The sequence below is a fragment of the Lonsdalea britannica genome (assembly GCF_002111595.1).
GTDB lineage: Bacteria > Pseudomonadota > Gammaproteobacteria > Enterobacterales > Enterobacteriaceae > Lonsdalea > Lonsdalea britannica.
Genome location: NZ_LUTN01000003.1, coordinates 57,672 through 115,342 on the forward strand (window position 1 = coordinate 57,672; position 57,671 = coordinate 115,342).

Here is a 57,671-nt window from a genome sequence, read left to right on the forward strand (position 1 = left end):
AATCGCTTTTTGCATAACTTTACCTAACTATAAAGCCCTGAATATCAAGAGTCGTGGTTAACTAGAGGGCCGAGTTTTTGCGCCATCCAGTCGGCGATAAACGGCTGGGCGTCGCGGTTCGGATGGATGCCGTCATCCTGCATCCACTCGGGTTTGAGATAGACCTGCTCCATGAAAAACGGCAGCAGCGGAATGGCGAACTGCGTGGCGAGTTTCGGATACACGGCCGCAAAGGTCTCAGTATAACGCCGGCCATAGTTGGTCGGCAGTCGGATCTGCATCAGCAGCGGCTGCGCGCCGGCCTCTTTGACCTGAGAGATGATTTTTGTCAGATCCTGTTCCAGACTGGACGGAGGGAAACCGCGCAGGCCATCGTTGCCGCCCAGTTCGATCAGCACCCAACGCGGGCGGTGCTGTTGCAGTAAAGCCGGAACACGGGACAGCCCCTGCGCGGCGGTATCGCCGCTGATACTGGCGTTGACGACGTTCACGCCGCCGGGGGCTGACTGCCAGCGGCTATTCAGCAAGGCAGGCCAGGCCTGCGTCGCCGACATACGATAGCCCGCGCTCAGACTGTCGCCCAGCACCAGCAGCGTATCCGCCGCGATAGCACGTAAACTTACTATTCCCAGCAGTAAAAGGACCAGAAAATGCCAGCGGAAAACATTCTTGAAGTTCATCATCTTAGTAAACACGTTGGTCAAGGGGAACACGAGCTGTCCATCCTTACCGGAGTTGAGCTGGTTGTCAAACCTGCTCAGACCCTGGCATTAATCGGCGAGTCGGGGTCGGGCAAGTCGACGTTGTTGGGGATCTTGGCCGGACTGGACGACGGCAGCAGCGGGGAGGTTGCGCTGTTGGGCGAGCCGCTCAACCGATTGGATGAAGAAGGGCGTGCGGCGCTGCGGGCGCGCGACGTCGGCTTTGTGTTTCAATCCTTTATGCTGGTGCCGACGCTAAACGCGTTGGAAAACGTACAGTTACCTGCGCTGCTGCGGGGGGAAAGCGACCGCGACAGCCGCCAACAGGCCGAACAATTACTGCAGCAGCTCGGACTGGGAGCGCGTCTCCAGCATCTGCCTGCTCAGCTGTCCGGCGGCGAACAGCAGCGCGTGGCGCTGGCGCGCGCGTTCAGCGGTCGCCCTAAAGTATTGTTTGCCGATGAGCCGACCGGCAATCTCGATCGCCAGACCGGCGAACGTATCGTGGACCTTCTGTTCGCGATGAACCGCGACCACGCCACCACCTTGATTCTGGTTACCCATGACGAACAGCTGGCCGCGCGCTGCGAGCGGCGTTTGCGTCTGCGTGACGGCAAACTGTGGGAGGAGTCATGATCTGGCGTTGGTTTTGGCGTGAATGGCGTTCCCCTTCGCTACTGATCGTCTGGCTGGCGCTGACGCTGGCCGTGGCCTGCGTGCTGGCGCTCGGCACCATCAGCGATCGCATGGAGCAGGGACTCAGCCAGCAGAGTCGCGACTTTCTGGCGGGCGATCGGGTTTTGCGGGCCTCGCGGCCAGTAGATGAAGCGGTGCTGCAACGGGCGGCGCAAGACGGCCTCACCGTCAGCCGACAAGTGTCGTTTATGACGATGACCTACGCCGGAGAAAATGCGCAGCTGGCGCAGGTGAAAGCCACCGACGATCGCTATCCGCTGTATGGGAATTTACAGACCCGGCCTGCGCAGCTGCGCGCCGCGCCCGGCACGGTTCTGGTCGCCCCGCGGCTGCTGGCGCTGTTGGGGGCGCGAGTCGGAGACCCACTCGATATCGGCGATACCACGCTGCGCATCGCAGGCGAGCTGATTCAGGAGCCGGACAACGGCTTCAATCCCTTCGAAACCGCGCCGCGTGTGCTGATGAACATGGCCGATGTCGCCAGTACCGGCGCGATTCAGCCCGGCGGCCGCATTACCTGGCGCTACATGTTTGCGGGAGAGCCTCAGGCCATCGCGCAGTACGGCGACTGGATTAAGCCTCAACTGAAAGCCGATCAGCGCTGGTACGGCATGGAAGATTCGCCGGGCGCGTTAAGCAAATCTCTCCAACGCTCACAGCAGTTCCTGCTGCTGTCCGCGTTGTTGACGCTGTTGTTAGCCATCGCCGCAGTCACCGTGGCGATGAGTCATTACTGCCGCACGCGTTACGATCTGGTCGCCGTGCTGAAAACGTTAGGCGCCGGTCGTGGCGCGCTGCGACGTCTGATTGTCGGTCAGTGGCTGTCGGTGCTGGCGCTGGCGGCCGTGAGCGGAAGTGTGCTGGGGCTGGGCTTCGAGGCGGTATTAATGCGAGCGTTGGCCCCCGTCCTGCCCGCTACGCTGCCGCCCGCCGGACTCTGGCCCTGGGCATGGGCGCTCGGTACGCTGGTGTTGATTTCGCTGTTGGTCGGTCTTCGTCCGTATCGCCTTCTGCTGGCGACCCAGCCGTTGCGCGTGTTGCGACGGGATGTGACGGCTAACGTCTGGCCGCTGCGCTACTACCTGCCCGCCGTCGCGGTGGTCGTAATTGGTCTGTTGTTCGTGCTGTCCGGCGGCGGTTCGCTGTTGTGGTCGCTACTCGGGGGGATGGTGGTATTGGCGCTGCTGTTGGGGACGATTGGCTGGGGCAGCCTACTGGTACTGCGACGTCTCACGTTAAAACGGTTATCCCTGCGTCTTGCGATTAACCGACTCCTGCGTCAGCCGTGGTCAACCATCGGCCAACTGGCGGCGTTTGCGCTCTCGTTTATGCTGCTGGCGCTGTTGCTGCTGTTACGCGGCGACTTACTGGATCGCTGGCAGCAGCAGTTGCCATCGGACAGTCCGAACTATTTCGTGCTGAATATCACCGGCGATCAGATCCCTGCGGTGAAAGATTTTATGATCCAACATCAAGTGCAGCCGGCTCTCTTTTATCCGATCGTCCGGGCGCGACTGACGGAGATCAACGGGCGCGTTGCCACTGAGCTGATCCCTGAAGATGCGCCTGGCGGCGGAACGGTAAACCGCGAGCTGAATCTGACCTGGCTGCCGGATCTGCCGCAGCATAATGTGTTGTTGTCCGGACAGTGGCCACCGAAGCAGGGCGAGGTGTCGATAGAGCAGGGCGTGGCGGAACGTCTCGGGGTATCTCTGGGCGACATGCTGACCTTTACCGGCGACACGCAGCCGTTCAGCGCCAAAATCACCAGCTTCCGTCAGGTGGACTGGGAGAGCCTGCGGCCTAACTTCTTCTTTATCTTCCCGCCGGGGGCGCTGGAGCATCAGCCGCAGTCGTGGCTGACCAGCTTCCGACACGTCGGACAGGACACTGTGATCACCCAGCTTAACCGGCAGTTTCCGACGCTAAGCGTGCTGGATATCGGCACGATCCTCAAGCAGGTCGGGCAGGTATTGCAACAGGTCAGTCGCGCGCTGGAAGTGATGGTGGTGTTGGTCATCTTCTGTGGCGTATTGCTGTTGCTGGCGCAAATTCAGGTCGGGATGGGGCAGCGTCGTCAGGAGTTGATGGTTTACCGGACGCTGGGTGCCAGCAAAAGGCTGCTGCGCACCACGCTGTGGTGCGAGTTTGCCGTGATGGGGCTTGCCGCCGGACTGGCGGCGGCGCTTGGCGCGGAAGCGGCGCTGTGGATGCTGCAACGCAAAGTGTTCGATTTCCCGTGGGAGCCTAACTGGCTGTTATGGATCGGTCTGCCCCCGCTGAGTGCCCTGCTGCTGTCCCTGTGCGGAGGGTGGTTAGGATTGCGTTTGCTGCGCGGAAGGGCGTTGTTCCGGCGCTACGAGGCTTAACGGCCTTAAGCCGTCATAAAGCGCGCGAAAAGGCGCAGATAGCAGATAAAAGAAAGCCCGAGCGTAGCGGTTTGAACCGGGGCGCTCGGGCTTTGCTGATATTGTGCTTGAATATTCACCATCTGGTGGGCAGTAGAGGGTGGTGATGGGAACAACGAGCGAGATCGTTCAATTGGCTCGCCGTCAGCCGTTATCCAGCCTTGATGAGTGATGAGGAGGGCGCTATTTTCTTCTACGTGCGCTTGTTGTTCCAAATAACGATACCCGTCCTTCAGAATACACCGGTATGGATAATAGGATGGTGGAAACGACCCCTTTATCGAGGAAAACGGTGTGCCCATTCCAGAATATTTTTTAGCCAATCCTTATGTGGTTTTATCTATTTCCCTTAACTCATGATGAATGAGTACCATAGCCCCGATTTATGCCGAACGATGCAGCAGTAAGATAACATTTTGATCATCAGATGGCTTCGAGTCTTACCGCTCTTGAAACCATCGTACAAAATTCGCACTATCCATTGGGTACGAATACAAATATCCCTGCATAAAATCCACGCCGGATGCTTTTAAATAATTTTCCTGACATTTTGTTTCCACGCCTTCGGCGGTGATTTTGAGATTTAATTCCTGTGCCAGTTTGATAATCATATTCAATACAGGAGCTCTGCTCTCTGATGTTTTTATGGCATCAATAAAGCTTTTGTCTATTTTAAGATGATCTAGCGGGAGCGTTTCCAAATAAGACAGTGAACAATATCCTGTGCCAAAATCATCAATGGCAATAATAACCCCGATTTTACGTAAATAGGTCAATACCTGCTTTGTTTGTTCATCATTCTTGATAATATTTCTTTCCGTAATTTCTATGACGAGCTTTATTCCACGGAGTCTCAATATCTTACGCAGGCTCAAAATATCATTAACAAAGTCCGGGGACTCTAAGTGTGCAGAGGAGATATTAATGCCAAGATGGAATTCGTTAGTGATTTTCCAACTATCGGTGTCCTTTAATACTTTCTCGAAAAGATGATGTGTTAAGGGGATGATCAAATCTTCATCCTCAGCCGCAGCAATAAAAATGTCAGGCGATATCCATTTGCCATCCGGCCGCCGCCAGCGCAGTAGTGCTTCAGCCCCCATACACATGCCCGTCGCAACATCTTGAATAGGTTGATAGCAAATATAAAATTCGTTGTCGTTTATTCCCTGCATTATCTTCTCAGGCAAGCTGGCTTTCCTGCGCTTCCGATGTTGGATCAGAACAACAAATAAAACCGCCAAAAGGACGCACAGGGGTAATAAAAATATAAAATCCCTGAGCCAGTATTTGAGTATGGCATACAACGGTGTTTGAACGGGAATCATCATTTATCCATTATTCTATGTCATATAACACCGGTGCCATCAGAACGTGCCATTTTTATTTATCCATCATGACCGGTTAAATATGGCGGTGTCTTCTGACATCGAGCGCGTGAAGGATATTAATGAGAGGCTGCCCGTTATCATTAGGCAGCCCTCTCACTAGGCGACGGTGCTGAAAATAGCCGGGCACCGCTGACTGTTTTTATTTTTAATGTCGTGACCACGATAAAAAATGCATGAAGTTTAGATGTCGACGCCGGTGAGCACTGAGCGTTTGATCTCCCTATCTCTTTAAACGGATAAGCGTTTAACGCCATGTTATGCAGCGGGATTTTAGGTTTATCACTTCACCTGATATGCGCAATCCGGCCGTTGAAGCTTTCACCGTGTTGGGCTGACGTTATGTCCCTTTTTAGTCAGCGGCAACTTTGTGACAGGCTGACCTGTTTCTGTCATTCGCGATTATTCGTAATCCACGGTAAAAGTCACGGTGGTATCTACGCTTCCCGCAGTCACCGTGCTGGCAGTCTGGTAAAGCCGGGCTTTGAAATCGTAATCCGTGGCTGAGGTCGAGGTTGGCTTACCTAGGGAAAGCACAGTATCCGGCGTGATGACGGTATCACCATAGAGCAGTTGAACGCCCACGCCCGTCGCCGTGCCGCTGTCGTTGGAAAAAACGGCGCTTACGTTACTGTCTGGTGTTCCTGAAAAGGTGATTGATGGCTTCAACGTTGACGCAGAACACGTCATGTTTATGCTGAAATCCGTCGTTTGAGCGGTCGTGCCGACTTCCGTCAGATTTTTGGTGTATGCCGTTCCCAGATCAACTGACGTGTCGTAAGTATTCACCTCGCAGGACGTCGCGGTGACGGTTGTTGTGCCACTGAACGACACGGCCCAGTCAACTTCATCAAAGTGCATGTTGGCAATTATCGCGCTGAGATCAAACTCCCCAGAGGCAACATCATTAGACGTCACAATCAATTCAAGGTAGGCGTCTTGCTCTGCCGGGGTTGTACTCCCGGTTAATGTCACTGTATCACTGTTGTCAGGCCAGTAGATGGTGAGCGTTTTGGGCTGATTTGTCCGGAATACACCTTTGACACGAAACCCAAGTCCGGCAATGCCTGTCTCGTAGACGTTGTTACCGTAGGAAGACCGTGTTGGGGATTCGCCCGCCCACTGGGTTGTAAAGGTATAGTCGCCTGTATCTGACGAAGTCATTGAGGTTGTCGCAGCCTCAGAGGTATAGACGACTTTTCCTACGGCCGTATTAGCGGGGAGTGTAAGTGAAGATGGCAGCGCAATTGTACTACTCGATGGTGAGAACTCGTTGGTTGACGTCGCTGTTGCATTGAATCCTGTTAATAAGAAAACTAAAAACAATATGCTTCTTAGATAATTACAGTGTGAATTTCTGGTGCGTTTGCTCATTTTCATGCTCTCATCCTCTGCATTCCAGCGTTGCCATCACTATCCCGTTTCTCGTCACAGCCCGGTCCGCCCTAAAAGGTGCCTGACACTCCCGGCCGCCGGGTAGAGTGGCTTTGATTACGCTATTCGCTGCAACCCCCGTCAGCCACACCTGTCCCTGCTCGTTGGACATTCCAGCGGCTTCGCCCGCCGAGACCGGCGCGCCCAGCGGTAGTGTTTTCCCGTTATGCGTCAGCGTCAAAAACACCCGGAAGCCCACGTGGGTACGGTAATCCGCCAGTACCAGCGCTTCTTTCTGCGGTATCTTACGCAGCATCGGATCCGTGACATCCACGTCATCCGGCAGCGTGGACGTGTCCAGATTGACGTTGTTTTCCCGGTAAGCCGTCAACGAAGGCACCACGGCATAGCCCCGCCAGTCCGTGACCAGTCCGGTCCGATTCCTGACCTTCACGCCATCCGCGGCCGGTGCTCTGACCAGCGCGTAGCCGGCTCCTTCTGACAACTGCTGCGACAGAGTCATACCATACGGATGCGCCACCAATGAACCACGTAGACTCCAGTTAACGGTTTCTCTCTGGCCGTAGTAGTTCGCATATCCGAGCCCCGCGGTGGCCCGACCGCCCCGGTAGGTGCCGGTCAGTGCCGTGCTGTTCGTGGTTGTGCCGGAATTGTTATGTGCTTTCGCCTGAGAGACAGACCAAGACAGGTTGTTTGCAGTGAGCGCCGTGCCCGACAGCGTGGACGTCAGACTGTTGGTTCCCTGATCGGACCGCGACCAGCTGTTGCTCATCCGGAGATTGCTGCCCGGCGACGACAGCCATTTGCCGAGCGGCAGGCTGACGCTGACGGAGGTGATGTTGTCGGTTTTATCCGTCTGCCAAACCTTGCTTTGACTCTGGTTCAGACTGACCGATATTCCGTTAAAAGCTTTGCTCCAGCTCCCGGTCATGGAGCGCGTTTTTGAGTTACTGCGGTTCCAGTATTCCGACTGGTAGGCGGAGAGGGAGATCGCTCCCAGCCATCCAATGTTCTGACTCAGGGTGATCTGCGCCTTGCTTTTCAGACTGTAGCGAGAAGCCAGGCTGCTGCTGTAGTAGTAGTTGCTGGCTTCATCGAAGCTGTAGAAACCGTCTGTGGCGTAGCGATAACCCGCCAGCGTCATTGAGGTGCGAGTGATATCAAAAAGCTTGCTGTATTTTGTCTGAATGGATTGCCCACTGTGAGTGGTGCCGTCGCTGAACGTCGACTGGGCATGGGTGATATCCAGCGACACGGCCCCCAGTTCCCCCATGCTTTGGCCGACGCCGATCATACCTGAATGGTAATGTTCAGCGGCAATGAGCCCCCCGTAGACCGAAGTATTGTTCAGCAGGCCGTAGAGGATTTCAGTTTGTGCGAACCGCTGACCGAGGGCGTTGCTACTGTCCTTATAATAGCGGGTGCCATATTCCCCGGCGGTAACAGAGTATTTCATGACGCCTTTGCGAACCGAAATGGGCGGCGAAGCGAAAGCCTGTGTGAAAATGCGCACCGTACCGTCCTCTTCCCTGACGGTAATGTTGAGATCGCCCGAGGTAGACGTCGCGTACAGATCGTTGATGATAAAGGCACCGGGCGACACAAAAGTCTGATAGAGCAGGTTGCCATTCTGGCGTACTTCAACTGTGGCATTGGTCATCGCCACTCCCCGAATTTCCGGGGCATACCCCCGCAGACTGTCCGGTTGCATTTCATCCTGAGTGGACAGGCTGGCCCCACGAAAACTAAAACTGTCAAAAACCAGGCTGGGACTGGTGGCTTCGCCGGCGACCAGGCGGGCACGCAACGAGCGAATATCTCGTTCAACCCAGGTTTGCGTGCTGCTCCAGCGAGTACGGCCCTGACTGGAGCGGGTATAGTAGCTGTCATTGCGTAACCGCCACTCACCCAGATTGGCTCCGTTGCGCAGGCTAATGTACTGCGTGCTGGTTTGTTTGCCGTTCTTGTGATTTTGCACTTCGGAGCCGGAGGCACTGTAAGAGGAAAACAGCATGGGAATGCCGCTGTCCCATTGTTCGGGGGGAATATCGCCCCGGGCACGGTTGTCCAATGCCGCCTGAGGAATACTCAGGTCCAGTATCCGTCGATCAAAATCGAAGTCGCTGTCTGCACCGCGGATGTAGTCTCCCGGTTTGATGATCGGGGCGTTTGGGGCTATGGCGACAAGCGCGGGGAACACTTGCACTTTTACGCCCAGCTCATGAAGCAGCGTCGGCGTGAGCTGTGGGCACAGGCGGTTGCCGTCACACACAACAAAACGCAGGAGATGTTCACCGGCGCGGGTTTTATTTACGCGGACCTGCACCTTGTACTCGCCGGGCATTTGAATGTCAGTGCGCGACAGCAGTGAAAGGTCGGTTTGCGCTTTTTGACTTTCATCCAGATGCAGGGCATTAACGTTGAAGTACATTTCCGCCTGCACAGACAAAGCACTGGCCGCATACCCACAGAGCACCAAAACCTTTAACCGAGGCCATGTGTGGTGGCGGACTTTACATGACAAGACTGGCGTCATACTCAGAATTTTCATTAGAAACGAATCCCTCGCGATACCGTCATTCCACCGAAGTCATTGATAGTGCTGAAATTGACACTGCTTATCGGTCGGTCGTTCACCGGCACAATCTTCGACGCCTTGGGCATGATGGTGCCGGGCCGGTCGATCTTTCTACCGTTGACTGACATGCCCGTCAGCGTCACCACGTAAGGCGTGGGATTGTCGAACGAAATCCCCCCGGCTACCGGCGTGACTTTCAGCTTCTGTACGGCCAGTTCGGCGTCTTTGGCAGAAAGCCTTTTGGCCGGTAGATCAGCTTGATGATGTTTTGCGTAGCGATAGTCAGGCGTTTCGGGTCGGCTTTTTTCTCCACGGCAGGGATGGCGCGTACATTGAGCAGGTACACGCTTTCCCGGTCTTGCGGCAGGGACGGCAAGGAGGTGTAAACGACGCGAATGGCGCTGTCGCCATTCAGCCCTTGTTTGAACAGGGGAGGCGTAGCGATGAACGGAATATTTTTGGTCTTACGTTGTAGGTCGGAGACCCATACCTGAACGAGATACGGGGTGCTTTTCCCTGCGTTGCTCAGGGAGAGACTGGCCTCTTTTTGGGTCGCATCGTAGACCAGACGGGTTCCCCCTAGAGTTAATCCATCGGCATGGCTGGTAATCGATGCAAATAGCAGGCACGCGCCCGCCATATGTCGGCTAGATAGCTTCATGTGACAACCTTATAAAAAAATAATCAAAAACAGATCGGGCTGGCCTGAAGGCCAGCCCTGCAACATCAGGAATCGCTGTAGTTGATGGTAAAGGTCACATCGGTATCGACGTTGCCGCTATAAGCCGTGGAGCCGGTGTAGTCGACCAGATAAGCATTGAAGTTACCTGTTGCTGAGGTGACTTCGGTTGACGTTAAGGCATTGAACCCGGTGTTGGCTGCGGCTGTGCCGGAGGTGTAGTAGGTGCCGGTACTGTCGGCATCTTCGATGCGGATACCCAAGCCGCTGATATCGGTGTCGAACAACTCGGTATAACCGCTGCTCGTTACCGGCGTGCCTTCGAAGGTGATGGTCGGCGCTGATGCTACGGCACAATCGACCAGTTCAATAGAGAAAGGTGTGCCGACAGTGGCATCACCCGCTGAACCGAAGGTGGTATTACTGACGGTCCCAAAATCAACCGTACCCGCCGTGGAAGAAGCATCCGCCACGCTGTTGACGGTACAGGACGACGCGGAAATGCTTGCCTTGAAATTGATAGTGCCATCAGTTGCCTGAGCCAAACCTGAAGCGGTCAGGGATATCGCGGAGATAGACAAGGCCAAGAGAGTTTTTTTAAGCATGATACAGTCCATAAATTTTAGTGTTGTTAAAAAGAAAAAGACCACTGCAAAGGTGAGTCAATAATGCAGCTGCAGCATTATATGATCGGTAATACCGATCAATGAAATAGTTATTTGGCGTTTTTGCCTATCAATGTTGGGTGGATTGAACGGTGAAATGCAAAAAAAAACAAAAAGCAACCCAAAAACAAGCGCTATGCAAACGTTTGTTAGTTATTGATGAGGTGGGTGTGATGCTATTTAACAATCGTGAGGAGTGTGTAAGTGGTTAATAGAGAGATTTTTTTCGCCGTTTTTTTCGCGATAAATGAATATCAAGCGATAAGCCGAGTGTGATTTCGCCATAACGTCATTCGATAGCGTTGAATGGATCAGAAGAGATTTAAAGACGTATTCAGGCGGGTGGTTAATGTCAGTCGTCGTTCAATGCGGCCATGCTTGCTTATAGAGCAGGAGGGGAATAATGGTTAATTCGAGGGTTAAACCCGACAAAACCCGACTTCTGCCTGCATGTTTGATAGGCCGATACGACTTTGCCGGATTTTTTAGGTAAGTAGTTATCAGAATTGTATTTTTGTGGATATTAACGGAAACCGTCAATTTGTGATGTTGTTGAACAGGACCTGACAGGGTCAGTCCGTCGAGCCGCAGGTTGATAATCCATCAACAATATACCTTTCAAACTTATGTTTTATTCGGAATCATGGATTACAACACTGAGCAGTGAAAGCTAAACGGCAATAGTTCTGCAGTATCCCATAGCCCAGGACGGCAACGCGTACCGGTCATCGGGTGATGTCTGCCTCGGGAGACGGGGCGCTGCTGGGCTTTTTATGCCTGGACAGGTAGTTATGTTGAAAAATGCACATCCGAATGGCGTTGCGGTACTCCCCATTGATAAAAAATTCGTGAATTAACTCACCTTCAACATCAAATCCCAGCTTGCTATAGATGTGAATGGCTTTTTGATTTTCCTTGTCCACAATCAGATACAGTTTGTAGAGGTTAAGAATGGCGAAGCGTAGTCCATCGCCAGCTGTGCGGCGGCGCTGGCGTAGCCATACCCTTGATGCGCCGGGTCGATGATGATTTGAAACTCAGCGCGGCGGTGGATGTGGTTGATATCGACGAGTTCCACCAGTCCGACTTTGACCCGCTCGTGTTCGATGATAAAGCGGCGTTCGCTCTGGTCATGAATATGTTTGTCGTATAGATCGCTCAACTCCACGAAGGCTTCGTAGGGTTCTTCGAACCAGTAGCGCATCACGCTGGCGTTGTTATCCAACTGATGAACAAAGGGTAAATCATCGCGTTCCAAGGGCCTCAGGCGAACGATGCTGTTCGTGTTAGACATAATAAATCCTCTGTCATCAGTAGGTTATCGATCAGGTCTGGTTCTTTCTCGTTCATTATAGTGCCCGATATTCTCAATTTGGCGAACGATTTTTGTGCTTCATTGAATTCTAATTGGAGTAATCCACTATTTAAAATAATATTTTCTGTTGGAAATAAGGTATTATTCCTTTAGAAAAGATTGGGCTCTGCTGTATTTTATTTAATCCCATAAGAAAGCTATATTGATTTTGGCTTCATTATTCGCAACGTGGTTTCTTTTTTGTTCAAATAACCATTATTCATCCCCATAATAGGCACCATATATATATTTTATTCCCTTTATCATTTGGTGATTAATTTTGATATTGAAAGGCTGCCTGTTTTGCTGATTATTTAATCATTAATGGACCGAAAGTCATGGTAAGAAATAGGGGAGAGGTCAGATAGGACGGTGCCTGGGCCTGTGTAGCTGATGTGCTTGTGGCCGAAAATAAAAAGCACATTCTGATTGGGGGCGTTTTATTGATGCGTCAAATAGGCATTCTGGTAATTAAAACTAAAAGAAAATAATATTCCCTGGCTTCGAACTGCGAAGTTTTTTCATTTTAAAGTAAAGGGATTACACACCATGAATAACAAATTCAAATTAGCCGCAGCGGCTTTCGCGGTATCTCTGCTGGCGGGCTGTTCCTCTTATAATACCAGCCAGCCGACTATCGGACTGGAAGGCCGTGTCGAATCTTCCGTTAAAGCGGACATCACCGTAGGCGAAAAAATTAACGGTGAAGCGTCTGCAAACGTCCTGTTCGGTGTTATCAAATGGGGTGAAGGCGACAAACACATCGATGGCGTAAACTACGGTACTGGTGGCGCGCTGTCTTTCGCGGACATTTCTGCTTCCGTGAAATCTGCTGCTGCCTACAACGCAGTTAAAGCGTCTGGCGCAGATCTGATCGTCGCTCCGCGTTACGAAGTGACCACCAAAGACTACGGCGTGTTCAAACAAGTGCACGTGGTTGTTACCGGTTATAAAGGCACCATCGCCAGCGTTAAATAATAACGTTACCTGCTTGCCTGGCGCTCAGCGCCGGGCAGTTTTCCTCTCAGAATATCTCCCCACCGTTTCCCTCTAAAAACATCTCAATATCCCAGGATCGCGCTATCCGCCGGATGGCAGACAGTGACGCTGAAACTTCGCTATGAATAAAGTGAAGAGAAAAAGCACTGCCCCGTTTCCGGAGCAGTGACGGCCGAGCAGGAATTAAAAGTCTACGCTGGCGCGCAGTACCACTTCCCTAGGTTCGCCCACGGATACGCGCAGGTTGCTGCCGCTGGAGGGATAGTATGTTTTGTCGAACAGGTTTTTCACGTTCAACTGCCATTTCACCGCATAGCCGTGGATTGGCAGGCTATAGGAAACGAAAGCGTCGGCGACGGTGTAATCGTCCAGCGTGAAGCTGTTGGCGGCATCGCCCGCCCTGCGGCCGACGTAGCGCGCGCCTGCGCCGACGCGCAGATTGTCTCCCGCATGCAGCCCAAGGTTGCCAAAGTCCTGCGTCAGGAACAGTGATGCGGTGTGACGTGCCGCGTTCGGCATCCGGTTGCCGTTGTTGTCCGGGTCGGAGGTGACGCGTGCATCCGTATAGGCGTAGGAACCAATCAGGCTGAGCGAATCGGTCAGCTTACCGGCCATGTCCAGTTCAACCCCTTGTGAACGCACTTTGCCCGCGGTGCGCGTGACGGTCTCGCCGCCGACGTCTTCGCTGACCATCACGTTGCGTTTGTGAATGTCGAACAGCGCGATGTTGGCGGTGATGCGATTAGGCAAATCCAGTTTGGCGCCGATTTCATAGGATTTGCCCAGTTCCGGCGGCAGCGCGCCAATCTGGGTGGCGATAGAGGTGTTCGGCTTGAAGGATTCGCTATAGCTGGCGTACAGAGAGGAGTAGGACGTCAGGTTGTACACGACGCCGGCGCGCGGCACGAGACGGCTATATGAACCATCGGTGTTGGCGACGAACGGACGACCTTTACCGGACATCACGTCGAAGTGGTCGTAACGCAGTCCGCCTAACAGCATCCAGTTAGCGTTGAGGCGGATAGCGTCCTGCATGAACACGCCGGTGCTGTCGACGTTTTCACGCTGGTCGCTGTCCGCGGCGCTGACGGAAGTCGAGGCCGGCAGCAGTCCGTAGACCGGGTTGTAGACGTTGAAGTTAGTGACCGCGGTGCCGCGGATCATATCGCCCCGGTAGGTTCGGTCGGCTTCATGGTCAACGCCGAAAAGCAGTTGGTGGTTGGTCTGCCCCCAGTCAATATCGCCATTTAACGTCAGTTGAACGGCCTGCGACTGACTATGCGCGTAGCCGGTCGAGTCGGCCTGGCGGGTCAGCGCGCCGGTAGTCGCGTTGTATTTGGTGGCGCGCGCCTGGTTATCGTTGTAGCGATTGCGGCTGTAGGCGTAGGTCAGGCTGGTTTTCCAGCGGTCGGACAGATTGTGATCCGCCTGGAAGGTCAGGGTGTCCTGATCGCCGCGAGTGGCGTTATAGCTTTCATCGAAACGGCGGTCGCGCGGGACATCGACCGGTTTGCCCGTACGGCTGTCAATGACCGTGCCGCGGTCAAACGGCGTCAGGTATTCCTGGTGCTCGTAAGCGACGCGTAAGGTGGTGTCCTCTCCGTACCACATCAGCGACGGCGCGAGGGTGGTTTGGCGGTTGCGGCCGAAATTGCGCCAGTAGTCGGTTTCGTCGTGATCGACGATCATGCGATAAGCGAGTCCGGAGTCGCTGATTGGGCCGGTGACGTCCAGCTGTCCACCGCCGCCGTTGAAGCTGCTGTTCCAGCCTTCAATATGGGTTTTTTGCACCAATTCGGGCTTTTTGGTGATGACGTTAATCACGCCGCCGGGTTCGCCCATGCCGAACAGCATGGAGGCGGGCCCTTTCAGCACTTCGACACGTTCGCTGGTCGGCGTAAAGTTACGCGCCTGAATAGAACGCACGCCGTCATGGAAAATCGATCCGTCACGGTTATCCCCGAAGCCGCGTTTAATCAATGCATCCTGCGTTCCGCCCAGCGTATTGGACTGAGTAATGCCGCTGACATTGTAGAGCGCTTCATCGAAGTTGGTCGCTGACCAGTCCTGAAGAACTTGCTGCGGGACGACGTTAACAGCCTGAGGGACGTCCAGAAGGCGGCTTTCGGTGCGCGTACCCGTTACCGTCTTGTGAGGCTGATAGCCGCTCTCCTTGGCGCTGGAGGGCGTTGTGTCGCGAGTCACGACCAGCGTCTCTTCCTGCGAGGGTTGTTGCGTCGCCGCCTGCGTGGTGAAGGGCATAACGGCCAACAATGGCCAACCTTTGCGCCATAAATGATTATTCATGTGATAACTGACTCCAATAGGTCCCTGAAAAATCGATCGGTAAAAACTGCTGATAGAGTTGTTGTAAGGTGTGTTGCGGGTCGATATCGCTAAACAGCGACGGGTAAAGCGCTTTGGCGAACATTTCCACCATCACCACGTGGTAGGGGCTGAGGTAAAAGTTGTGCCACATGCTCCAGGCTCTGCCGGATTGCGCCGCCTCCAGATGTGAAAGTAACGGTTGTTGCCGCAGCAGTGCGCTGAAGCTGTCGCGAGCCTCCTCCGGCGTGACTTCCGGGCCAAGCATCAGGTTGGATACGCGTTTACCCTCTGGCCCGGCCATGCCGGTGGCGATGTAGACGTCTGGTCTGGCGGCCAGCGCCTGTTCGGGGTTAAGTTCGCCGTACACGCTGTGGATGGTGCTTTTGGCGATGTTGTCGCCGCCCGCGAAGTCGAGCAGTTCGCCCAGGTTCCCGTTGACGGCGGTGGTGCAGCAGGTATCACGTCGGCCGAGATGCAGGTGCAGCATGACGGTGGTTTTTTTACCCTGATAGCGGCTGATGCGCTCGTGGATAACGTCCATATGCCGCTGATAAAAGGCGCTAAACGCTGCGGCACGTTCGGGCCGGTTCAGCGCTTCGCCCAGCAATTGGAGGCTGGGAAGGGTGTTTTTGAGCAGTTCGATGCGCAGATCGACATAGATATAGGGAATACCGGCTTCCGTCAGGACGTGCTGCAAACGCTGTTCGTTATCCGACCCTTTCGCCAGACGCGGCAGGATCACCAGATCGGGTTTGAGGGGGAGCAGGATTTCGGCGTTGATGGTGTTGAGGTTGCCATTACCCAAAATAGGAATGTGGGCGATGGCCGGGAATTTCTGGGTGTATTTATGCCAGCTTTGGGCGTCATAGCGCGCCAGATCGTTGGGCCAACCCACGATGCGTTGCGCCGGATTGCCGGGTTCCAGCAATGCGAGCGTGTACAGCATACGGCTTTCACCGAGCACGATGCGTTGGGGATTATCCGGGATGCTGACCTGGCGCCCCATGATGTCGGTGACGGTTTTCGCAGGAGACAGCGCACTGAACAGACTGCAAATCAGCAAAGCGATGTAAGGAAGTACCGGGCGCATGTAAATTATCCGTATCAATCAAGCAGCGAAAGATAATAATTATTATTGGGATTTTCAATACAGATAATGCAGGGGTAATGGGATAGAAATTAAAAACCTTTTATCTCAAAGACATTTAGCGTGTTTCGTAAATAAATAAAATGCGCTCCAGCCCGTGAACATGACTGGAAAAGAGAGGCGAGTCTGGCGATCGCGTTTTGGTTCGTTCCGCGTTAGGTGAACCGAAACGCTCGCGGGTAAATGCAGCGACCCGCCGGTGGCCGGGAGAGAAACAACCGGCCACCGGCGAGCGTGTTCAGGAAGCGTCTGTGCGATCGTGGCGTTCGTAGCCGCGCGCGAAATGACGCTCTAGGCGGGTTTGCAACAGCTCCAGCACCATCGACATCAGCCAGTAAATCGCGGCGGCGGAGGTCAGCATTTCCATGTAGTGATAGGTGCTTCGGCCATATGACTGCGCCAAAAAGTTCAATTCCCACAGACCCATCAAAGAGACCAGCGACGAATCCTTAATCATGGAAATAAACTGCGAACCCGCGGGCGGGATAATGATGCGCAACGCCTGCGGCGTGATGACGTGCGTGATGATGGTCCAGCGCGAGAGTCCCAGCGCCATTGCGGCTTCTTTCTGACCGCGCGGCACCGACAACACGCCGCTGCGGATGGTTTCGGCCAGATAGGCGCCATAGTTGAGCGACAGCGCGATAATGCCTGAGGTGAAGGCTCCCATCACGATCCCAACCTGCGGCAAGGCGAGGTAGATGATGAGCACCTGCACTAGCAGCGGCGTACCGCGGAATAGCGAGACATAAAACGTGGCGCAGCCAAAGGCCAGCGCGCTTGAGGAGAGACGGCCCATCGCGGTGATCACGGCGAGCAGAATGCAAAACAGCATGGATATGACGGTGATGACGATACTGAGCACCGCGCCCTGAATGAAACCGTCTGGCGACAGATGGAGCCCTAACATGGACGGCAGCTTTTGACGGATCAGGTCAGTGTCTAGGTGCATGCTGGCAAACAGCCAGAAAAGCAGTCCGATCAGCAATAGCCAGGTCAGCCCGGCCCGAACGCGGAACCCTGAACGGTTATCCTGGCTTCGCGCCGGTGCGCGCATCTTATCGCGAGGCGAGGAAGACGGTGTTTGCTGAGTCATTATTGGGCAATCTCGGTGATGTCTTCGCCAAACCACTGCTGTGAGATGCGCGACATCGTGCCATCGGCGCGCAGGGCGTTAAGGGTTTCCACCAGCTTTGCGGTCCATTCCGGGTCACCCTTATCGGTGGCGATCCAGTTGGGTTCGGAGTACAGCGTTGACACGACACGCAGCTGCGTCATGCGCGCCAGACGAGGCTTAGCGGTGATGCGATCGGAGATCACGGCATCCAGGCGCTTGCCGGGACCGAGCGCCAGATTCTGGAAGGCGATGGCCTCATCGGTCGGGATCGCCTGCACGCTTTGGAACGGGAAGCTGATCGGCTTTCCCCCCGGGATCACGAGGCTTTTGTTGAGATAGCTTTCATAGCTGGAGCCAAGGCCCAATCCCACGCGTTTGTTGCTGAGGTCTGCCGCCGATTGAATCTGTTTTTCGTCTTTGTGCACGATCAGCACGGCGTAGGTGCTGTAGTAAGGTGTGGCGAAATCGAGGACTTTTTCACGCTCGGGGTTCGGCGTCATGGAACAAACGCACAGGTCCCAGCGCCCCTGCCAGCGTCCGCCGACGATGGCTTCCCAACCTGGCGTCGCCAGCTGCAGTTTGACGCCCAGCTTCTGTGCGATGGCCTTAGCGACATCCACGTCAAAACCGACCAGCTGATTATTATCATCGATGTAGCTGAACGGCGGATAGTCGTTGAACAGGACATTGCGCAGAACACCGGTCTGGTTGACCCGGTCGAGTGTAGTTCCGGCCTGAGAGGGGACGCTGGCGGCGCACATCGCCAAACCGAGCATCATCAATGTGAAAAGTTTTTTCATTTGTTTTCCCTATTAATCAGGATGCTAACTCTAAAATCCCTTTTACAGAATGGCGGCTCTCAGCGTAAAAAGCACGCTCAAAAGAAGTATCTTATAAATAGCAGGCGTGTCCTGTCAGCTATTACTCGCGCCGAATGACGACTCGCCGAACCTTGCGGCCCCGGCTTCAGGATCGTAAACGGGTAAAAAGCGGGGGAGAATACTCATGATAGGCCCCGTCGGCAAGTGCGTTCGGGGCAAAAGATGATTTAGTCGGCGGCGTAGCCGTGCGGCGGGATACGAATACCGTCCAGCCAGGCTTCGTTATCTTTCATTTTCAAACGCCCCTCCAGCAACCAATTGATCGCCAGCGGATAGATGGTGTGCTCCTGCGTCTGCACTCGCGCCTTCACATCCTGCTCCTCGTCGTCGTCGAAGATGGGAACGCGCGCTTGCAGTACGATGGGCCCGCCGTCCAGCGCTTCAGTGACGAAATGCACCGAGGCGCCATGCAGCCGGTCGCGATTTTTCATCGCCTGACGGTGCGTATGCAGTCCAGGGTATTTCGGCAGCAGGGAAGGGTGGATATTGAGTATTCTTCCCTCGAATCGGGAAACGAACTCCGCGCTGAGTATGCGCATATAGCCCGCGAGTACGATGACGTCGGGCTGATACTTCTCTATTTCGTCCGCCAGCGCCGCGTCAAAAGCGACGCGGTCGACCTCTTCAGTCGGGGACAACACGTGCGTTGGAATATGAGCGTCCTGCGCACGGGTCAATCCCCCCGCTTCGGGATTGTTGCTGAAAACGGCGGCGATCTTGCCTTTGACGCGGTTGCGTTCACAGGCAGAGATCAGCGCTTGCAGGTTAGTTCCTTCACCCGAAATCAGCACAACGATATTTTTCATGCGTTAATAACCACGGTTTCTCCGGTATCGGTACGGTTAATGTTACCGATTTTCCAGGCTTTTTCACCGTTGGCGTTCAGTAAAGCGATCGCTTCTTCTACCTGCTCGACCGGCAGGGCAACGATCATCCCCACGCCGCAGTTGAAGGTGCGGTACATTTCATGGCGGCTGACGTTACCGGCTGTTTGCAGCCAGTTGAAGACAGACGGCCACTGCCAGCTGGACTCGTCGAGAGTCGCCTGCATACCTTCCGGCAGGACGCGCGGAATATTTTCCCAGAAACCGCCGCCGGTCAGGTGGCAGATAGCGTGAGCATCCATTTTCTCAATCAGCGACAGGATGGATTTCACGTAGATTTTGGTCGGCGCCAGCAGGTGATCGGCCAACGGCTTGCCGTCCAGCTGTTCGGTTGCCGGATCGGTGTTGCTGAATTCCAAAATTTTGCGTACCAGCGAATAGCCGTTGGAGTGCGGGCCGCTGGAGGCTAATGCGATCAGGGCGTCGCCTTCGCGTACTTTGCTGCCGTCGATGATTTCTGATTTTTCGACAACGCCGACGCAGAAACCAGCGACGTCATAATCTTCGCCGTGATACATCCCCGGCATTTCCGCCGTTTCGCCGCCGACCAGTGCGCAGCCGGACTGTTTACAGCCTTCGGCGATACCGGTAATAACGCTGGCGGCGGTGTCCACGTCCAGCTTGCCGGTGGCGTAATAGTCGAGGAAGAACAGCGGTTCGGCGCCAGCGACGACCAAATCATTGACGCACATGGCCACCAGGTCGATGCCGATAGTGTCATGACGTTTCAGGTCCATCGCCAGACGCAGTTTGGTGCCGACGCCATCGGTGCCAGAAACCAGCACCGGCTCGCGGTATTTTTGCGGCAGGGCGCACAGGGCGCCGAACCCTCCCAGACCTCCCATGACTTCCGGGCGTCGAGTTTGTTTCACTACGCCTTTAATACGTCCCACCAATGCATTGCCTGCATCAATATCCACGCCTGCGTCTTTATAGCTGAGAGAGGTTTTATCGGTCACTGCGGAGTCCCCACGGAGGTTACGTTTGGTGATTGGAAAATGGAGCGGGGCAATTCTAACAGCGTAAGCAAACGTTTGCGAGCGGCGCGTACCGGCGGCGGTGTTTAGGAAATCAGGCGTCTAATTCCCCGACCGGCTTGATCTGGATCAGCCGCGGTCGTATGTTCTCGCTTGCTAAAGCGGTATAATCCGGCGATTTTTTTGCCGTCCGTAGCCGAAGGGGAGAAGAAAAATGAAGATCGTAGAGGTTAAACACCCACTAGTCAGACACAAATTGGGCCTGTTGCGCGAGCAGGATATCAGCACCAAGCGTTTTCGTGAGCTGGCGTCGGAAATCGGGAGCTGCTGACGTATGTCGCCACGGCAGATTTGGTCATGGAAAAAGTCACCATCGAAGGGTGGTGCGGACCGGTTGAAATCGACCAGATCAAAGGTAAAAAAATTACGGTTGTGCCGATTTTGCGCGCCGGTCTGGGGATGATGGAAGGGGTACTGGAAAATCTGCCCAGCGCGCGCATCAGCGTGGTGGGGATGTACCGTGATGAAGAGACGCTGGAGCCGGTGCCGTATTTCCAGAAACTGGCGTCCAATATCGACGAGCGTATGGCGTTGGTGGTTGATCCGATGCTGGCGACCGGCGGTTCCATGATCGCCACCATCGACCTGTTGAAGAAAGCCGGCTGCAAGCGTATCAAGCTGCTGGTACTGGTCGCGGCCCCGGAGGGGATTGCCGCGCTGGAGAAAGCCCATCCGGATGTTGAGCTTTACACCGCCTCCATCGATCAGGGGCTGAACGAACACGGTTACATTATGCCGGGCCTGGGTGATGCCGGCGACAAGCTGTTCGGTACCAAATAAGCAGATACGATGAGCCGGCTGAAGAGCCGGTTTTTTTGGGGCTTATTTTCCGGGGAGCTGTCTGCGCAGTAAGGCGGCGGCTCGCCCGGAAAGACGTTGTGTTCAAGCGGGGGCGATGGCTCCGCTGATTGGTTTTTCAACACCTCAGAGAAAGGAATAACAAGATGACTCGTCGCGCCATCGGCGTTAGTGAACGGCCACCGTTGTTACAAACCCTCCCGTTGAGCCTGCAGCACCTGTTCGCCATGTTCGGCGCGACGGTGTTGGTTCCGATTCTGTTTAAAATCAACCCCGCCACCGTGCTGCTGTTCAACGGTATCGGGACATTGGTGTATCTGTTTATCTGCAAGGGAAAAATTCCGGCCTACCTGGGATCGAGTTTCGCGTTCATCTCACCGGTGCTGTTGCTGCTGCCACTGGGCTATGAGCTGGCGTTGGGCGGATTTATTATTTGCGGCGCGCTGTTCTGTCTGGTGGCGCTGATGGTGAAGAAGATCGGGATCGGCTGGCTGTCGGTCATTTTCCCTCCCGCGGCGATGGGCGCCATTGTTGCGGTGATCGGTCTGGAACTGGCCAGCGTGGCGGCTGGTATGGCGGGGCTTCTGCCCGCCGATGGCGCGAGCGTCGACACCCATGCCGTGATTGTTTCGCTGGCGACGCTGGCTGTCACCATTCTGGGATCGGTGATGTTTCGCGGATTTCTGGCCATTATCCCTATTCTCGTCGGCGTGCTGGCGGGCTACGCGCTATCCTTTTTCATGGGCATGGTGGATTTGACGCCCATCGCTCAGGCGCATTGGTTTGCCATGCCGACGTTCTATACGCCGCGTTTTGAATGGTTTGCCGTGTTGTCCATTCTTCCAGCTGCGTTGGTGGTGATTGCCGAACACATCGGCCATTTGGTGGTCACGGCCAACATCGTCAAGAAGGATTTGATGCGCGATCCCGGGCTGCATCGTTCGCTATTCGCCAACGGGATCTCCACCGTGTTTTCCGGCTGTTTCGGCTCCACGCCGAATACGACCTATGGCGAGAACATCGGCGTATTAGCGTTAACCAAGGTTTACAGCACCTGGGTGATCGGCGGGGCCGCGGTGCTGGCGATCCTGCTGTCCTGCGTCGGTAAGCTGGCTGCGGCGATTCAGGCGGTTCCCGTGCCGGTGATGGGCGGCGTATCGCTGCTGTTGTATGGGGTGATTGCCGCGTCGGGTATCCGGGTGCTGATCGAATCGAAGGTGAATTACGATAAAGCGCAGAACTTGATCCTGACGGCCGTCATTCTGATTATCGGAGTCAGCGGCGCGAAAGTGCATCTCGGCGCCGTCGAACTGAAGGGGATGGCGCTGGCAACGGTGGTGGGTATTTCCCTGAGCCTGTTGTTCCGCGTGATTTCCGCGCTGCGCAAGGAAGAAGTCGTGCTTGATCCGACCGATGAAGAAACGCGTTCTTATTGAGATCGTGATGACTGGCGTCGCTGTCGTTGGCCGACGGCGGCGGCCTGACCCCGGCGCCAGTTGTGCTGCCGGTTCAACTGGGGAAAGTTTCTGTGATAGACTTGCCCCGTTTTCCTGCCCGTTAGGTTTGAGGTGCTTCTGAACACGCCGGCACAGCTTTCATTACCGCTTTATTTACCGGATGACGAAACGTTCGACAGTTTCTATCCCGGAGAAAACGCTTCGCTGCTGGCGGCGCTCTATTCGGCATTGACTCAGCGGCACGGTAGCTACATCTATTTCTGGTCGCGCCACGGCGGGGGCCGGAGTCATCTGCTGCATGCGGCCTGCGCCGAACTCTCTCGTAAAGACGAAGCCGTCGGCTATGTGCCGCTGGATAAGCGCGCTTATTTTGTGCCTGAAGTGCTGGATGGAATGGAGCAATTGGCGCTGGTCTGCATCGACAACATTGAGGCGATTGCAGGCGACGAAGAGTGGGAAATGGCGATGTTCAATCTCTATAACCGCATTCAGGAAGGCGGCCGTACGCGGCTGTTGATCACTGGCGATCGTCCGCCTCGTCAGCTTAATTTGCAACTGCCCGATCTGGCGTCCCGGTTGGACTGGGGGCAAATCTACCGCTTGCAGCCGTTGTCCGACGATGAGAAAGGCGAAGCCTTGCAGCTGCGGGCCAGACTACGCGGATTTGAGCTGCCGGAAGATGTCAGCCGCTTCCTGCTGAAACGGCTGGACCGCGAAATGCGAACGCTGTTCGTCACGCTGGATCAGCTCGACCACGCGTCTATCGCGGCGCAGCGCAAGCTGACCATTCCTTTCGTCAAAGAGATCCTTGATCTCTAGCCGCCCTTATTTCCGCGGCAAGATCGCCAGAACGTTCTCCGGCGGCCGTCCGAGCCGCGCCTGACCGTCGACCACGACAATAGGGCGCTCAATCAATTTCGGATGGTTTGCCATCGCCTCAATCAGCTGAGCCTCGCTCAGCGTCACGTCCGCCAGATGTAATTCCTGATAGAGCGCTTCATTGCGGCGCATCAAATCGCGCGCGTGGGTAAAGCCGAGCATCTGAAGGAGTTTACCCAGCGTATCGGCATCAGGCGGGGTATCCAGATAGCGGATGATCTGCGGTTGGATGCCTTGCTGCTGCAAGAGCGCTAGTGTTTCACGGCTCTTGGAGCAGCGCGGGTTGTGATATATCACCACTCGGTCATTCATTGCGTCATTCTCTTGTGTCATCAGGATTTATCGTATTGCTGGAAGCGTTTTTGCAGCGTGCGCAACTGGTCTATGCGGGCATCGTAGCGCGCCTGATCCAGGCTGCCGAGCTGGCTCTGAGCGCTGGCGTTGCTCAACAGGCGGATGGCCTGATCGAGCTTGTCGTTCAGCGCCAGGCTCTCAGCGCGAGCCGCCAGTTCTTCGCTGCGATTGCCCTGGTCGGCCGCCGCATGGGCGAGAAGCTCCCAGCCGTTGGGATCGCTAGGATTCGCGTAGGTATATTTATGCAGAAGCCGGCTGGCGGCGGCGGCTGATGGCCTTCCACATAGCGTTCGCCAGATTGAGCTGCAGCACCGGATTGACCTGCGCGTCCGGAATTTTTTGCAGACGGGCGATGGCCTGCGTCGCGCGCTGCTGACCAATATCAATATCGGTCATCAAATCCAGAAACCATGGATCGGTGGGCGATGTGTCGAGGAGGGGCTGGAGCGTTGCGCGCGCGCTGTCGTATTTCTTGGTCTGGTACGCCTGAATCGCCCGGCCATACTGCGCCGCCTCGCGTTCGCGCACGTTGCCTTTTTCCCAGTTGCTCAGAAGCGTAGCGGCGATCGGGTTGTCGTCCGATGAATACATCGTCAGGACACGAATACGCGCTAACAGGAAATCCTGCGACGAATGAACCGGCGTGGAACGCATCTGATTGGCGCGGTTGCGGGAGTCGGACAGTCGACTTTCCGGCAGCGGGTGAGTGAGCAGCATTTCCGGCGGCGTGGTGGCATAGCGCGTCTGATCGGCCAGACGCTGAAGGAAATTAGGCATCGCCTGCGGATCGAATCCCGCGCGTTGCAGCACCTGAATACCGATGCGGTCGGCTTCCTGTTCGTTGGCCTGCGTAAAACTGATTATGCCTTGCTGCGCTCCCGCCAGCGTGCCGCTCAGCGCCGCCATCCCCATCTGTGGATTCGCCATTGCCAGTAGGATCGACCCCAACGCGCCCGCCCAGGTCAGCGGCGCGCTGTTTTTTTGCGATTCGATGGCGCGCGCCAGATGGCGCTGGGTGACGTGGGAGATTTCATGCGCCAGTACCGAGGCCAGTTCGCTTTCATTTTCCACGTAGCGGAACAGGCTGAGTGGATCACCACGTTGCCGCCGAAAAAGGCGAAGGCGTTGATTTCGTCGTTATTGACCAGAAAGAAGTGAAACGGCGTCCGCACGGAGTCGGCGGATTTAACCAGCCGGTTACCGAGCTGATTGATGTACTGGAGAAGCAGGGGATCGTTGACCAGCGGGGCGCCGGCACGCAGTTTGCGGAGATAGAAATCTCCCATCTCTAATTCCTGGTTGATGCTCAGCGTAGCGCCTGCCGTCGTGCCGATATCGGGCAAACGATCCTGAACGTCAGCGCCGACGGCGACCGGGCTGCCGGCAAGCAGCGTTGTCGCCAACATCGCCATCACCGTCTGGTGAAGTCGGTTAGCCATTGTGCGTACCCCCTTGTGAACAGGGCGAAGTTTTTATCATGGTCTTCATCTTAGCCAGAGGTCGCCTGCAAAGGAAATACCCGGCATAAAAGACGGCGTTTGGAAAAGCGTGGAAGGTGTCAGAAAGGAAAGCCGCCGGTACGAAGCGTGCGTACCGGCGGAGATGCCGAGCCAGACAGGCGATTATTCGCCTTTCAGATAGCTGAGCACGATGTCATGGTGATTACTGGTTTTGAAGTTGTCGAAAACTTTTTCGACTTTGCCTTCCGCATCGATCAGGAAGCTGATGCGATGGATGCCGTCATAGGTTTTTCCCATGAAGCTTTTCTCGCCCCAGACGCCGAACTGAGCGGCAACCTGATGGTCTTCATCCGCCAAGAGCGTAAAGTTCAGCAGCTCTTTTTCCACGAAGCGGGACAGCTTTTCGGGTTTGTCCGTGCTGATGCCGAGGACTTCAACGCCGTAGTTCTTCAGATCGTCCATGTTGTCGCGCAGGCCGCAGGCTTGGACGGTGCAACCCGGCGTCATGGCTTTGGGATAGAAGTAAATCAAGACCTTCTGTCCCTGGAAGTCGGTTAAGTTAACAGGTTCGCCATCCTGATCGGGCAGGCTGAATTTGGGTGCGATATCGCCGGCTTTCAGTGTGGTCATCACTACTCTCCATCTCTCTTTTCGTGCTGTGGATAGTTCACCACGCTAATACTGCCTTGTGCTTGCAGTTCTGTACATAGCTGATGAAAGGCTGGCTCGATAATTGAGCCGTCCAGCGCTGCCGGACTGTGCGCGGTGATCTGAATATACAGCTTCGGCAGGGCGTCTCCGATAGCCGGCTGGGTCTTGGAAACCAGTTCGGCGATGTTCATCTGCTGGGAGTCAAACAGGTCGGTAAACCGCTCGATGATATGCGGGGAGTCGACCACCTCAACCTTGACCCATACCGTCGCAGGCATGGGCGGACGTGCGTGCGACTCCGTCCGTTTCATCACGATCAGTAATTCCAGCTCGGCGCCGATGATCGGCAGCGTGGACTCGATCCGGGCGATGGCGTTCCAACTGCCGGAAAGCAGCATGATAAAGGTGAACTCTTTGCCCAGCATGGCAAGACGGCTATCTTCAATGTTGCAGCCGCTGCTGCTGACATGACGCGTAATCGTATTGACGATGCCGTTGCGGTCGGCCCCCAGCGCGGTGATAACCAGATAGTGTTCTTGAGGGCTAGGCAAAATGGCGCTTCCTGTTCAATGTGTCGAGAACTACATGGTACACATAAAAAAAACCGGCTGCCAAGCGCAGACAACGGCGCTTGCGCGCTTGCTTTTGCATGGACGTCAAAAGTACCATGAGGCACTTGTTTTTGGAGGGGATGGTCAATGTTTACGGGAAGTAGTGTTGCTCTGATTACACCGATGGACGCCAAAGGCGCGGTCGATCGTGCGGGTTTGAAGAAATTAATCGATTACCACGTTGCTAGCGGAACATCGGCGATTGTCTCGGTCGGTACCACCGGAGAGTCCGCCACGCTCAGCCACGACGAACACGGCGACGTGGTGATGTTGACGCTGGATCTGTGCGACGGCCGCATTCCTGTTATCGCCGGTACGGGCGCTAATTCTACGGCGGAAGCCATCTCCCTGACCCAACGTTTCAACGACAGCGGTATCGCGGGTTGCCTGACGGTGACGCCGTACTACAACCGACCGACTCAGGAAGGGCTGTTTCAGCACTTCAAAGCGATTGCCGAACATACCGACTTGCCTCAAATCCTCTATAATGTGCCTTCCCGTACCGGCTGCGACCTGCTGCCGGAAACCGTTGCCCGTCTGGCCGTCATCAAAAATATTGTCGGAATTAAAGAGGCAACGGGGAACTTAAGCCGCGTGACTCAGATCCAAGCACTGGTGAATGACGACTTCTTGCTGCTGAGCGGCAACGACGACATCGGTCTGGACTTCATGCAACTGGGTGGCCACGGCGTGATTTCCGTCACGGCGAACGTCGCCGCGCGTGAAATGACGAAAATGTGCTCGCTGGCGGCGCAAGGCAAATTTGAAGAAGCTCGTCGTCTTAACCAACGGTTGATGCCGCTTCATCAGAAACTGTTTGTAGAACCCAATCCGATTCCGGTGAAGTGGGCCTGTAAGGCATTGGGATTGATAGCGACCGATACGCTGCGTCTGCCGATGACGCCTCTGACCGAAAGCGGTCGCGAGGCGGTAGGACAGGCGTTAAAGCAGTCTGGTCTGCTGTAATCGTTAGGGAGTTTGAATGAGTTCTTCATTGCAAAAGTCAATGGTGGCAACCGTGGTCGGCCTTTCGCTGGTCACGCTGCTGACAGCCTGTACCAACGATCAGCGCTATAAGCGTCAGGTCAATGGTGATGAGTCTTACCTGCAGACGCCAGAGCACCGCGCGCTGAACGTCCCGTCGGGCATGATTCTGCCGTTGCAAAACGGCGACTATGATTTGCCGCCGATTAATCCAAACGGTCAGGTGGGCAAAAATCTGGATATTCGTCCGCCGATGCAATCGCTGGCGCTGCTGAACGGCTCACGCGGTCAGGTGAGTGGCAATACCGCGACCCTGCTGCTGGAAAACAGCGCACAGAATAGCCAGCTGTGGTCCCAGCTCGTTCAGGTGATGCAGTCTAAAGGCTACACCATCGACAACCGTCAGGATGCCAGCCAGACGCTGACGACCGGCTGGATCAGCTGGAATTCCGAAGAAGAAAAAGAACCGCCTTATCAGGCGCGTTATGAAGTGTCGTTGAAGCCTCAGGGCTATCAGCTGGCGCTGGGCGTGAAGCTTCTTGCTTTGCAGCAGAACAATGCGACGCTGGATGATGCCTTCCTGACGCAACGCTACACGAGCCAGATGATGAACTCATTGTCTGATGGCCTGGAAAAAGCCGTGTCCGCCCGTGAAAATGCGCAGTCTCATCGCGGTAGTCAGTCTCTGGATGTGCAGAGCGCCGCCGATGATGCCGGCCTGCCGCTGATCGTGGTGCGCGGAAGCTATGTTCAGGTCTGGGATCGTCTGCCGAAAGCGTTGGAAAACAGCGGGATGACGGTGAACGATCGCAGCCGTCCTCAGGGTTCGGTCTCCGTGACCTACCGCTCGCTGAGCAGCGACCGCTGGGATGCGCTGGGCGCGAAAGATCCGAAGCTAACCAACGGGGATTACAAACTGCAGGTTGGCGACCTTGGCAACCGCAGTAGCCTACAGTTCATCGACTCGAAAGGACATACGCTCACCCAGTCGCAAAACGACGCGTTGGTGGCGGTGTTCCAGGCAGCGTTTAATCGATAAGTGTTCAGGGCCGGATAATCCGGCCTTTTTTTATTCTATTGTCAACGCGTTAACTATCACGGGCCATGCGCCGATGGCCCTCACTGTGTGGAGTAATGAAGATGCAAAAGCTAGCTGAGTTGTATCGCGGAAAAGCGAAAACGGTTTACACCACGGAAGATCCCGATCTGCTGGTGCTGCAGTTTCGCAATGATACGTCAGCGTTAGATGGTCAGCGCATTGAGCAGTTTGATCGTAAAGGGCTGGTGAACAACAAGTTCAACCATTTCATCATGAGCAAGCTGGAAGAAGCGGGCATCCCGACTCAGATGGAACGTCTGCTGTCTGATACCGAAGTGCTGGTGAAAAAGCTGGATATGGTGCCGGTCGAATGCGTGATCCGTAACCGTGCCGCGGGTTCGCTGGTGAAACGTCTGGGCATCGAAGAAGGCGAAATTCTGAATCCGCCGCTGTTTGACCTGTTCCTGAAGAACGACGAAATGCACGACCCGATGGTCAACGAATCGTACTGCGAAACCTTTGGTTGGGTGAGCGAAAAACATCTGGCACGTATGAAAGCCTGAGCTATCAGGCGAATGACGTCCTCAGCAAGCTGTTCGACGATGCCGGACTGATCCTGGTGGACTTCAAGCTGGAGTTTGGTCTGTTCAAAGGCGAAGTCGTGCTGGGCGATGAGTTCTCGCCGGATGGCAGCCGTCTGTGGGACAAGAACACGCTGGATAAGATGGATAAAGACCGTTTCCGTCAGAGCCTGGGCGGTGTGATCGAAGCCTACGAAGAAGTTGCCCGCCGTATCGGCGTTTCTTTAGACTAAAAAAGCAATCGTTTTCGTTCCGCCGTCAGGGATTCAAAAACCTGACGGCGCTCCCATCGTTCGACCGTACTGCCACGCCTCCCAAGATTGAACGCCGGTCCTATCATGATCGGTGGTATTATTGCCCGCCGTATTTTCTGTTTTCCCCCGCAAGGAATTTTCATGGCCAATTTAGACCCGACGCTATTGATTTTACTGGCGCTGGCCGCGCTCGGCATCATTAGCCACAACATGACCGTCACGCTTGCCATTCTGGCGTTGTTGGCGGTACGTATCACGCCGTTAAACAACTACTTCCCTTGGGTGGAGAAATACGGTCTGACCGTCGGCGTACTCGTGTTGACGATCGGGGTGATGGCGCCCATCGCCAGCGGAAAAATCAGCGCGGGTGACGTGATGCACTCGTTTCTGCACTGGAAATCGCTGCTGGCGGTGCTGATCGGCGTGATGGTGTCCTGGCTGGGCGGTCGCGGCGTTGCGCTGATGACCAATCAACCCTCCGTCGTGGCCGGATTACTGGTCGGTACGGTTATGGGCGTCGCGTTATTCCGCGGTGTTCCGGTCGGCCCGCTGATTGCGGCCGGTCTACTGTCTTTGCTGGTCGGTAAAGGCGGCTGACGTTTTGTCGGACACTGCAGTTACCGTTATCGACGCGCTTGTCGCCGAACAATCGACGCTGTCGCAGGCCGGTATTCGCCGCGTGCTGACGATCAGCGGCGATCGCGAATGGTGTGTAAAACAGGCTCGGATGTTGCGGCAGGCGCTCCCCGGCGACTGGCCGTGGGTCGGCAAGACGGCATCAGAATCGGCGATGGCGGCGTCTCAACTGAAAGGGACGTTGGGGCAGGAGTTCCTGCACGCGGTTTTTGATGCTCACGATGGAGTGGACGCCGAGGCGCTGGCGATTTTGGCGGGGACCCTCAAAGCCGGAAGCTGGCTGCTGCTGCTGGTGCCCGATTGGGAGAGCTGGCCGCATTGTCCGGATGCGGACAGCCTACGCTGGAGTGAAAGCGCAACGCCAATCGCGACGCCCGCGTTTATCCACCGTTTGCGTGAAGCGCTGCTGTCTGATGGGGATGCTGTGGTTTGGCGCCAGTCGATGCCGTTGAGCCTGACGCCGCGTTGCGCGCGGCCAGCCTGGCATGTGCCGGACGGCATGCCCACGCAAGGGCAGCAGGATATTTTGCAGCAGCTACGGGCTGCCCGGCATGCGGTCTATGTGATCACCGCGCCGCGAGGGCGAGGGAAATCGACGGTCGCAGGCCTGTTCGCTCAACAATATCGCGATCGCTGCTGGGTGGTTGCACCTTCCCGCGCGGCCAGCGATGTCTTGCTCAGACAGTCGGGCGATGCGGTTTCATTCTGGTCGCCGGATAACCTGCTGGCACATTGCCGTCAGTACGGCGGCGGCGCGGAGTGGCTGCTAATTGACGAGGCGGCGGCGATCCCCTCTTCGGTCCTCACTGACATGTTGTCCTATTTCCCCCACGTGCTCATGACGACCACGGTGCTGGGCTACGAAGGGACCGGACGCGGTTTCTGGCTTAAATTTTGTGCCGGACTACCGGACTGTCAAATGCTGGAACTGAGTGAGCCGTTACGCTGGGCCACCGACGATCCGCTGGAACGCTTGTTGGATCGCGTCATGCTGTTTCAGGCCGAAAACCGTCTGGCGGGGCAACATTCAACGTCGCCTGTCACTTTGGTTAGCAATGAGGCAGCCGGATGGACTCGCTTTCCGACTCGTCTGGAACAGTGTTACGGCCTGCTGTGTAGCGCCCACTATCGCACGTCCCCGCTGGACTTGCGTCGCCTGCTGGATGCCCCCGGTATGCACCTTGCCACGGCCCGTAGCGGCGACAGCCTGTGCGGCATCATCTGGTCGGTGGACGAAGGCGGGCTAGATGTTGGGCTGGCACGCGATGTGTGGGCCGGACGTCGGCGGCCGCGCGGCAATCTGGTCGCCCAGTCGCTGGCGGCTCACGGCAATCTGTGGATGGCGCCGCAGCTGCGTTCCCGGCGGATCAGCCGGATTGCGGTGCTGCCTTCTGCGCGACGAGAAGGCATCGGACAAGCATTAGTGCGGGAACACCAGCGGCAGGGCGAGCAAGAGGGCATGGACTTTTTGTCGGTCAGTTTCGGCTACGAACCTGAGCTGTGGCGGTTCTGGCGGCACTGCGGCTTTCGTCTGGCGCGGATCGGCAGTCATATTGAGGCCAGCAGCGGCTGCTACAGCGCGATGGCGTTATTACCGCTGAGCGATGCCGGCAAGACGCTGGCGCGAGAGGCCGCGCGCCAGCTGGCTCGTGACTGGCGCTGGTTACGACGGGATATCCCGCTGACGCTGAATATTGAGCTTGACGACGATAGCGCGTTGGATGACGCCGACTGGCTTAATCTGTGTGGATTTGCTTTCGCCCACCGTTCTCCTCAGGCGAGCCTAGCCTCGCTGTGCCGACTGTTGGCGTATACCTCCCTGGCGCTGCCTGCGCTCAGACTGTGGCTGGATGACGGCGCGCAAGAGAGCCAATGCGTCGAGCGATTGGGGCTAAGCGGAAAAAAAGCCTTGCTGCGTCGCTGGCGCGAAGAAACCGCAGAGGCTTTGGCTCACTGCGATAACGCTGTTCTCCAACGCGCGCGGCAGTGGCTGGCTTAGTTTTTCTCTTCTGTTAACTCTGTTGACGCTTCTGCGCGCGATGATGATGCCGTGCAGGATTATGCAACAACTCGTTCAATAAACCTCAATATTGGGCGATGAGCGGCGGGCGTATAGTGAAGCAATAGGCTCAGACGTCAGCTCGTAGGAGAGAACAGATGAAACACGAATACGTTGTGGTACAACAACCTTCCGTTCCCCGGCAGTTATTCCTGCTGTTTCATGGCGTAGGGGACAACCCGGCGTCGATGGCTGAGATCGGCCGCTTTTTCGCCGATGCCTTTAAAGAAGCGCTGGTCATTAGCGTGGGCAGCCCGAAAGGCGACGATGGCCATCGCCGCTGGTTCTCCGTGCAGGCGATCACCGAGGCGAATCGATCCGAGCGTATTCAGAGCACGCTACCCGATTTTATTGAGACCATTCGCTCTTGGCAGGCGCAGAGCGGTATCCATGCGAGCCACACGGCGCTGGTGGGGTTTTCGCAGGGCGCGATTATGATCCTTGAAGCCTGAAGGCGGAACCGAAATTGGCCGGGCGCTCCGTAATCTTCAGCGGCCGCTACGCGACGCCGCCGGAACAACCGCTGCCGGATGATAGCGTGGTGCATATACTGCACGGCGAGGACGATCAGGTGATCTCATCCGAGCATGCGTCTCTGGCGGCACAGCGGCTGCAAATGCTGGGAGCGGATTTTACGCTGGATTTGGTCCCAAGTTTAGGCCACGCCATTGATATGCGCATGATGGACTTCGCCTTAGACCGCCTCCGGTATTACATTCCTCAGCGATACTGGGATGAGGCGGTGCAGGGGAAACGCGGAGAGCTGATCGCCTTTCGTTAAGCCTTCGCAGCATCTCTGTCCTGAAGGTTTACGTCGTTTAGGCGGGGGGCTCTCAGCCAAGAAAGGCGGGTGAGGCGCGTTGCAGTCAGCTCCGCGCCTGCGGTTTTCGCGGTTGTAGCGAAAGAAGGTCAAACAGGATGGAAAACTACTTTTTGTCCTGTTTTTTATCTTGTTGCTTATCTTTCGGCCAATCGTCTTCTTCATCCCACTGCGCATTGTTGTCGCGGTGAGGCGGAAGTTCAGGCTTGTCTTTCAGGAATCGTTTGTGATCTACGCGACTTAAATCCTTGATCCCATTAATTAACATCCCTACCAGAATCAGCAGAATGATCCACCAGTAATCAGCCAGCCATGCCATATTATGCCTCATCGACAGCGTGTATAAATCGAGTGAACAGCGCGGGAAGGTGGGGTTTCAGCCAGTCAATACCCGCGATGTCCTCACCTTCCCAAGCCTCAATAATGATCTCTGGCGACAGCAACATCATGGCCTCGCGGGCCAGCGGTAGATAGCTGATGTGCCAGGGTTCAATGGCGACGCCGCCTTTGTCATGGGCATACGGACGATAGAAATCGTACGTCCCCATGTGTTCGGTCAGCCACTGATTGAGCTCGAAAAAATGACCGCCGGATTCATATTCCCACGGTTCGAGCTGCAATGACTGTCCTGATGGCAGCCGATCGGGATCGTATACGTCCAGTTCGGTGCCCCAATGATGGCGGCTTCCTCCCGGCAGGCAGACCAGCGTAGGATCGCCTCACAGCGTTCAGGAACATCCAGCGATAGTGCGTCCACCGGTTGGCTGTCGTGCGATAACAGCGGCCGTTGTCCGGTGAATTTACCGTTCCATATCAGCCGCTGACGCTCAAAGTCGCGAAATGTGCTGGCGGGTTGAAGATTGAATCCCGCCTGTCGCGCTTCTTGCTGCAACGCCCGAAAGGCATTGACCGCTTCGGCCTGTAGGCGATGCTGTCCTGTCAGCGTCATCAGATGCTGATGCTGTTTTCCGGTCAGCATGGCGCGGGTGATCATGCGATCAGTTGCTCCATAATCCGTTGATACATCCGGCTCAGCAGTTGTAGATCGGCTGCGTTCACGCACTCGTCCACTTTATGAATAGTGGCGTTCACTGGCCCCAGCTCCACCACCTGCGCGCCCATCCGGGAGATAAAGCGTCCGTCCGAGGTGCCGCCGGTCGTGAGCAACTGGGGGGTTAATTCGCTGTAGTGCTCGACCGCGTTGACGACGGCATCCACTAACGCACCGCGCGCCGTCAGGAAGGGCTGACCCGACAACCACCAGTCCAAAGTATAGTTTAGCTGATGACGGTCCAGCAGCTCGGCAACGCGCTGTTTGATGATCTCGTCCGTCAGTTCCGTACTGAACCGGAAATTGAACTGGACCTGCAGTTCGCCGGGGATCACATTATTGCTGCCGGTACCGGCTTTGATATTGGCAATCTGCATACTGGTGGGCGGGAAGAACTCGTTGCCCTCATCCCATACGGTGGCAACCAGCTCATTCAATGCCGGCAGCGCACGGTGGACAGGGTTGTCCGCCAGGTGCGGATAGGCGACATGTCCCTGAATACCGTGAATACGAAGGTTGGCGGTAATCGAGCCGCGGCGGCCGTTCTTGACGACGTCGCCCACTCGGCTGGTGCTGGACGGCTCACCGACCAGGCAGTAGTCCAGACGTTCCTGACGCGCCATCAGCGCTTCGACCACCTTGACGGTGCCGTGCGTCGCATCAGCCTCTTCGTCGGAAGTAATCAAAAAGGCGAGTCGGCCTTTATGTTGGGGATTTGCGGCGACGAAACGCTCTGCGGCGACGACCATGGCCGCCAGCGAGCCTTTCATATCTGCCGCGCCACGGCCATACAGCATGCCGTCGCTGATAGTGGGTTCGAAGGGAGGATGTTGCCACAGGCTGGCGTCTCCGCTGGGAACCACGTCGGTATGACCGGCAAAGGCCAGCGTTTCTCCCGTTCCACGCCAGGCCCAGAAGTTCTGTGTTTCACCGAAGTTCATCTTTTCGACGGTGAAGCCGATGGCCTCGAGACGTTCAATCATGAGCGTTTGACAGCCTGCGTCGTCGGGGCTGAGGGACGGACGTTTAATTAATTGCTGCGCAAGTTCGATGACGGGGCAGGACACGTTATTTCTCCTCCGCAAAAAATTGCTGGTAGCTATCTTCGCTGAAACCAAGCAGCGTTTTCCCATCCTCGGTCACTAACAAAGGACGTTTAATCAGCGCTGGCTGCTCCAGCATAACAGCTTTTGCCGCGGCGGAATTATCGATCGCATCGCGCCGGGCTTCGTCCAGCTTGCGCCAGGTCGTACCGCGCTTATTGACCAACGGCTCCCAGCCGAGGCTGTCGATAAACGATTGCAGCAGAGCATCGTCCAGTCCGTCTGTTCGGTAGTCATGAAAACGATAGTCAATCTGGTGGGCCTCCAGCCAACGGCGGGCCTTTTTGATGGTGTCACAGTTCTTGATACCGTACATGGTCGTCATGGCTAATAAACCCTTTGTTTTTTATTAGGAATTAGTATGCAGATCATACCGTTTAATTTAGGTCCGATGCCATACCAATCTGTTGGCGTTTTTATGTAAAGTCAGGCGCCGTGACTGGAAGTGGGAAGTGGGCGGGTCATCATTTATCCGGTGTCGGAGTGGCGGTCGATGAACAAATGAGGAAACCTGAGTAAATAAAAGAGGCTATTATTTGAGGCCTATTGATTATCCTCTGCCACTTTGAGATCGACGCGTAGCGTGGGGCGCGCTGTATGAATTTCACACTGCGCTTTTAGCTAAAAATGCGGTATCGCCTTTGACGGCCTCTTCTGAGTGATTTTTCCTTATCCCAAAAAATGAATAAAAAATGGCGTCAGATAGTTGTAAAAAGCATATCGCGCGCGAATGCCGGTCATAAAAGGCGCTGGTCGAATTTTTTAATGCTTTTTATTGCATTTCGTCGATGTTCAGCTGGACAAATGCTTCATCTATTGCTGTACTGTGCATGACACAGAGTTTGTGTCTTTCATTCATGTTAAAGGTAAGTTTGATGTCTAAGATTACAGGTAGCGTTAAGTGGTTTAATGAGTCCAAAGGATTCGGTTTCATTACTCCTGAAGATGGTAGCAAAGACGTGTTCGTACACTTCTCTGCCATCCAGAGCAATGGCTTCAAAACTCTGGCTGAAGGTCAGCGTGTAGAGTTTGAAATCACTAGCGGTGCAAAAGGTCCTTCTGCTGCTAACGTTATCGCTATTTAATTATACCGATTTCTAAAAAAACCCGCCCATTGGCGGGTTTTTATTTTTCAGTGAGCAGCCAGCCAACTGACAACAGAAAAAGCGAGCGCGGCCAGCGCCAGCGAACCGACAAAGCTCAACACCATATAGATCCCTGCCGTTAACCACTGACCTTCCTGAATCATTCCCAGCATTTCCACCGAGAACGTGGAGAACGTCGTTAAGCCGCCGCAAAAGCCGGTCGTCACCACCAGTTTCCAATGCGAAGGTAAATCCGGTAAACGAACAAAATAGCTTGCTGCTGCCCCAATGATTGCCGCGCCAATCAGGTTTGCCATCAGCGTCCCGATCGGTATTTCCGATGTGCCGTTGTTGAAACGCAGATTGAGCAGCCAGCGCGCGACGCAGCCAATGCCACCACCAAAAAACACAGCCAATAAATTAGCGTACATGGACATCTTTTATTTCCACAGCAAGTTGGGCTAATCTCGAAAGGATAGGCATACGCTACGTCCTTGGTTCGAGGAGGCGTAGACATCATCAGCCAAAAGGCGGTTATGGAGGAATGTCATCTCCGTTGCAATTATCCAAAGTTTACCCGCTAGCACTGCGTTTTTGTAGCAAAGAGCGTAGGTTGCCGGTTCATCGTGGTGAATGACTCACCGAGTGAGGGAATGCTATGAAAGTTGCGTTGGGTCAGTTTGCCGTCCATCGGCAGTGGCAAGATAACGCGAATACGTGCATTAGCCTGATGCACGACGCCACGGCCGCAGGGGCTCGCCTGCTCGTGCTGCCGGAGGCGGTATTGGCGCGAGATAACGCTGATGCTGAGTGGGGAATCAATCACGCGCAGCCGTTAAATGGACCTTTCGTGAGCCAGTTGCTCGCGGCCAGCGAATCGTCATCTCTCACCGTAGTTTTTACCCTTCACACGCCGGCAGAAGAGGGGCGCGTGTACAACACGCTGCTGGTGTTGCGTCAGGGAGAAGTGTTGGCGCATTACCACAAACTCCATCTGTACGATGCATTCTCATGGCAAGAGTCTAAACGGGTCACGCCTGGGGAAGCGCTTCCTCCGGTGATCGACATCGACGGAGTAAAGGTCGGTATGATGGTCTGCTATGATCTCCGTTTTCCGGAGATGGCGCGCGTACTGGCGAATAAAGGCGCCGATGTGTTGGTACTTCCCGCCGCCTGGGTCAAGGGAGCGCATAAAGAGATGCATTGGGAGCTTTTAAACCGAGCCCGTGCGCTGGAAAATACCTGTTACCTGATCGCCGTTGGCGAGTGTGGCGTGAAGAATATTGGTAACAGCATGGTCGTGGATCCGATGGGGATCGTTGTCGCACAGGCGACGGAAGAACCCGCATTGCTCTTTGCCGAACTCAGTCTGGAACGAATTCAACGGGTGCGCCGTCAATTACCTGTTCTGAATCATAGCCGCTTCGAACCGCCTGTATTACGCTGTAAAGGTAACCTCGGCTAATGGATCACGTCGGGGGGACAGGAGTGCCGGTCTTATTTTGTTACAGATGACCGTTGTATTATGATGAAGGCCGTCTTAAAACGGGACAAGGCACAAGTGCTGGCTGTCCCAGCGTATAAAATCAGGTAGGTATTTATGGAAGGTATCAGCATTGCCAAACTGTTGGTGATTGGCGCATTGATCGTTCTGCTCTTCGGCACCAACAAACTGCGTAGCCTCGGTGGCGACCTGGGTGCGGCGATCAAAGGTTTCAAGAAAGCCATGAACGACGATCAAACTACGGCTAAAACGCAGACTCCGGAAGAACCGGCTGCGCTCAACGACGTGCGTAACAAAGAATAATTTGTTTTCGATGATGCCGGGCGTGTAGCGGACGGGATCCCGTCCGCTCAGTCCTGATCCTACACCGGCAAACTGTAATCATTTATTGCCGGACAGTCGGGCTATTTGACTTCTTCGCCCTTGGCCTGCAGGTCAGCGTGGTAAGACGAACGTACGAAAGGCCCGCAAGCGGCATGGGTGAATCCCATCGCCAGCGCTTCCTGTTTCATCTCCTCAAACTCTTCCGGCGGAACGTAACGTTTTACGGCAAGGTGATGGCGGCTAGGCTGCAGATATTGACCTAACGTCAGCATCGTCACGCCGTGACGGCGCAGATCGCGCATCACTTCCACAATCTCTGCATTGGTTTCGCCTAGTCCAACCATCAGGCCAGATTTCGTCGGGATGTCCGGATGCGCGGCCTTGAAGTTTTCGAGCAGTTTGAGTGACCACTCATAGTTGGCGCCGGGACGGACCTGACGATACAGACGCGGCACGTTTTCCAGGTTGTGGTTGAAGACGTCCGGCGGACTGGCGTTCAGGATCTCCAGCGCGCGATCCATACGGCCGCGGAAGTCTGGCACCAGCGTTTCGATTTTGATCTGCGGACTTTTACGGCGGATAGCGCTGATACAGTCGGCAAAGTGCTGAGCGCCGCCATCGCGCAGGTCATCACGGTCTACCGAGGTGATGACCACATAACGCAGCGCCATGTCGTGGATTGTCTGCGCCAGTTTTTCCGGCTCGTTAGCGTCGGGCGCGATCGGTCGGCCATGCGCAACATCGCAGAAGGGGCAGCGGCGGGTACAGATTGCGCCGAGGATCATAAAGGTGGCCGTACCGTGGTTGAAACATTCAGCCAGGTTAGGGCAGGAGGCTTCTTCACAAACCGAATGCAGTCCATTGCGGCGCATGGCGTCTTTAATTCCCTTGATCCGGCTTGAGTCGGCAGGGAGTTTAATCTTCATCCATTCGGGTTTGCGCAGCATATCCTGGCGTTCAACGGCAACGGTCCGTACAGGAATCAAGGCCAGTTTGTCGGCGTCGCGGTATTTTACGCCACGTTCGATCTGAATCGGTTTACTCATGTTTGCGTAAGTTCCAGTTCTGAATCGCTGTCATGAATTAACAACTAATTCATGAATCGCGTAAGTCGTTAAACTTTTTTTTAAAAAACTCACAAAATTATATCATCATTGCCCGGTGACAATCAGCCCTTGAGCGGGCAAAAAGCATCATTAGTGTAAATGAAATGTAATGATTATGCCGGGTGAGATCGAGAAAACCACGCCATCGGCTGCGGTTCTCCCTGCTGTTCCCATACCCAGTCCACCCATTCGCTCTCTGTGTAGCCGAGCAGCCGCATAAAGGCGGCGGTCAAAATGGGCGCGGTGTCTTCAACGGTGGCGCCGGGAACGAGGTCGCCGATCTGCGTCATTTGCATACCGGCGTAACCGCACGGGTTGATACGCTGGAAAGGCGACAGATCCATCGCAATATTTAGCGCCAGACCGTGGAAAGAGCAACCATGTCGAATACGTAGTCCGAGGGAACAGATTTTTTTATCGCCGACATATACGCCGGGGGCATCGGGGCGAGCATGAGCTTCAATCCCGAAATGCGCCAGCGTATCGACGACGGTTTGTTCAATGGCGCTGACCAACTGGCGGACGCCGACTTTGCGGCGTTTAATGTCAATCATCACATACATCACCTGCTGGCCCGGGCATGATAGGTGACTTGCCCGCCGCGGTCGCTCTGGATGACCGGGATATCTCCCGGCATCAGCACATGTTCCGCTTTGCCCGCCTGTCCCTGGGTGAACACCGGGGAATGCTGAACCAGCCAGAGCTCATCGGCACTGCTGCCGTCGCGTTGCTCGGTGAAATGGTGCATCGCCAGGGATACCAGCTCGTATGGGAGTATGCCTAGCTGACGTATGATGATCTTGTCTTGTTCCACTGGCGTCATCTTCAGAGTCGAGAATGTATGGCGGTCAGTATACGGGATACCGCCGTGGGGACGAATAGCGCTTGTCAGCCTTCCGATGATGGAACGCGTCGACGAAATTAAAGCACCATACGCACGATATCGATTTTACCCAGCTCTTCATACAACGTCTCAACCTGTTCGACGTGCGTGGCGTTAATCGTGATGGAGACCGAGTGGTAGTTACCCTTCGCGCTGGGTTTGATTTGCGGCGTGTAGTCGCCAGGGGCATGACGCTGCACGACTTCAACCACCTGATCGACGAGCTCCGGCTGTGCCAGACCCATCACCTTGTAGGTAAAGGAGCACGGGAATTCAAGCAGTTCGTTGAGTTTGGTTTTCATTAAGACACTCCAGAGTGGTTTTCTAACGGTAAGACCCTAAAAAGTATAACTCCCGCCGAGGCGGGAGTGTATTTATCCGTGTGATATGGGGGCGTTATGCCCGAAAACAAGGAAAAATTAGCTGAACCAGCGGTGGAACATCAGTTTCACGTAGTCCATCAGTCGGCTGAAAATGCCGCCTTCTTTCACTTCGTTCATTACCACCAGCGGGCGCTGTTCGATGGTCTTGCCATCCAGTTGGAAGTTGATGGTGCCGACGACCTGATTTTTGCTTAACGGGGCATGCAGTTCGGTGTTGTTTAACACGTAGCTGGCTTTCAGATCTTTCATCCGGCCGCGCGGAATAGTGATGTAGACATCTTTTTCAACGCTCAGCGCAACGCGATCGCTATCGCCGAACCAAACGGGTTCTGAAGCGAACTCTTTGCCGGATTTCAGCGGTGCTACCGTTTCAAAGAAGCGGAAGCCCCAGGTGAGCAGTTTTTTGCTTTCCGTTTCGCGGCCTTTGAAGGTCCGGCCGCCCAATACGGCAGAAATCAGTCGAGTTTGACCTTCGGTCGCCGAGGCGACGAGGTTATAGCCAGCAGAGGAGGTATGGCCGGTTTTAATCCCGTCCACCGCCAGGCTGGAGTCCCACAGGAGGCCGTTGCGGTTGGTCTGACGGATGTTGTTGAAGGTGAACTCTTTCTCTTTATAGGTCGCGTACTCATCTGGTACGTCGCGGATCAGCGCCTGGCCGATCAGCGCCATATCCCGAGCCGAACTGTACTGCCCTTCGGCATCGAGCCCGTGTACGGTTTTAAACTGCGTATTCTGCAGGCCCAGCGCCTTGACGTAGTTGTTCATCAGATTGACGAACGAGTCCTGGCTGCCGGCAACATAGTCCGCCATAGCGACGCAGGCGTCGTTGCCCGACTGGAGAATAATACCTTTGTTCAACAGAGAAACGCTGACGCGATCCCCGGGCTTCAGAAACATCAGCGACGATCCCTGGAATTCCGGGTTGCCGGTCGCCCAGGCATCTTTGCCAATGGTCACAACATCGTTAGGCGTGATTTTTCCTGCCTTGATGGCTTGCCCGATGACATAACTGGTCATCATCTTGGTCAGGCTGGCCGGATTACGACGAGTGTCGGCGTTCATTTCCGCCAGCACTTTGCCCGAGTTGTAATCAATCAGAATATAAGCTTCGGCGTCGATCTGCGGCACACCGGGGATCATGGTTTTGAGGTTGACGTCGTCGGCGTGGGCGAAGGTCGATGCGCAGAGTGCCAGCAGTGAGCCCAGCACGATGCGTGGCATAAAACGAGTTGTGGTTTCTGTATTCATGATGGAACAACAACATCCATGGGTATGAGTTAAAAACGAGTCACACTATAGCAGATGAAGATCATGGGCGGCATCAGATAATACGTTACGCAATTTTGCCGAAGGGTCCCGCCGGGCGACGTTTTGACGGGGAAAGGCGATGTCACTTTCGATTCCCCGGATGGTCACGGTTTACAGCGTCGTGATGAAAGACTGTTGCTGTGCCTCGTTTGCCAGTCGCTGCTGTAGTTCGACCGCCTGCTGTCGGCTGGTGAACGGACCTAGCTGAACGCGATACAAACCGTTGTTCTGCGTGACATTGCCTTGGACATTGAAGCGACTCTTCAGGCTGTTTAGCCAGGCATCGGCGCGCTGTGAGTCTTTGAGCGCGCCGACCTGAACCACGACGTTGCCGTTTGCGGCGGCGGGCGTCGTCGCCACCGCAGGTGAAGCTGAGGTGGACGCCGTTGATTGAGGCGTTTCGAGAACGCCGCTGCGCAGCGGCTGCGGCGCGCCAAGGAATCCGCCGCTAGGTGCGGCGTTAGTCGTTGGAGACACCGTCGAAACGGCATTGTCGGAAACGCTGTCAGCAGCGGCGGGCGGTGTATTGCTGCCGGTTGCCGAGGTCATGACCGGCGCGCTCATTCCACCTGCGCTGAGGTTAGGGCGTTCAGGCAAGGCAAAACTCTGTTTGGCGACACGCGTGCCGACCGTGCCCGGACCTGACAACGTACCGTCGGGGGCGACGCTGATGAAGTCGACCTTCACTCGGGTGTTGTTGGAGATATTCAGTCGTTCACCCGCGGCGCGCGTTAAATCGATAATTCTACCGGGCGTGAAAGGGCCGCGGTCATTGACGCGAACCACCAGTTGGCGGCCGTTACTGAGGTTGGTTACGCGCACATAGCTGGGGATCGGCAGGGTAGGGTGCGCGGCGGCGAGCGCGTTGGGATCGAACTCTTCGCCGAGGGAAGTGCGGTTGCCCGAAAGCTCTTCGCCATACCATGTCGCCAAACCGGTCTGGCTAAAGTTCTCCGGGTTTTTGACAATCTTGTAGCTGCGGCCGTTAACGGTGTAATCCTGCATTGTGGAGGGGTTAAACGGTTCATAGCGCGGTTCTGCGCCGCCAATCTCTTCCACCGGACCGTGATAAACTGTCGGTGCTGGCGCAGGCCTCACCTGTTCCGTCTCGGTGCTACAGCCGGACAACACCAGACCGAGCGCTACAACCCCTAGCCAATTCTTACGCATTGCCCACCTCTATAAGCTTTTGGATAACATTTTGCGGTGAGTATGTATCGACATGACGATACCAAATCCCGCCATCAAGACCACCAGAGCCGATCCGCCATAGCTGACCAAGGGCAGCGGGACACCGACCACGGGCAGAATACCACTGACCATCCCGATGTTGACGAAAACGTAGACAAAGAAGATTAGCATCAATCCGCCGACCATGACGCGGCCAAAGGAGTTCTGCGCATTGGCGGCGATCACCAGACCCCGCATAATCAGGAACAGATAGAGCGTCAACAGGATTAGCACGCCGATCAGGCCGAGCTCTTCCGCCAGTACGGCAAAGATAAAGTCGGTATGGCGCTCTGGCAGAAACTCCAGCTGCGACTGCGTTCCCTGCAACCAGCCCTTGCCGGAAAGGCCTCCGGAGCCGATGGCGATTTTTGACTGGATAATGTGATACCCGGCTCCCAGCGGATCGCTCTCCGGATCCAGCAGCATCATCACCCTGTCGCGCTGATAATCATGCATCAAAAAGAACCACAAAATGGGAATGAAGGCCGCAACAAGCAGCGCGGCAAAGCCAATCAGCCGCCAGCTCATACCCGCAAGAAACAGTACGAACAGGCCTGACGCGCAGATCAGAATCGACGTCCCCAAGTCAGGCTGCGCTGCCACGAGTAACGTAGGTACGAAAATCAAGGCCAGCGCAATGGCGGTATTTTTCAACGAGGGAGGGCACATATCGCGGTTGATATAACGCGAGACCATCAGCGGAACCGCGATTTTGGCGATCTCGGACGGCTGGAACCGCACCACGCCCAGATCCAACCAGCGCTGTGCGCCTTTACTGATTTGCCCGAACACATCCACCAAAACCAATAGGATAACGCACACCACATATAAATAAGGCGCCCACCCTTCGTACACTCGGGGCGGGATCTGAGCATGATGATCATCACAATCAGGCCGAGCACGCACTGAGCAATTTTGCGCTCCATCATGTCGATGTTCTGTCCGCTGGCGCTCCACATCACGACCAGGCTGTAGCACAGCAGTGCCAGTACACAGAGAAGAAACGGGAGATCAATGTGGATTTTGGTCCAGATTGAGCCTTTTTGTTGGCTATCGGTCATGAATTTGCCTACTCAGTTTCACTGCCGGGAGGCGCGGGAGGCGCGACCGGGAGATTGACGTTGTTATCGCCCAAAATAATATGGTCGAGGATCTGACGCACGATAGTCCCGACTGCGGGTCCGGCGCCGCCGTTTTCCAAAATAATGGTCATGGCCACTTTCGGGTCGTGGTAAGGGGCGAAGGCGACCATCAGCTTGTGGTCGCGCAGCCGTTCAGCGATTTTATGGGCGTTATAGGTCTCGTTTTCCTTCAGGCCGAACACCTGCGCCGTACCGGACTTGGCCGCGATTTTATACGGTGAGTCCGCAAAGCTTTTGTGTGCGGTGCCGTTGGCGCGGTTGGCGACCCCATACATGCCATCTTTGACCAGTTCCCAGTAGCCGGAGTGAATATCGCCGATCTGCGTGTGCTCCTGCTGGGCAAAAGGTACTTTGACCCCATGCTCCTGCGTACTGGCGAGCAGATGCGGCGTTTTGACCTGACCGTCATTGATCAGCGTCGTCAGCGCTTTCAGCATCTGAATGGGCGTCGCGGTCCAATAACCCTGACCGATGCCGACCGGGATGGTATCGCCTTGATACCACGGTTTTTTGTACCGTCGCATTTTCCAGTCGCGCGTCGGCATGATCCCGGCGCGCTCTTCAGACAGATCGATACCGGTATAGTCGCCGTAGCCGAATTTACTCATCCACTCCGACAGGCGGTCGATGCCCATATCGTAGGCCACCTGATAAAAATAGGTATCCGCCGACTCTTCCAATGCCTTGGTCAGATTCAGACGGCCATGCCCCCATTTTTTCCAGTCGCGGAAACGTTTTTCCGAGCCGGGAAGCTGCCACCAACCGGGGTCGAACAACGACGTATTGGGCGTAATCACTCCCGCCGTCAGCGCGGAAACCGCGATATAAGGTTTCACGGTCGACGCGGGCGGATAGACGCCCTGCGTGGCGCGGTTGATCAATGGGCGGTTGGGGTCGTTCAACAGCGTACGGTAATCTTTACCGGAAATGCCGTCGACAAACAGGTTCGGGTTATAGCTGGGCGTGGAGACCATCGCCAGAATACCGCCGTCGCGCGGGTCGGTAACGATGACCGCCGCACGGCTGCCTTCCAGCAGTTTTTCAATGTAGATCTGCAGATTCAAATCTAGCGTCAGATAGATATCTTTGCCGGCCTGCGGCGGCTGTTCGTGCAGCTGGCGAATCACGCGGCCGCGGTTGTTGACCTCAACCTCTTCATAGCCCGGTTTGCCGTGCAGCATGTCTTCGTAATATCGCTCGATGCCGAGTTTGCCGATGTCGTGCGTGGCCGCATAGTCGGCGAGCTTATCTTCTTTGGCCAGCCGGTCGAGATCCCGGTCATTGATTTTGGATACGTAGCCGATGACGTGGGTCAGCGCAGAACCGTAGGGGTAATAGCGGCGCTGGTAGCCTTTCACTTCCACGCCAGGGAAACGGTATTGGTTCACCGCAAAGCGGGCGACCTGCACATCGGACAGGCCGGTTTTCACCGCGATGGAGGTGAAGCGGCGCGAACGCTTGCGCTCTTTGCGGAAGTTATCCAGATCTTCGTCGGTAAGATCGGCGATAGGCCTCAGGGCATCCAGCGTCGCTTCGAGGTTGTTGACCTTTTCTGGGACCAGCTCTAGCTGGTAAATGGTCCGGTTAAGGGCCAACGGCGTGCCGTTGCGGTCATAGATAATGCCGCGACTGGGCGCGATAGGAACCAGCTTGATTCGGTTTTCGTTGGAACGGGTGCGGTAGTCGTCAAAGCGTGAAATCTGTAGATGATACAGATTGACAACGAGGATGCCGATCAGCAGCAGAATGCCCAGAAACGCCACCAGCGCGCGGCGTACAAACAGGGCTGACTCAGCCGTATAATCACGAAAAGGTTTACGCTCTATGTTCATCCGGCAGGATCAGTTCTGATAGTTCATGGTATCGCCTTACTCCCGGTGGTAAGGATGGTTAGCCGTAATGCTCCAGGCGCGGTAGAGGCTTTCCGCCACCAGTACGCGCACCAACGGATGGGGCAGCGTCAATGGGGACAGTGACCAGCTCTGTTCCGCCGCCGCTTTACACTGCGGCGACAGACCTTCCGGTCCGCCAATCAGCAAACTCACATTGCGACCGTCAAGCTTCCAACGTTCCAGCTGTTTGGCTAGCTGCGGGGTTTCCCACTGTGAACCGGGAATATCCAGCGTCACAATCAGGTTGCCTTTTCCGACGGCAGCCAGCATTTGTTCGCCTTCTCGCTCCAGAATGCGGCGAATATCGGCGTTTTTGCCCCGTTTCCCGGCAGGAATTTCCACCAGTTCGAGTGGCATATCCTTAGGAAAACGGTGCAGATAATCGGTAAATCCGGTCTGCACCCAGTCGGGCATTTTGGTGCCCACGGCGACCAGTTGCAGTTTCATATCAACCCCAGAGCTTTTCCAGTTCGTACAGTTGACGGCTGTCTTCCTGCATGACATGGACGATCACATCGCCGAGGTCGACAACGACCCAGTCAGCCAGCGCTTCGCCTTCTACGCCCAGCGGGAGCAGTCCGGCTGCGCGGGATTCCTGCACAACGTGGTCGGCGATCGACGCGACGTGGCGGCTGGAGGTTCCGGTACAGATGATCATGCAGTCTGTGATGCTGGACTTATTGGTGACGTCCAACGCCACGATATCTTGACCTTTCAGGTCGTCGATTTTATCCATTACGAAGTCTTGGAGTGCTTGGCCTTGCAAATGTTCCCCCTGGGGTAATGTTAATCAGCCTGAGCTTGATGGGCGGAGCGATGTCGCTTTACGCATGTGCGCAAAAGCGTGGTGAGTCTGCCGTGGCAAGCCGGTTGCCTGCCGTTTGAACCAGCGGCGGAGTATACCATGCAGTCATGGTGAGTGGTATAAAGCCGTCGCTATCGGTATAGCCCGTGTGTATCTATATAATTCAGCACGGAGGCGGGCAAAAGGTCGCTGCAGTCGCGCCCCTGTTGCCTGCGTTGGCGGATTTCAGTGGCAGAAATGGGGAGCAGCGGAGTGTTCGCCAGATAGATTAACCCATGAGGATGCTGATGCAACCGGTTAACCTCGGTAGTGTGACGGGAGGTCAGCCACTGCTGCAACTCCGGGGTTTCCAGCGTTTGGCTGTAACCCGGCCGGGCGCACACCAGCAGATGACAATAAGACAGAATCTCCTGCCAGCGGTGCCAGTGATGCAACGTTAGCAGTGAATCCTGACCAATGATAAACGCCAGCGGCGCCGTCGGCCCCGCTTCCTGCCTTAGCGCTTCCAGCGTTTCGATCGTGTACGAAGGCGTTTCCCGTTGCAGCTCGCGGTCATCAATACGGAAAAGCGGGTTGTTTGCGATCGCCAGCGCGGCCATGGCTTTGCGCTGTTGGGCGTTGGCTTCAGGTTGTTCGCGGTGGGGAGGGACATTGTTGGGCAGCAGGACGACCTGTTGCAGTCCGACTTCGGCCGCCAGCGCACTAACTGGGCGCAGGTGGCCGTAATGAATCGGGTCGAACGTCCCGCCGAAATAGGCGGTCAGTTCGCTTGCGGTATTCGGGGTGGGCAAATCAATACACCTCAATCAGACTATCGGGCAGGGCTTTTCCACATAAGATCATCGCCAGTGTTTCCAGTTCTGCCCAAATTGGCTGGCCGTAATTCTGCTTCAGGGTGATTTCAAGTCTGGCGAGCAGGGTGATGGCCTGCTGTAGCTGCTCCAACGACAGACGCTGCAACGCTTGCGTTATCAAAGGGCGGCGGTTTTGCCAGATCTTGAGTTGGTCGAACAGCGTACGCAGCGGGGTGGCGACCATCTGCCGTTTCAGCTGGAGCAGGAGCAATAGTTCACGCTGTACGGTTCGCAGCAGAATAACGGGCTCGCACTCTTCCAAACGCAGCTGGTGCAGGATGTGCCAGGCGCGTTTGCTTTTCCCCGCCAGTAGCGCATCGAGCCAATGAAACGGCGAAAAGTGCGCCGCATCGCTGACCGCCTGTTCAACGCGAGGCAGCGGCAGTTTACCGTCAGGGTAGAGCAGGGACAGGCGTTCCAGTGCCTGAGACAACGCCAGCAGGTTGCCTTCATAGCAGTAGCAAAGCAGCTGGCAGGCGGGATCGTCCAGTTCCAGCGTCATGCTTTTGGCGCGTTGCATGACCCAGCGCGGAAGCTGTTCCTGTTCTGGCGTCATGCAGGGCACATAGATGCTTTTCTGCGACAAGGCTTTAAACCAGGCGCTGTTCTCCTGGGCGCGGGTCAGCTTGGCGCCACGCAAAATCAGTAGGACATCCGGATGGAGTAATCCGGCGAGTTTCACCAGCTGTTCGCCAATCGGCGCGCCGGGACCGGCGTCTGGCAACGTCAGCGACAGTATTTGTCGTGATGAGAATAAGCTAAGCGCCTGACAGGCGCCGAAGATGGCGTCCCAGTCAGTCGAGTTATCCAGCGTAAACCGGAATTGTTCGTGAAAATCTTGCTGTTGAGCGGTACGACAAATGTGATCCTGACTTTCCTGCAGCAGCAGAGGATCGTTGCCGAACAGCAGATAACAACCGCGCAGCCCCTCTCGGAGTTGCGCGGCGAGTTGCTCAGGATAAATCCGGGTCATGAACGTGCGGGTACGGCAGGAGCAGGAGACGTCGTTTTTTTCTCCTTCTCCTGCTCGGCGTTTTTGCTTACCTTCACGGTCAGCAGGTTACGCACCAGCTGTTGGGCGGCCTGTACGCGCATTTCCTGGAGGATGATATCCTGCTCGGCATCTTTGGCGAGCGCCGTGAGCGGGTTATCAAAGAAGGTACGGAAGACTTTGACGTTTATCGGGTAGATATCGTCTCCCGGCATAAGCACCTGTGCTTTCAGTTCCAGGACAAACTGATACTCGGCGGCTTTACCATCCTGGAAAACAGACGCGGTGCTGCGCGTTTGCGACGTCCCCAGCACGCGCAGAGACGGAATGTCCTGGCGTTTGGAGTTCTCAACGATGTTCACATTGTTGAGACGAAGCTGTTCGCGCACCGCGCGCGTCATAGGCCCATACGGGTCTGAGCTATCCAGAATCAGATTTTGCAACTGATGCGGCACCTGAGTCGTGCCGCGCAGATGAAAACCGCAACCAGCGGTAATAAGTACCGCCAGTCCCAGCAACAACGTCAAAAGTGGGTGTCGCACAAGTTCCTCCTCGCCTTAACCCACAACCAGGTTAAGCAGTTTTCCAGGGACGTAAATCACTTTCCGCACGGTCACGCCATCAAGATATTTGGCGACCAGCGGTTCTTGCGCAGCGCGTTCACGAACTTGCTGCTCGTTGGCGTCAGCCGCAACGGTAATTTTTCCGCGGACTTTGCCGTTGACCTGAATGACGACCAGCTTCGAGTCTTCAACCATAGCCTGTTCATCCGCCACCGGCCACGGTGCGTTATCGATGTCGCTTTCGCCGTGCAGCTCTTGCCACAGTGTGAAGCAGACATGCGGGGTGAACGGATACAGCATACGGACGACGGCCAGCAGCGTTTCCTGAGTCAGGGCGCGATCCTGGTCACTGTCCTGAGAAGCCTTCGCCAGCTTGTTCATCAGTTCCATGATAGCGGCAATGGCGGTATTGAACGTCTGACGACGGCCAATATCGTCGGTAACCTTGGCGATGGTTTTGTGCAGATCGCGACGCAGGGACTTCTGATCGTCCGTCAGTTTCGCGACGTCGAGCGGCTGTACTGCTCCTTTGGCGGTATGATCCAGCACTTGTTTCCATACGCGTTTCAGGAAGCGGTTAGCGCCTTCAACGCCGGATTCCTGCCACTCCAACGTCATTTCTGCCGGGGAAGCGAACATCATAAACAGACGTACGGTATCCGCACCGTATTTTTCCACCATGATCTGCGGGTCGATGCCGTTGTTTTTCGACTTCGACATTTTGCTCATGCCGGCATAAATTACTTCGCGGCCTTCGGCGTCGAACGCTTTCACGATACGGCCTTTCTCATCGCGCTCAACGGTTACGTCAGCCGGGGAAATCCACACGCGTTCGCCGTTTTCGCCGACGTAGTAGAAGGCATCCGCCAGCACCATTCCCTGACACAGCAGGCGTTTCGCCGGTTCGTCTGAGTTGACCAGGCCCGCGTCGCGCAGCAGTTTATGGAAGAAGCGGAAGTACATCAGGTGCATGATGGCGTGTTCGATACCGCCGACATACTGATCGACCGGCAGCCAGTAGTTGGCCGCGGCGGGATCCAGCATGCCTTCATCGTACTGCGGGCAGGTGTAGCGCGCGTAATACCAGGACGATTCCATGAAGGTGTCGAAGGTATCGGTTTCACGCAGCGCAGGCTGGCCGTTGACGGTGGTTTTTGCCCATTCCGGGTCGGCTTTGATCGGGCTGGTGATGCCGTCCATGACCACATCTTCAGGCAGTCTGACCGGCAGCTGATCTTCCGGCGTCGGGATGACCGTGCCATCTTCCAGCGTGACCATCGGGATTGGCGCGCCCCAGTAACGCTGGCGAGATACGCCCCAGTCGCGCAGGCGGTAGTTGACCTTGCGCTGACCCACGCCTTTCTCAACCAGTGTGTCGGCGATAGTGTTGAAAGCTTCTTCATAATCAAGACCGTCAAACTCGCCGGAATTCATCAGGCGGCCTTTTTCGGTCAGTGCCTGAGCGGACAAATCGACGTCCTGGCCTTCAGCAGCCTGAATGACCTGTTTGATTGGCAGGCCGTATTTGGTGGCGAACTCCCAGTCGCGCTGGTCGTGAGCCGGTACGGCCATCACTGCGCCGGTGCCGTATTCCATCAGCACAAAGTTTGCGATCCACACCGGGACTTTCTCGCCGCTCAGCGGGTGAATGGCGTACAGGCCGGTCGGCATGCCTTTTTTCTCCATCGTCGCCATGTCCGCTTCGGCGACTTTGGTATTACGGCACTCTTCGATGAAATCGTGCAGCGCAGGATTTTTTTCTGCGGCCAGCAGAGACAAAGGATGCCCTGCAGCGACGGCGACGTAGGTCACGCCCATGAAGGTATCGGGACGCGTCGTGTAGACCGTCATCTGGCGATCGCTGTCCGCGATGTCGAAGGTGATTTCAACGCCTTCAGAACGGCCGATCCAGTTACGCTGCATGGTTTTCACCTGCTCTGGCCAGCTTTCCAGCGTATCCAGATCGTTCAGCAGTTGGTCGGCGTAGTCAGTGATTTTGATGAACCACTGTGGAATTTCTTTGCGTTCTACCTTGCTGTCGCAGCGCCAGCAGCAGCCGTCGATGACCTGTTCGTTAGCCAGTACGGTTTGATCGTTCGGGCACCAGTTGACGGCGGACGTTTTCTTATAGACCAGGCCTTTTTCGTACAGCTTGGTGAAGAACCACTGTTCCCAACGGTAATAGTCTGGTTTGCAGGTGGCGATCTCGCGATCCCAGTCGTAGCCGAAGCCCAGCAGTTTCAGCTGGTTCTTCATGTATTCGATGTTGTCGTAGGTCCAGGGCGCGGGAGCGGTTTTATTTTTAACCGCCGCGCCTTCCGCCGGCAGACCAAAGGCGTCCCAGCCGATAGGCTGTAGCACGTTTTTACCCAGCATGCGCTGATAGCGTGAGATGACATCGCCGATGGTGTAGTTACGGACGTGTCCCATATGGAGTCGGCCAGAAGGGTAAGGCAGCATGGAAAGGCAATAGTATTTTTCCTTGCTGGAGTCTTCGGTCACTTTGAAGGTTTGTTTTTCTTGCCAGTGAAGCTGGACTTGCGCTTCTATTTCATCTGGGCGGTATTGCTCGTGCATGGCTGCCAGTGGTCCTTTGGGTAGTGATAATGGCTACGTTTGTAGCCCATTGTGCATACTAAAAGATCCGCATAGCATAGCTGATAAGCGTCTTGGGCAACAACACCTTGAGGCCGTCCGGGGCGGATTTCTGCCGAGGCCGTTCATCAGCGACGGCCCGTTCGCGCTTCTGATGGCGGCGAAAAAGTGGGGGAAGCGCAGAGTGCGACGCGGCCGGCGGTTCGATCAGGAAAATCATCTACACTGAAACCACCTTGTGTGCTGATATCGCCAGGGGGCCGCCCTGCGGCAAAAAGGGTGGCGCATGCCTCATTCCACCCGGTTTGTTGAGGAGTCGCAATGAATAAAGTCAGCCGTTACTACCAGACGTTAATGTCGGATATCACCGCGCGTTTACATGGCGGAGAGCGTGATATGGCAAAGCTTATCGATCATGCGCGCCATCGTATTGCGGACGATAATGCCGTGACGCAGCAGGAAGGGGCACAAATTCTGCAGGCCATACGGCGTGATCTCGCCGAGTTCGGACGTAGCTATGAGGAGAGCCGGGACGAATCCACCGACAGCGTGTTTATGCGTGTCATTAAGGAGAGTCTGTGGCAGGAGCTGGCGGACATCACGGATAAAACGCAGCTGGAGTGGCGGGAGCTGTTTCAGGACGTCAACCATCACGGCGTCTATCATAGCGGCGAGGTGGTCGGGTTGGGCAATCTGGTGTGTGAAAACTGCCATTATCACCTCACTTTTTATACCCCAGAGGTGTTGCCGCGTTGCCCGAAATGTTCGCACGATCAGTTCCATCGGCAGCCTTTTCAGCCTTGACGGGAAATACCGCGCTGGCAGCTTCCCCAATGTTCGCTTCGCCTGGCCGATGTTGAGAAAGGTATAAAAAAATCCCGGCATCGGCTGCCGGGATTTTTTTTGATTATATTGGCCAACACAACGCGTTAATGCGTCGTGCTTCTCTCGCGCATCAGTGCAGGATTTTCGCCAGGAAGTCTTTAGCTCGCTCGGATTTGGGGTTGGTGAAGAAGTCTTCTTTGCGGGTGTCTTCCACAATCTTGCCCTCGTCCATAAAGATGACCCGGTGCGCCACTTTGCGGGCGAAGCCCATTTCATGGGTCACTACCATCATGGTCATCCCTTCTTGCGCCAGTTCAACCATCACGTCCAGCACTTCATTGATCATTTCCGGATCAAGTGCGGAAGTCGGTTCGTCGAACAGCATCGCGATGGGGTCCATGCATAGCGCACGGGCGATGGCGACACGCTGCTGCTGGCCGCCGGAGAGCTGTCCCGGATATTTGTCCGCGTGGGCGGACAGACCGACACGATCCAGCAGTTTCTTGGCCTTTTCACGTGCCGGTTCGCGCTGACGCTTGAGGACTTTGACCTGCGCCAGGGTGAGGTTGTCGATGATCGACAGATGCGGGAACAGCTCAAAGTGCTGGAATACCATGCCGACTTTAGAACGCAGCTGGGCCAAATTCGTCCGTTTGTCGTTGACGGCAATGCCATTAACTTCAATCAGGCCTTCCTGGATGGGTTCAAGTCCATTAACGGTTTTGATTAGGGTCGATTTGCCGGAACCGGAAGGTCCGCAAACGACGACTACCTCACCTTTTTTAACTTCTGTGGAGCAGTCGGTAAGTACCTGAAATTGACCGTACCACTTAGAAACATTTTTCAGGGAAATCATCAAACCGTCCTTTTCTTCAGATAATTAACCAGCATTGATGCGCAGATGCTGATAATAAAATAAACAAACCCGGCAAACAGGATCATCTCAACCTGCGTTCCGTCGCGTTCGCCGATGCTGGACGCGGTGCGGAAGAAATCAGCCAGGCTGAGCACGTACACCAACGAGGTGTCCTGAAACAGGACAATGCCCTGAGTCAGCAGCAGAGGAACCATTGCCCGGAAAGCCTGTGGCAGAATCACCAGTCTCATGGACTGCCAATGCGTCATGCCCAGCGCCAGCGCGGCGGAAGCCTGACCGCGTGCGATACTCTGAATCCCGGCGCGGATGATCTCAGAGTAGTAGGCCGCCTCAAACAGGGAGAAGGCTACCATAGCCGAAACTAACCGAATATCGGTTTTCGGCGACAGCCCAAGCACATTTTGTAGAAAGCTTGGCACAATCAGATAAAACCACAGCAGCACCATGACCAGCGGTACGGAACGAAACAAGTTGACGTACAGTTTGGCGAACCAGCTGATCGGTTTGAACGACGACAGCCGCATGACGGCGAGAAGGGTTCCCCAGAGAATACCGAAAATGACGGCAATCACCGTAATTTTAATCGTCACGCCAAGGCCTTGCAGCAGGTAAGGCATGCTGGGAGCGATGGAGCTCCAGTCAAATTCATACATGGTTATTTGCTCCCCATATTGCCCGGCAAACGGGTTTTTCTTTCAACGACCTGCATCAGCAGCATGATGATGGCGTTGATGGCGATATAGGCCAGCGTGATCGCTGTGAAAGACTCATAGGCGTGTGCGGAATAGTCGAGCAGTTTGCCCGCCTGTGCGGCCATGTCCACCAGACCGATCGTCGAGGCGATCGCGGAGTTCTTGACCAGGTTGAGCATTTCTGACGTCAAAGGCGGAACGATGACGCGATAGGCGTTGGGCAACAGCACATAGCGATAGGTCTGCGGCAGCGTCAGGCCAATCGCCAGACCGGCGGCTTTCTGCCCACGGGGCAGCGACTGGATCCCGGCGCGCACCTGTTCGCAGACGCGGGCGGCCGTGAACATGCCGAGGCAAATCATGGAGGACAGGAAGAACTGAATGTTCGGGTCCAGCTCCGCCTTGAACCACATGCCAATGTCAACCGGCAGCAGTTCGGGGACGACCAGATACCAGATAAAGAACTGTACGATGAGCGGGACGTTACGGAACAGCTCCACATAACAGGTCCCGATGCCTGAGATGAAACGGTTGGGCGCGGTGCGCAGAATCCCTAGCAGCGAACCCAGCAGGAATGCGATGATCCACGCGCACAGAGACAACGAAACGGTCACCTGTAGGCCGGAAATAATCCATCCGAGGTAAGTGGTATTACCGAATGGAGCGGATTGCAGGAAAATACCCCAATTCCAATCTGTTGACATAAAAAACTCCGGTAAAAAGGGCAGCCATCAAGGCTACCCGAAGACTTGTGAACGGTCTGGAGCTCAGGGCAGGGAGCGACTGACCTGAGCCCGCCAGCATGTTCGCAAATCCGCAATCAAAATGCCTGAACCTATTTTCTTGCGAGTCTTGCCGCTTAGAAGGCTTTGTCGTTAGGCGCTTTGAACAAGGCTTTCATGTCGTCAGACAGTTCGAAGTTCAGGTTCAGATTACGCGGCGGAATAGGCTGCTTGAACCAGGTATCGAACCATTTTTCGGCTTCGCCCGACGTTTGGATCTGGGCGATGGTTTCGTCGACCAGCGCTTTGAACTGCGGATCGTCTTTACGCATCATGCAGCCATAGGCTTCTTTGGACTGCGGCTGGCCAAGAATGACCCACTGGTTTTGATTTTTCGATTTGGCGCGCTCACCCGCCAGCAGCGCATCGTCCATCATGAAAGCAACCGCACGGCCGCTTTCCAGCGTACGGAAGGAGTCGCCGTGGTCTTTCGCGCTGATGATGCGCATCTTCATTTTCTTCTCGTCGTTCATCTTGTTCAGCAACACTTCAGAGGTCGTCCCTGAGGTCACCACGACGGTTTTTCCATTTAGATCAGAGAAATCTTTGATGCCGGAATCCACTTTAGTCATCAGACGGGTGCCGATGATGAAAATGGTGTTAGAGAAGTCGGCCTGTTTCTGACGTTCAAGGTTATTGGTGGTTGAACCACATTCCAGATCGTAGGTGCCGTTTTGCAGCAGAGGGATACGGTTCTGGGCGGTGATCGGCAGCAGTTTGACCTGAAGGTTAGGTGCCCCGATTTTCTTTTTCACCGCTTCGACGATCTTGTCTGAATAGGCTTCGGAATAGCCAACCACTTTCTGCTGGTTATCGTAATAGGAGAAAGGAACGGAAGATTCACGGTGTCCGATAACGATGACGCCGTTGTCTTTCACTTTCTTCAAGGTGCCGGTCAGCTCTTCCGCATGAGCCAGACTGCTTGCCGCTGTACCTGCCAGAAGTAGTGAAAGTGCCAGTTTACGCAATTGCATGTGCTAACTCCTTTGCTGTTGTGATGGCGCTAATCATTGAGTGGCGCTTTGCGGGTGCACCGCGAAGGCGCAAATAAACTGCAACATCGTTAAAAATAGCCAACTGTTAACAATCTGAGGCCGTTATGTATCTTTTTTGAGACTTAATCTGCACTAAATTGCAGCATTTAGTCGGCTTGGCACTGCTTTGGTGCTATCGATGCTCCGAATTCGTGCTGCGTGCGATCACACACTCTTAAAAGACGCCAGGTTGGCCGCGTCGCATAGGTTTTAGCAATTAATATGCCAGGAGTTAAAAAGGGCATGCTAAGCATGCCCTTTCTTATTCATGATGTGCGCTACCGGGTAAGATCAGCGGCGGCGGATACGAGGAGAGAAGATGGCGCAGAGGCCGAACAGCAGCGTCAGCGTCCATAACGGCCACGCGCCCCAACGTGCGTAAGGCGTCATGCCGGTGGCGGGGGTGACGGAGGTTTCCAGTACATCACGCGTGAATTGCGGCAGCGAGGCGCTGACGTCGCCTTCCGGCGTGACGACCGCCGTGATCCCATTGTTCGTGCTGCGCAGCAACGGTCGGCCCAGCTCCAGCGCACGCATCCGCGCCATCTGGAAGTGCTGCCACGGCCCGATGGAGTGGCCGAACCACGCATCGTTCGAGATGGTGAGCAGCATATCGGTATCTTCGCGGAAGTTGTCGCGCACCTGCTGACCCAGAATGATCTCGTAGCAAATAGTGGCCGTAAGCCGGTAGCCGCTCACGTCTAGCTGCGGTTGCACATAGTTGCCGCGACTGAATGACGACATCGGTAAATCAAACAGCGGCGCCAGCGGACGGAGTAGCGTTTCCAACGGCACAAACTCGCCAAACGGCACCAAATGATGCTTGTTGTAGCGGTTGAGCGTGGGGTAACGGTACGGCTGTTTGTCACCCAGCACGATGATGCTGTTGTAATAGTCCGCGTCGTTGCCGTTAGGTCGGACGTCGACAACACCGGTGATCAGGCTGCTGTGACGCTCAAGCAGCGCACGGTCGACCAGACGCAGATACTCTTGCTGGCGCGCTTCGACGTCGGGGATGGCCGACTCCGGCCAGATAATGATCGGCGCTTTACCCATCACGGGCAGACTGCTGTCCAGATAAATTTTTAGCGTATTCAGCAGCTCGTCGGGATCCCATTTCAGCGACTGGGGAATATTGCCTTGCACCAGCGCGACGTTGACCGCGCGATCAGGCTCCAGTTTGAACCAGGCAATGCCTCGTAATGGCCACGGCAGCAGTAGCATGGCCGCGGCGGCGAGCACGGGCAGCCAGCGGCGGGCCGTGACGGCAAACGTCAGTAACCCACTGATGATCATCAGCACAAACGTGATGGTGTCCACGCCGAGAATCGGCGCCAGCCCCTTTAAAGGGCCGTCGATTTGGCTATAGCCGAACTGAAGCCACGGAAAGCCGGTTAGCACCCAGCCGCGCAGGAACTCGGTCAGCTGCCAGAGCGCGGGCGCGGCGATAGCGACGCGCCACAGGTTCGTCTTGGGCCAAAAGCGGGCCAGGACGCCGGCAAACAGCATCGGGTACAGCGCCAGATAGAGCGCCAGCAGAATGACCAGACCCACGTTGATGGGGCCTGGCATACCGCCGAAATTGGCGATGCTGACATACACCCACTGTACGCCGCTGATAAACAGGCCGAAGCCCCATGCAAAGCCAACGGCAGCAGATTGACGAACGCTGCGGCCGAGCGTGAGCGCCTGCAGGCCGAACAGAGAAATAAGGCGGCGGGCCAGAGATCGAAAGGCGAGAATGCCAGCGTGCCGCTGGCGCCGAATAAAAGCGCCAGCAGAAGACGACTCTGCTGGCGTTG

50 protein-coding genes, 9 pseudogenes and 1 riboswitch (2 of these 60 cut by a window edge) are annotated in these 57,671 nt (G+C 55.5%); of the genes and pseudogenes, 16 read left to right on the forward strand and 43 right to left on the reverse strand.

The window, feature by feature from the left end; all coding sequences use genetic code 11:
- Both AU509_RS03170 and tesA read right to left on the reverse strand, forming a co-directional pair.
- Positions 1-15: the beginning of an SDR family oxidoreductase gene (locus AU509_RS03170; RefSeq protein ID WP_094117638.1), read on the reverse strand. It extends 762 nt beyond the left edge of the window; only the first 15 of its 777 coding nucleotides appear in the window; it begins with the start codon at positions 13-15; the stop codon falls past the left edge of the window.
- Between the two features lie 29 nt (positions 16-44).
- Positions 45-683, reverse strand: a complete 639-nt coding sequence (gene tesA, locus AU509_RS03175; protein ID WP_139824010.1) for a multifunctional acyl-CoA thioesterase I/protease I/lysophospholipase L1 — start codon at positions 681-683, stop codon at positions 45-47.
- Between tesA and ybbA the strand changes: the two genes are divergently transcribed.
- On the forward strand, positions 651-1,337 hold the full coding sequence (ybbA, locus tag AU509_RS03180; RefSeq protein ID WP_085653687.1) for a putative ABC transporter ATP-binding protein YbbA: 687 nt from the start codon (positions 651-653) through the stop codon (positions 1,335-1,337). The genes tesA and ybbA overlap by 33 nt on opposite strands.
- Positions 1,334-3,766, forward strand: coding sequence for a putative ABC transporter permease subunit YbbP (ybbP, locus tag AU509_RS03185; RefSeq protein WP_094117639.1), 2,433 nt, complete (start codon positions 1,334-1,336; stop codon positions 3,764-3,766). The genes ybbA and ybbP overlap by 4 nt, the downstream gene beginning before the upstream one ends.
- Positions 3,767-3,771: 5 nt before the next feature.
- Here ybbP and AU509_RS17910 read toward each other — a convergent pair whose 3' ends face one another.
- From AU509_RS17910 to speG, 8 genes and pseudogenes are all read right to left on the reverse strand, one after another.
- Positions 3,772-4,020 carry a hypothetical protein gene (locus tag AU509_RS17910; protein WP_139824011.1) on the reverse strand — a complete coding sequence of 83 codons (249 nt, stop codon included), beginning with the start codon at positions 4,018-4,020 and terminating at the stop codon, positions 3,772-3,774.
- A gap of 225 nt (positions 4,021-4,245) precedes the next feature.
- Positions 4,246-5,136 (reverse strand): EAL domain-containing protein, encoded by an 891-nt coding sequence (locus tag AU509_RS03190; protein WP_094117640.1) that lies wholly within the window; start codon positions 5,134-5,136, stop codon positions 4,246-4,248.
- Between the two features lie 459 nt (positions 5,137-5,595).
- A complete protein-coding gene (locus AU509_RS03195) occupies positions 5,596-6,573 on the reverse strand; it encodes a fimbrial protein (RefSeq protein ID WP_094117641.1) in 978 nt (325 codons plus the stop codon).
- 4 nt (positions 6,574-6,577) lie between these two features.
- Complete coding sequence (locus AU509_RS03200) at positions 6,578-9,019, reverse strand: fimbria/pilus outer membrane usher protein (RefSeq protein WP_162896344.1); 2,442 nt, start codon at positions 9,017-9,019, stop codon at positions 6,578-6,580.
- Between the two features lie 119 nt (positions 9,020-9,138).
- On the reverse strand, positions 9,139-9,294 hold the full coding sequence (locus AU509_RS19015; RefSeq protein WP_409359744.1) for a hypothetical protein: 156 nt from the start codon (positions 9,292-9,294) through the stop codon (positions 9,139-9,141).
- 68 nt (positions 9,295-9,362) lie between these two features.
- Positions 9,363-9,827 carry a fimbrial biogenesis chaperone gene (locus tag AU509_RS03210; RefSeq protein WP_094117643.1) on the reverse strand — a complete coding sequence of 155 codons (465 nt, stop codon included), beginning with the start codon at positions 9,825-9,827 and terminating at the stop codon, positions 9,363-9,365.
- A gap of 65 nt (positions 9,828-9,892) precedes the next feature.
- Positions 9,893-10,450: a fimbrial protein gene (locus AU509_RS03215; protein ID WP_162896345.1), complete on the reverse strand. Its 558-nt coding sequence runs from the start codon at positions 10,448-10,450 to the stop codon at positions 9,893-9,895.
- Positions 10,451-11,235: 785 nt separating this feature from the next.
- Positions 11,236-11,804 (reverse strand): annotated as a pseudogene (gene speG, locus AU509_RS03220) (spermidine N1-acetyltransferase).
- Between the two features lie 609 nt (positions 11,805-12,413).
- Between speG and AU509_RS03225 the strand changes: the two are divergent.
- Positions 12,414-12,842, forward strand: a complete 429-nt coding sequence (locus tag AU509_RS03225; protein ID WP_094117644.1) for a hypothetical protein — start codon at positions 12,414-12,416, stop codon at positions 12,840-12,842.
- Between the two features lie 204 nt (positions 12,843-13,046).
- On the opposite strand, the gene AU509_RS03230 is transcribed toward AU509_RS03225, so the two are convergent.
- The 6 genes from AU509_RS03230 to purM form a co-directional block, all read right to left on the reverse strand.
- Positions 13,047-15,170, reverse strand: a complete 2,124-nt coding sequence (locus AU509_RS03230; protein WP_094117645.1) for a TonB-dependent siderophore receptor — start codon at positions 15,168-15,170, stop codon at positions 13,047-13,049.
- Positions 15,163-16,281, reverse strand: coding sequence for an ABC transporter substrate-binding protein (locus AU509_RS03235; protein WP_094117646.1), 1,119 nt, complete (start codon positions 16,279-16,281; stop codon positions 15,163-15,165). The genes AU509_RS03230 and AU509_RS03235 overlap by 8 nt, the downstream gene beginning before the upstream one ends.
- 295 nt (positions 16,282-16,576) lie before the next feature.
- Positions 16,577-17,395 carry an amino acid ABC transporter permease gene (locus AU509_RS03240; protein WP_100053499.1) on the reverse strand — a complete coding sequence of 273 codons (819 nt, stop codon included), beginning with the start codon at positions 17,393-17,395 and terminating at the stop codon, positions 16,577-16,579.
- 38 nt (positions 17,396-17,433) lie between these two features.
- Positions 17,434-18,255 (reverse strand): transporter substrate-binding domain-containing protein, encoded by an 822-nt coding sequence (locus AU509_RS03245; protein WP_085652101.1) that lies wholly within the window; start codon positions 18,253-18,255, stop codon positions 17,434-17,436.
- A 248-nt stretch (positions 18,256-18,503) separates the two neighbouring features.
- The gene (purN, locus tag AU509_RS03250; RefSeq protein ID WP_094117648.1) at positions 18,504-19,142 is read right to left on the reverse strand and encodes a phosphoribosylglycinamide formyltransferase; all 639 of its coding nucleotides are present in this window, start codon (positions 19,140-19,142) and stop codon (positions 18,504-18,506) included.
- Positions 19,139-20,179 (reverse strand): phosphoribosylformylglycinamidine cyclo-ligase, encoded by a 1,041-nt coding sequence (purM, locus tag AU509_RS03255; RefSeq protein ID WP_094117649.1) that lies wholly within the window; start codon positions 20,177-20,179, stop codon positions 19,139-19,141. Before purM ends, purN begins: the two co-directional genes overlap by 4 nt.
- A 232-nt stretch (positions 20,180-20,411) precedes the next feature.
- Between purM and upp the strand changes: the two are divergent.
- The 3 genes and pseudogenes from upp to hda all read left to right on the forward strand — a co-directional run bounded on the left by upp (position 20,412) and on the right by hda (position 23,331).
- A pseudogene (upp, locus tag AU509_RS03260) lies at positions 20,412-21,037 on the forward strand (uracil phosphoribosyltransferase).
- A 164-nt stretch (positions 21,038-21,201) separates the two neighbouring features.
- Positions 21,202-22,491: a uracil permease gene (gene uraA, locus AU509_RS03265; RefSeq protein WP_085652105.1), complete on the forward strand. Its 1,290-nt coding sequence runs from the start codon at positions 21,202-21,204 to the stop codon at positions 22,489-22,491.
- 132 nt (positions 22,492-22,623) lie between these two features.
- Positions 22,624-23,331, forward strand: a complete 708-nt coding sequence (gene hda, locus AU509_RS03270; RefSeq protein WP_085652106.1) for a DnaA inactivator Hda — start codon at positions 22,624-22,626, stop codon at positions 23,329-23,331.
- 6 nt (positions 23,332-23,337) lie between these two features.
- Here the strand turns inward: hda and arsC are convergent, their stop codons facing one another.
- The 4 genes and pseudogenes from arsC to AU509_RS03290 form a co-directional block, all read right to left on the reverse strand.
- Positions 23,338-23,703: an arsenate reductase (glutaredoxin) gene (gene arsC / locus AU509_RS03275; RefSeq protein ID WP_094117650.1), complete on the reverse strand. Its 366-nt coding sequence runs from the start codon at positions 23,701-23,703 to the stop codon at positions 23,338-23,340.
- A 20-nt stretch (positions 23,704-23,723) separates the two neighbouring features.
- Positions 23,724-25,157 (reverse strand): annotated as a pseudogene (gene bepA, locus AU509_RS03280) (beta-barrel assembly-enhancing protease).
- Between the two features lie 210 nt (positions 25,158-25,367).
- On the reverse strand, positions 25,368-25,835 hold the full coding sequence (bcp, locus tag AU509_RS03285) for a thioredoxin-dependent thiol peroxidase (RefSeq protein ID WP_085652109.1): 468 nt from the start codon (positions 25,833-25,835) through the stop codon (positions 25,368-25,370).
- Between the two features lie 2 nt (positions 25,836-25,837).
- Entirely contained in the window at positions 25,838-26,407 is a 570-nt protein-coding gene (locus tag AU509_RS03290; RefSeq protein WP_085652110.1) for a glycine cleavage system transcriptional repressor, read from the reverse strand.
- Positions 26,408-26,554: 147 nt separating this feature from the next.
- On the opposite strand from AU509_RS03290, the gene dapA reads away from it, so the two are divergent.
- The 6 genes and pseudogenes from dapA to ypfH all read left to right on the forward strand — a co-directional run bounded on the left by dapA (position 26,555) and on the right by ypfH (position 32,801).
- Positions 26,555-27,433, forward strand: coding sequence for a 4-hydroxy-tetrahydrodipicolinate synthase (dapA, locus tag AU509_RS03295; RefSeq protein ID WP_094117651.1), 879 nt, complete (start codon positions 26,555-26,557; stop codon positions 27,431-27,433).
- Between the two features lie 16 nt (positions 27,434-27,449).
- On the forward strand, positions 27,450-28,490 hold the full coding sequence (gene bamC, locus AU509_RS03300) for an outer membrane protein assembly factor BamC (protein WP_094117652.1): 1,041 nt from the start codon (positions 27,450-27,452) through the stop codon (positions 28,488-28,490).
- Positions 28,491-28,585: 95 nt separating this feature from the next.
- Positions 28,586-29,304: pseudogene (gene purC, locus AU509_RS03305) on the forward strand (phosphoribosylaminoimidazolesuccinocarboxamide synthase).
- A 162-nt stretch (positions 29,305-29,466) separates the two neighbouring features.
- Positions 29,467-29,922 (forward strand): DUF441 domain-containing protein, encoded by a 456-nt coding sequence (locus AU509_RS03310; protein ID WP_085652114.1) that lies wholly within the window; start codon positions 29,467-29,469, stop codon positions 29,920-29,922.
- A 28-nt stretch (positions 29,923-29,950) separates the two neighbouring features.
- Positions 29,951-31,960 (forward strand): tRNA(Met) cytidine acetyltransferase TmcA, encoded by a 2,010-nt coding sequence (locus tag AU509_RS03315; protein WP_094117734.1) that lies wholly within the window; start codon positions 29,951-29,953, stop codon positions 31,958-31,960.
- Positions 31,961-32,118: 158 nt separating this feature from the next.
- Positions 32,119-32,801, forward strand: a pseudogene (gene ypfH / locus AU509_RS03320) (esterase).
- Between the two features lie 145 nt (positions 32,802-32,946).
- Here the strand turns inward: ypfH and AU509_RS03325 are convergent.
- From AU509_RS03325 to AU509_RS03340, 4 genes and pseudogenes are all read right to left on the reverse strand, one after another.
- Positions 32,947-33,159 (reverse strand): YpfN family protein, encoded by a 213-nt coding sequence (locus tag AU509_RS03325; protein WP_085652116.1) that lies wholly within the window; start codon positions 33,157-33,159, stop codon positions 32,947-32,949.
- 1 nt (position 33,160) lies between these two features.
- Positions 33,161-33,834: pseudogene (locus AU509_RS03330) on the reverse strand (M15 family metallopeptidase).
- A complete protein-coding gene (gene dapE, locus AU509_RS03335; protein WP_094117653.1) occupies positions 33,831-34,958 on the reverse strand; it encodes a succinyl-diaminopimelate desuccinylase in 1,128 nt (375 codons plus the stop codon). Before dapE ends, AU509_RS03330 begins: the two are co-directional and overlap by 4 nt.
- Position 34,959: 1 nt before the next feature.
- Positions 34,960-35,319, reverse strand: a complete 360-nt coding sequence (locus tag AU509_RS03340) for an ArsC family reductase (protein WP_094117654.1) — start codon at positions 35,317-35,319, stop codon at positions 34,960-34,962.
- Between the two features lie 550 nt (positions 35,320-35,869).
- On the opposite strand from AU509_RS03340, the gene cspE reads away from it, so the two are divergent.
- Entirely contained in the window at positions 35,870-36,079 is a 210-nt protein-coding gene (gene cspE, locus AU509_RS03345) for a transcription antiterminator/RNA stability regulator CspE (RefSeq protein WP_026738919.1), read from the forward strand.
- Positions 36,080-36,126: 47 nt separating this feature from the next.
- Here cspE and crcB read toward each other — a convergent pair whose 3' ends face one another.
- Entirely contained in the window at positions 36,127-36,510 is a 384-nt protein-coding gene (gene crcB, locus AU509_RS03350) for a fluoride efflux transporter CrcB (RefSeq protein WP_085652145.1), read from the reverse strand.
- 72 nt (positions 36,511-36,582) lie between these two features.
- A riboswitch (Fluoride riboswitch) is annotated at positions 36,583-36,643 on the reverse strand.
- 94 nt (positions 36,644-36,737) lie between these two features.
- Here crcB and AU509_RS03355 point away from each other — a divergent pair.
- Together AU509_RS03355 and tatE are read left to right on the forward strand one after the other, a co-directional pair.
- Positions 36,738-37,544, forward strand: a complete 807-nt coding sequence (locus AU509_RS03355) for a deaminated glutathione amidase (RefSeq protein WP_085652120.1) — start codon at positions 36,738-36,740, stop codon at positions 37,542-37,544.
- A gap of 135 nt (positions 37,545-37,679) precedes the next feature.
- A complete protein-coding gene (tatE, locus tag AU509_RS03360) occupies positions 37,680-37,886 on the forward strand; it encodes a twin-arginine translocase subunit TatE (protein ID WP_026738922.1) in 207 nt (68 codons plus the stop codon).
- A gap of 101 nt (positions 37,887-37,987) precedes the next feature.
- Here tatE and lipA read toward each other — a convergent pair whose 3' ends face one another.
- The 13 genes and pseudogenes from lipA to leuS form a co-directional block, all read right to left on the reverse strand.
- Complete coding sequence (gene lipA, locus AU509_RS03365; protein ID WP_085652121.1) at positions 37,988-38,953, reverse strand: lipoyl synthase; 966 nt, start codon at positions 38,951-38,953, stop codon at positions 37,988-37,990.
- A 173-nt stretch (positions 38,954-39,126) separates the two neighbouring features.
- Positions 39,127-39,836 (reverse strand): annotated as a pseudogene (gene lipB / locus AU509_RS03370) (lipoyl(octanoyl) transferase LipB).
- 98 nt (positions 39,837-39,934) lie between these two features.
- The gene (gene ybeD / locus AU509_RS03375; protein ID WP_026738925.1) at positions 39,935-40,198 is read right to left on the reverse strand and encodes a DUF493 family protein YbeD; all 264 of its coding nucleotides are present in this window, start codon (positions 40,196-40,198) and stop codon (positions 39,935-39,937) included.
- 117 nt (positions 40,199-40,315) lie between these two features.
- Positions 40,316-41,527, reverse strand: a complete 1,212-nt coding sequence (gene dacA / locus AU509_RS03380) for a D-alanyl-D-alanine carboxypeptidase DacA (RefSeq protein WP_085652123.1) — start codon at positions 41,525-41,527, stop codon at positions 40,316-40,318.
- A gap of 171 nt (positions 41,528-41,698) precedes the next feature.
- Complete coding sequence (gene rlpA / locus AU509_RS03385; protein WP_094117655.1) at positions 41,699-42,757, reverse strand: endolytic peptidoglycan transglycosylase RlpA; 1,059 nt, start codon at positions 42,755-42,757, stop codon at positions 41,699-41,701.
- Positions 42,758-42,766: 9 nt separating this feature from the next.
- Positions 42,767-43,878 (reverse strand): annotated as a pseudogene (mrdB, locus tag AU509_RS03390) (peptidoglycan glycosyltransferase MrdB).
- Between the two features lie 8 nt (positions 43,879-43,886).
- Positions 43,887-45,791 carry a peptidoglycan DD-transpeptidase MrdA gene (mrdA, locus tag AU509_RS03395; RefSeq protein WP_085652126.1) on the reverse strand — a complete coding sequence of 635 codons (1,905 nt, stop codon included), beginning with the start codon at positions 45,789-45,791 and terminating at the stop codon, positions 43,887-43,889.
- A gap of 36 nt (positions 45,792-45,827) precedes the next feature.
- Entirely contained in the window at positions 45,828-46,298 is a 471-nt protein-coding gene (gene rlmH, locus AU509_RS03400) for a 23S rRNA (pseudouridine(1915)-N(3))-methyltransferase RlmH (protein ID WP_094117656.1), read from the reverse strand.
- A 1-nt stretch (position 46,299) separates the two neighbouring features.
- Positions 46,300-46,617: a ribosome silencing factor gene (gene rsfS / locus AU509_RS03405; RefSeq protein WP_085652128.1), complete on the reverse strand. Its 318-nt coding sequence runs from the start codon at positions 46,615-46,617 to the stop codon at positions 46,300-46,302.
- Between the two features lie 170 nt (positions 46,618-46,787).
- Positions 46,788-47,447, reverse strand: coding sequence for a nicotinate-nucleotide adenylyltransferase (nadD, locus tag AU509_RS03410; RefSeq protein WP_085652129.1), 660 nt, complete (start codon positions 47,445-47,447; stop codon positions 46,788-46,790).
- A 1-nt stretch (position 47,448) separates the two neighbouring features.
- Positions 47,449-48,483 carry a DNA polymerase III subunit delta gene (gene holA, locus AU509_RS03415; protein WP_085652130.1) on the reverse strand — a complete coding sequence of 345 codons (1,035 nt, stop codon included), beginning with the start codon at positions 48,481-48,483 and terminating at the stop codon, positions 47,449-47,451.
- Complete coding sequence (gene lptE / locus AU509_RS03420; RefSeq protein ID WP_085652131.1) at positions 48,480-49,043, reverse strand: LPS assembly lipoprotein LptE; 564 nt, start codon at positions 49,041-49,043, stop codon at positions 48,480-48,482. Before lptE ends, holA begins: the two co-directional genes overlap by 4 nt.
- A 15-nt stretch (positions 49,044-49,058) precedes the next feature.
- A complete protein-coding gene (gene leuS / locus AU509_RS03425; protein ID WP_085652132.1) occupies positions 49,059-51,641 on the reverse strand; it encodes a leucine--tRNA ligase in 2,583 nt (860 codons plus the stop codon).
- Positions 51,642-51,980: 339 nt separating this feature from the next.
- Here leuS and AU509_RS03435 point away from each other — a divergent pair, with 339 nt between their 5' ends.
- On the forward strand, positions 51,981-52,463 hold the full coding sequence (locus AU509_RS03435; protein ID WP_085652134.1) for a zinc ribbon-containing protein: 483 nt from the start codon (positions 51,981-51,983) through the stop codon (positions 52,461-52,463).
- Positions 52,464-52,614: 151 nt separating this feature from the next.
- On the opposite strand, the gene AU509_RS03440 is transcribed toward AU509_RS03435, so the two are convergent.
- The 5 genes and pseudogenes from AU509_RS03440 to lnt all read right to left on the reverse strand — a co-directional run.
- Positions 52,615-53,340: an amino acid ABC transporter ATP-binding protein gene (locus tag AU509_RS03440; protein WP_085652135.1), complete on the reverse strand. Its 726-nt coding sequence runs from the start codon at positions 53,338-53,340 to the stop codon at positions 52,615-52,617.
- Complete coding sequence (gene gltK / locus AU509_RS03445) at positions 53,340-54,014, reverse strand: glutamate/aspartate ABC transporter permease GltK (protein ID WP_085652136.1); 675 nt, start codon at positions 54,012-54,014, stop codon at positions 53,340-53,342. Before gltK ends, AU509_RS03440 begins: the two co-directional genes overlap by 1 nt.
- 2 nt (positions 54,015-54,016) lie before the next feature.
- Positions 54,017-54,757 carry an amino acid ABC transporter permease gene (locus AU509_RS03450; RefSeq protein ID WP_085652137.1) on the reverse strand — a complete coding sequence of 247 codons (741 nt, stop codon included), beginning with the start codon at positions 54,755-54,757 and terminating at the stop codon, positions 54,017-54,019.
- Positions 54,758-54,912: 155 nt separating this feature from the next.
- Complete coding sequence (locus AU509_RS03455; protein ID WP_085652138.1) at positions 54,913-55,809, reverse strand: glutamate/aspartate ABC transporter substrate-binding protein; 897 nt, start codon at positions 55,807-55,809, stop codon at positions 54,913-54,915.
- Between the two features lie 351 nt (positions 55,810-56,160).
- Positions 56,161-57,671: pseudogene (lnt, locus tag AU509_RS03460) on the reverse strand (apolipoprotein N-acyltransferase); it runs 21 nt beyond the window's last position.

Coding starts and splice junctions, on each gene's coding strand:
- ybbA (WP_085653687.1), top strand. CDS start 651: ATGCCAGCGGAAAACATTCTTGAAGTTCATCATCTTAGTAAACACGTT.
- tesA (WP_139824010.1), bottom strand. CDS start 683: ATGATGAACTTCAAGAATGTTTTCCGCTGGCATTTTCTGGTCCTTTTA.
- ybbP (WP_094117639.1), top strand. CDS start 1,334: ATGATCTGGCGTTGGTTTTGGCGTGAATGGCGTTCCCCTTCGCTACTG.
- AU509_RS03190 (WP_094117640.1), bottom strand. CDS start 5,136: ATGATGATTCCCGTTCAAACACCGTTGTATGCCATACTCAAATACTGG.
- AU509_RS03195 (WP_094117641.1), bottom strand. CDS start 6,573: ATGAAAATGAGCAAACGCACCAGAAATTCACACTGTAATTATCTAAGA.
- AU509_RS03200 (WP_162896344.1), bottom strand. CDS start 9,019: ATGTACTTCAACGTTAATGCCCTGCATCTGGATGAAAGTCAAAAAGCG.
- AU509_RS19015 (WP_409359744.1), bottom strand. CDS start 9,294: ATGTCAGTCAACGGTAGAAAGATCGACCGGCCCGGCACCATCATGCCC.
- AU509_RS03210 (WP_094117643.1), bottom strand. CDS start 9,827: ATGAAGCTATCTAGCCGACATATGGCGGGCGCGTGCCTGCTATTTGCA.
- AU509_RS03215 (WP_162896345.1), bottom strand. CDS start 10,450: ATGCTTAAAAAAACTCTCTTGGCCTTGTCTATCTCCGCGATATCCCTG.
- AU509_RS03225 (WP_094117644.1), top strand. CDS start 12,414: ATGAATAACAAATTCAAATTAGCCGCAGCGGCTTTCGCGGTATCTCTG.
- AU509_RS03230 (WP_094117645.1), bottom strand. CDS start 15,170: ATGAATAATCATTTATGGCGCAAAGGTTGGCCATTGTTGGCCGTTATG.
- AU509_RS03235 (WP_094117646.1), bottom strand. CDS start 16,281: ATGCGCCCGGTACTTCCTTACATCGCTTTGCTGATTTGCAGTCTGTTC.
- AU509_RS03240 (WP_100053499.1), bottom strand. CDS start 17,395: ATGCGCGCACCGGCGCGAAGCCAGGATAACCGTTCAGGGTTCCGCGTT.
- AU509_RS03245 (WP_085652101.1), bottom strand. CDS start 18,255: ATGAAAAAACTTTTCACATTGATGATGCTCGGTTTGGCGATGTGCGCC.
- purN (WP_094117648.1), bottom strand. CDS start 19,142: ATGAAAAATATCGTTGTGCTGATTTCGGGTGAAGGAACTAACCTGCAA.
- uraA (WP_085652105.1), top strand. CDS start 21,202: ATGACTCGTCGCGCCATCGGCGTTAGTGAACGGCCACCGTTGTTACAA.
- arsC (WP_094117650.1), bottom strand. CDS start 23,703: ATGAATGACCGAGTGGTGATATATCACAACCCGCGCTGCTCCAAGAGC.
- bcp (WP_085652109.1), bottom strand. CDS start 25,835: ATGACCACACTGAAAGCCGGCGATATCGCACCCAAATTCAGCCTGCCC.
- dapA (WP_094117651.1), top strand. CDS start 26,555: ATGTTTACGGGAAGTAGTGTTGCTCTGATTACACCGATGGACGCCAAA.
- bamC (WP_094117652.1), top strand. CDS start 27,450: ATGAGTTCTTCATTGCAAAAGTCAATGGTGGCAACCGTGGTCGGCCTT.
- AU509_RS03310 (WP_085652114.1), top strand. CDS start 29,467: ATGGCCAATTTAGACCCGACGCTATTGATTTTACTGGCGCTGGCCGCG.
- AU509_RS03325 (WP_085652116.1), bottom strand. CDS start 33,159: ATGGCATGGCTGGCTGATTACTGGTGGATCATTCTGCTGATTCTGGTA.
- AU509_RS03340 (WP_094117654.1), bottom strand. CDS start 35,319: ATGACGACCATGTACGGTATCAAGAACTGTGACACCATCAAAAAGGCC.
- cspE (WP_026738919.1), top strand. CDS start 35,870: ATGTCTAAGATTACAGGTAGCGTTAAGTGGTTTAATGAGTCCAAAGGA.
- crcB (WP_085652145.1), bottom strand. CDS start 36,510: ATGTACGCTAATTTATTGGCTGTGTTTTTTGGTGGTGGCATTGGCTGC.
- AU509_RS03355 (WP_085652120.1), top strand. CDS start 36,738: ATGAAAGTTGCGTTGGGTCAGTTTGCCGTCCATCGGCAGTGGCAAGAT.
- tatE (WP_026738922.1), top strand. CDS start 37,680: ATGGAAGGTATCAGCATTGCCAAACTGTTGGTGATTGGCGCATTGATC.
- lipA (WP_085652121.1), bottom strand. CDS start 38,953: ATGAGTAAACCGATTCAGATCGAACGTGGCGTAAAATACCGCGACGCC.
- ybeD (WP_026738925.1), bottom strand. CDS start 40,198: ATGAAAACCAAACTCAACGAACTGCTTGAATTCCCGTGCTCCTTTACC.
- dacA (WP_085652123.1), bottom strand. CDS start 41,527: ATGAATACAGAAACCACAACTCGTTTTATGCCACGCATCGTGCTGGGC.
- rlpA (WP_094117655.1), bottom strand. CDS start 42,757: ATGCGTAAGAATTGGCTAGGGGTTGTAGCGCTCGGTCTGGTGTTGTCC.
- mrdA (WP_085652126.1), bottom strand. CDS start 45,791: ATGAACATAGAGCGTAAACCTTTTCGTGATTATACGGCTGAGTCAGCC.
- rlmH (WP_094117656.1), bottom strand. CDS start 46,298: ATGAAACTGCAACTGGTCGCCGTGGGCACCAAAATGCCCGACTGGGTG.
- holA (WP_085652130.1), bottom strand. CDS start 48,483: ATGACCCGGATTTATCCTGAGCAACTCGCCGCGCAACTCCGAGAGGGG.
- leuS (WP_085652132.1), bottom strand. CDS start 51,641: ATGCACGAGCAATACCGCCCAGATGAAATAGAAGCGCAAGTCCAGCTT.
- AU509_RS03435 (WP_085652134.1), top strand. CDS start 51,981: ATGAATAAAGTCAGCCGTTACTACCAGACGTTAATGTCGGATATCACC.
- AU509_RS03440 (WP_085652135.1), bottom strand. CDS start 53,340: ATGATTTCCCTGAAAAATGTTTCTAAGTGGTACGGTCAATTTCAGGTA.
- gltK (WP_085652136.1), bottom strand. CDS start 54,014: ATGTATGAATTTGACTGGAGCTCCATCGCTCCCAGCATGCCTTACCTG.
- AU509_RS03450 (WP_085652137.1), bottom strand. CDS start 54,757: ATGTCAACAGATTGGAATTGGGGTATTTTCCTGCAATCCGCTCCATTC.
- AU509_RS03455 (WP_085652138.1), bottom strand. CDS start 55,809: ATGCAATTGCGTAAACTGGCACTTTCACTACTTCTGGCAGGTACAGCG.